This window comes from Burkholderia reimsis (assembly GCF_003294055.1).
In the GTDB taxonomy this organism is placed as follows: domain Bacteria; phylum Pseudomonadota; class Gammaproteobacteria; order Burkholderiales; family Burkholderiaceae; genus Burkholderia; species Burkholderia cepacia.
Map to the genome: position 1 here is coordinate 223,263 of NZ_QMFZ01000002.1, position 57,671 is coordinate 280,933.

Here is a 57,671-nt window from a genome sequence, read left to right on the forward strand (position 1 = left end):
AGTTTCACCTGGCCGGTCAGGAGCGGCTGGCCGAGCGTGGTGGAGAGTGTGGTCGCGAGGCCGGTCAGGCTCGGGTTCTTCGCGAGTTCGTTGACGAGCGGGCGGGCGCTCGCGAGCTGCGAGGTGGTATCCGTGACCTCCTGCGGCGACAGGAACAGCAGCCCGTTGTGCTCGAAGAACGGCCCGCCGCCGGGCTCGGCGACCTGGCCGATGCGGCCGGCGTCGGCATCCTTGCGCAGCGCTTCGGTCAGCGCATGCGCGGCGGCGTTCGCGAATTCGGGCGCCGGCGCCTCGACGACCGCGAGGATCGTGCCGTTGCGTTGCGGGAACGCCTTGTCGACGGCCTGCCCGAGGGCGGCCCATTGCGGCTCGGCATCGACGAGCTTGCTGATGTCGGTGTTGATCTTGAAATGCTGCGCGACATAGACGCCGCTGAACGCGGCGATGACGAGCGACAGGACGACGACCCAGACGGGGCGGCGCACCGACCATGCAACGAGTCGGACGATGAGAGATGTCACCATGTGGCGGTGGGGAGCGGCTGGCAAGGGCAAAGTAGCCAAGTATACCGGCGCAGCGTGGCGGCGGTCGTGACGTTGGGGGTTTCGGGGCGGGAAGGAGATTTGTTCGCGACGGCGGAATCGATACCGATGGTTCGCCGGTTTGTAAGGGGATATTTACATAATCGGTGCCGCCGTGCCTCGTCGTGCCGCCGCTCGCCTGTGACAAAGGAACCTGAAAGGTAACAGTCGGTCACGGCGGCGCACCGAGGCGTCGGGCCCGGTATACTTTGCTCCGTCGGCCGGTGCAATGAACCGGTCGTTTTTTCTCATCGAGCGATATTCGTATGAAACGTCATCTGTTTGCTTTCGTCGCGGCGGCCGCCGTGTCGGTTTCCGCTTTTGCGCAGAGCGCGCCGGTCGATATCGTCCGCAATGCGGTCGAAGGTACCGTCAACGCGATGAAGGCCGATCCGGCCGCACGCGGCGGGGACATGGCGAAGGTCTCGGCGGTCGTCGAGCAGCGCTTCCTGCCCGCGACCAACTTCGAGCGCACGACCCGCATCGCGGTCGGCGACGCGTGGAAGCAGGCCACGCCGCAACAGCAGCAGGAGCTTTACAAGCAGTTCAAGCTGCTGATGACGCGCACCTACGCCGCGTCGCTCGCGCAGCTCGGCAGCCAGGACGCGAAGTTCTCGTTCAAGGCCGGCGGCGCGTCGGGCGCCGACGCGCTCGTGCAGTCGACCGTCACGACGCCGGGCGACAGCCAGTCGGTCGGCTATCGTCTCGGCAAGGTCGGCAACGACTGGAAGATCTACGACATCGACATGTCGGGCGCGTGGCTGATCCAGGTCTACCAGGGCCAGTTCAAGAGCCAGCTCGCATCGGGCGGGATCGACGGCCTGATCGCGTATCTGCAGAAACACAATTCGCGGACGAACTGACGGCTGCTGCGCGGTTCGGAATCCGGATGCATGAAGGGCGCCCTCGGGCGCCCTTGTTTATTTACCCCGAGGCGTGGTGAGCGGTCGAACGACCGATGTGACCGCGCGTCCGGGCGTCCACGCGCAAGTCCAGGCCGCCTCCGCACACGTCGAGGTTCGCTGTGCGCGGCCTACTGATACGTCATGGTGAAGGTCAGCACGGCGTTTGCGCTGCCGGCTGTCACCTTCGCGGCCGTCTGGTAGTAGCGGGCGGTGAGCGGGATCGTGTAGGAGCCGCCGGTCGATTTGCTGTAGCTCGTCAGCGTGTACTGCGTGTTGTATTTCAGCGCGTTGCCGCTGCCGTCCTTCAGTTGCAGGCCGATACCGGTGGCCGTCGAACCGCTCGACAGCGCCAGCACGCCGTTGGTGCTGTCGAGGACGGCATTGACCGGGATGAACTGGTACTGGATCGAGTTCAGGCCTGTCGGGCAGGCGTTGACCGCCACGTTGAGCGAGACGGCCTGCTTGTTGGTCGAGCCGATGCCCGTGAATTCCGACTGCATGGGCGAGCCCATGTTGACCGTCACGTTCGGCGTGGTGCACGCCGCGACATTGACGATGGTCGAGGTCAGCGAATACGACACGTGGCTCGAAGCGGAGACCGCAAACGGGCCGTTGATGTTTGCTCCCCCCGTCGAGGGCGCTCCCTCGAACAGCACGCCGCCCGTCACCGTGCCCGCCGTGATGGCGCCGGTCTTGACCAGCGCCACCTGAACCTGGCCGCCGTTGGTGACCAAACTGTTCGTACCGTTTTGATTACAGGCCCACCCAGCCCAAGGGCTGGGTAGCGGCGGCCTCGGCGTGCCGAGATCGTCCCATGGCTGCCATCCACAACCGTTCGCATAGGAACGCACGCCGATCGCGACACCGACGCCCGGCACATTGGTATTCCAGACCGTATAGGCGACACCATTCGGCCCGGCCACCGTCATGCCGGCCTTGGTCATCGACAACGCTTCGAAGGCCATACCCGAGAATGCAGAACCCGACACGAGGCAACTATAGAAGTTGGTGGTGGCCGGGGTACTGACCCAGGTCGTCAGCACCGTACCGATCGCTGCGTCGCGCGGGATCGTCACCGAAGCCGGCATCGAGATCGTCACCGTCTGTGCCGTGCCCGTGCAACTGGCGCTCTGCGCGAACGCGGCACGCGAACCCGGACCAAGCATCAACGCTACCAGCGCGAGCAGCCAGAACACCATGCGGCCCCAGCCGCGCGCCGACTTCGCCTGCCGGCGCTTCGCGGTCGAATTTTCGTTTCGTTTCATGACCTCTCCCAGGCTCATTTCATCAGCAGCGCTCATTTCGTACATACCGCTTCCGTATCGGTCCACCGTTGCCGGCTCGTCTTGCTCGCCGGCGCAAGCGTGTAGGACAGCGAACAACCCTCGGCGGCCGTGTCGCCCCACTTCACCTTCAGCGTGCCGGTATCCGTTTTCACGCCGCGCAGCACGACGCGGCCATCCTGCGCCACGGTGCCGACGTTCTGCCCCGCCGCATCGCTCACCTCCGCGCCGAAGGGAACCGGCTCACCATCGGCCATGCGCGCGCGCATGATCACCGCGCGTCCGCCGCCCTCGGTCTCGTACTTCAGCCGCACCACCGCACCCGCGGTCGGCGCGATGTGCTGCGCGCTGGATTTCAGCTCGACGCTCATCGGCACGCCCTTCGGATCGATTTCCACCTCGTTGGTCGAGAACGGCGTCAGGGTCGACACCAGGGCATGACCGAACCGATCGATGCGCAGGCCGCTGCCGGCCGTCACGCGTGCGCCGTTTGCGTCCTTGGCCTCGACGATCGCCATCGTCTCGCCCATGGTCGGCGTAAAGGCCACGCCGCCGGCATAGGCCACCATGCCGCCCGAGATGCCGCCGCCGTACTGCGTAAAGCCGGTGCCCTTCGAAGCGTTGCCCGACAAGGTCGCATACGGCGCCATGTAGGACACGTTGCCGCCGACGTTGACGGTCGCACCGGTGCCGCTGCCGCGGGTATGACCGACGTTCACGCCATAGCTGAGCGCGTTGTCGATACCGAGCGAGCCGGTCAGCGACTGCTGGACCAGGGTTGCGCCGTGGCTGTCGTGTTGCAGGCTGGTCGACGAGTACAACGTGCGCGAGCCGAGATTCAGCGGGATCGACACGTTCAGCATGAAGCGGTTGTCCCAGCGGTTTTGCGTCGCGTCGAACTGGCGCGCGACCGACACGCCGTAGTTGATGCGCCGGAAATTGTTGCTGTAGCCGGCCTGGAACTGCGTGTCGTTGCCGCTGCGATTCCAGTAATTGACGGTCGAGCCAGACAGGTAGAACGAGCCCCAGCCTTCTGGCAGGCCCTGGTTCAGCATGACCTGGAACTGACCGCGACGCACGCCGCCGGACAGCAGGCCGTTCACGCCGCCGGTCTGCTGGCTGCGCAACTGCATGGCGTCCTGCAGGCCCAGGTAACCGCTGCTCGAATAACGATAGGCGGCCACCGCGATATTGGTATTGGTCGGACTGATCAGCTTGCTGTACGAGAGCTTCACGCTCTGGCCGTGGCGCGTGCCCGTGCCGGGCAGATCGGTGTTGGCCTGCGTGATGTCCAGCGCGAACGAGCCCAGCCCGGTGTTGAGCGCGACGCCGGCCAGGCCTGCCAGGTAGCCGGGCGCGGCCGTCATGCCGCCGTAGCCGGTGATCAGGTTGGTGAAACCGTGCTGTACGGTCGCCTGGAACAGCGCGGGCTTGCTCGACAGCAGCGGACTGCGGTACTGGCCGGCCGTCACGCTGAAACGCGTGATGCCGGGCCGCAGCGAACTGACGGCCGACGCATACGGCACCTTGAAGGTGTGGATGCTGCCGTCGGCTTCGGTCACGATCACGTCGAGGTCGCCGCCATAACCGGTCGCATAGAGATCGTCGATCTCGAACGGGCCGGTCGCGACGTTGGCGCTGTAGATGATGTTGCCGTTCTGGCGCACCTGCACCAGCGCATTGCTGTTGGCGATGCCGTGGATGGTCGGCGCATAGCCGCGTTGCGATTCCGGATACATGCGCTCGTCGCTGGCGATCCGCACGCCGCGAAAGCCCACGCTGTCGAACATCGTGCCGTCGGTGAACGCGTCGCCGATCACGAGCTGCGCCTTCAGGCGCGCAATCGAGCGCTGCAGGCTGGTCTGCACGCTCTGGTAGTGCGTGCCGCCCTGCGTGTTGTAGGTGGTGTTGCCGTTGTGGCGGAAGCGCCAGGGCCCGACGTTCAGGCCGGCGGTCAGGCCCAGGTAGGCCTGGGTCGACGAGGCGCCCTGGTTGTCGGCGCGGTAGATGTTGCCGTTGTACGACAGCAGCGCAGCCGGCACGCCCTCGTCCCAGTAGCGCGGATCCACGTAGCCGCGCGCCGCGCGGCTCAACGAGGCCTGCGGGATGCTGACGTCGAGCCGCTGCTCGCCATTGTCGAAAGTGGCGACGGCGTCCGGCACCAGCATGTCGATCGTCGCGCAGGCGTGGTTCGAGTCCGTCAACATGCGCGTCGCTTCGGGCGACAGCTTCGCGAGATCCACCCCGACCTGCTGCAGCAGCTCGCGATCGAAGCAGGGCTGGACGTTGTTTCGGCTGTCGCCCACCTGGCGCAGCGTGATCGCGGTACGACCGATCCAGTTCGTGTTGACGTACAGGTCGACGCGATACGAACCCGGCGCCGCGGCATTGCCTTTTTCGAAGCGACTGACGTCCACCCGCGTGCCGCCCGGGCGCTGCAGGAACAGGTCGTCGAACTGGACTTCCGCCACCTGTGTGGCGCTTGTGGTCTGCGCCATCGCGCCCGTCGACGCGAACACCGACAGCGCGAGCAGGAAGCACGGGCGCGGGCGCCAGCGCACGAATGGCGGCAAACTCGAAAGACGTTGGATCACGATAGGCACCCGAGCGTGAGCAAGCCTCCGCCCTGCCCGGGCGGGCATGCTTGGTCTTGCTGTGGAAAGGACGTGGCGCGCTACCCGCGCCTCGCGCAATGGAAGAGAGTCAGTCGCGCATCATCGCGACGGCGCGGCGGCGTCTGACCGCAATGGCGTCTCGCCGATGACCGAGCCGCCGTAGTCGTTCAGTGTCGTGTAACGCACGCTGGCGCCGGCCGAGCCGGGCACATCGCCTTTCAGCGGGAAGGCGCGCGTCTCGCCGGGCCCGACCATGCCGCCATCGTCGAAGATTGCGCTGCGTCCGCCCGACTGCACGCTGATCATGGTCAGCGACACATGGAACGGCGTCGGGTTGTGCGCTTCGATGGCCGGTTTGCCGTCGGCCTGTGTGAGCCGCCAGGTGAGCTGCGCCGGCGCGTCGGCCGATGAACCCGCGAGTTTTTCCGGACGATAGAACAGCTTGATGCGCGAACGGAATGCGAGCTGGATACGGTTCGTGTCCGCGTCCGCCGCGCTCGGCTTGGGCGGCACCTCGAGCACATTGAGCCAGAACACCGACTCGTGATCCTGCGGCATGGGCTCGCCGGTGTAGACGATGCGCAGCGTCTGCGATTTGGACGGATCGATCCGCGAGATCGGCGGCGTGACGGTGAAGGGCACCTTGGTCGTGGACGGCGCGCCGCGCACGTCACCTGTATCGACCCACGACTGCACGAGCGCGGGCGACTGGCCGGCGTTCGACAGCTTGAGCGTGACCTCGGATTCGCTCCCGGCATAGATTACGCGCGTGCCGCCGATCACCACCGATGCATCGGCGGGCGCTGCCAGGTAGCCGAGCCATGCGGCGCATGCGGTGGCGATCGCGCGCCGGAGTGTGTTTCGAAGCTTCATGATGGAGATCGATGCAGGTAGCGAGCACGAGGGGCGGTGCGACGTCGTGCCGCTCCACCCGATCTTGCTATGTATAACTAAGTGATTGGTTACTGATAAACGAGCGAGTACATCACGCTCGACGTCGCCGCGCCTGCCGTTGCAGCGCCGGTTGCGAAGTACTGCGCGTAGTAGTTCAGCGTGGCGGTGCCGGCCGGGCTGATGGCGACCGACTTCGAGTTCTGCGAGGCGTCAGCTGCGCCGATCCTGATAGGCGAATAGGTGCCGTCGCCGTTCAGCAGCTGGATCTCGACGTTGGTCGCGCCGCCGGTAGTCAGGATCAGGTTGCCGGTGGCGGTGTCGACCGTCGGGCCCGGTTCGAAGTAGGCGTGGACGTTGCCCGACGCCGGCGTGCAGCCCGTCAGTGCGATGTTGAAGGGCGTGCGGTTGGCATACTGGCCCGCGGCGGCCAGCGAGCTGGTCGACACCGATTGCAGCGGCACATTGAAGTTGTTCGAGTTGCTGCCGTTGCCGTTGATCGTGCAGGTTTGCGCGGTAACGCTGCCGTTGAACGTGATTATGCCGTCGTTGGCGGATGCGATTTGCGACGCAGTGGCTGCAGCCACGAACAACACGGCGGTAATGAGTTTGGTTTGCATGTTTTGGTTTCCGAAAGAATCGATCTGGATGGTGATACGACGCCGACGCGATATCCGTTGACAGCGCGACGCGACATCCAACGGCGACCCGAAAAGGCATCACACGGCCGAATATTATGTTTTCGGCTTGGTTACACTTGGACAGAACGAATCCTACTGGCGTCAACAATTCGTAAGATGAACAATTGTCACTTCGCGATGGCACCAATGAAAAATGCCGTTCAGCGTGACTGAACGGCATTCGCCCTCGGGTGCCTGGTGCGTTGCCGTGCGTCAGGTGCCGACGCCGAGCATCCGCAGGCAATCGTCGACCACCGCGTCGACGAACGCGGCGCGATCCGTTTCCGGCGCCGCGATGATGTGGTCGGTCGCGCCGTGCACGCCCGCATAGATCAGCAGCGCGGTGACCTGCGGGTGCGCGAGCCGCCACGTGCCGGCCCGTGCGCCGCCGTCGAGAATCGCGCCGAGCTGTTCGAGGATCGCGTTCTTGTCGGCATTCGCGCGATCGTGGTGATGGTGATTCGCGTAGACGATGTCGTGCGTGCGATAGGTCGCCGCGTAGGTTTCGATGTTGGTGCGGATCCACGCGCGCAGGCGCGCGAGCCAGTCGTCGGCGTCGCACGCGTCCACCGCGTGCTGCAACCGGTCGAGGAACGACGCCGTGTAGCGCTGCGCGAGCGCGGCGAGCATGTCGGATTTCGATTCGAAGTAGTGGTAGAACGTGCCCTTCGCCACCTGCGCGTGCTCGACGATCTCGCTGATGGTCGTCGCTTCCACGCCCTGCGCGAGGAACAGCGTCTCGGCCGCGGCCATCAGCTCCTCGAGGCGCACTTCCGCCGGCTTCGTGCGCGGCAGCTTCCCCGCCGGCGCGTCGTCCTTACTTGTCGTGGTTCCTGCCTTTGTCCTGTCCGTCATCGCGCGGCTCGACGCCCGTTCGTGCAAAGCCCGCAGTTTAGGCCAGCGCCCCGTTCACGGCCAACGCAATCCATTGACCGACGGTCAGTCGATATATATGATGAGAATCATTCTCATCTTCGTGCCCGTGAAGGGCCGACCGCCATGCCTCGCTACCGCCGCGCCGCACTCGTCCTGGCCGCCTGTCTCGGCACCTTTCTCGCCACGCTCGACATCAGCATCGTCAACGTCGCGTTGCCGACGCTGCAGACGGCGCTCGATACCGACATCGGCGGCCTCCAGTGGGTCGTCAACGCGTACGCGCTCGCGCTGTCGGCGTTCATGCTGTCGGCCGGCCCGCTCGGCGATCGCTACGGACACAAGCGCGTGTGGCTCGCCAGCGTGGTCCTGTTCACGGCCGGGTCGGTGGTCTGCGCATGCGCGAGCCGGCTCGAGCCGCTGCTGATCGGGCGCGCGATCCAGGGGCTCGCCGGCGCATTGCTGATACCGGGCGCGATGCCGATCCTCACGCATGCGTTTCCCGATGCGCGCGAGCGCGCCCGCGCGATCGGCGGATGGTCCGCGTTCAGCGCGCTCGCGCTGATCCTCGGGCCGCTGGTGGGGGGCCTGCTCGTCGAGCATGGCGGATGGCAGGACATCTTTCTCGTCAACGTGCCGATCGGCATCGTGACCGTGCTGCTCGGCGCGTGGGGCATTCCGGAGCGCCGGCATCCGCAGCACGCGGCGTTCGATCCGCTCGGCCAGGCGCTGAGCGTGGCCTGGCTCGGGTTGCTCACGTACGGGCTGATCGGCATCGGCGAAGCCGGCGCGTCGCACGTGAAGGTGCTCGCGCCGCTCGCGGGCGCCGCGGTGGCGTTCGTCGTGTTCGTGCGTGTCGAAACGCGCGTCGAGCGGCCGCTGCTGCCGGTCTGGCTGTTTCGCGACCGGCGGCTGGTGCGCGCCAATCTCGCGTCGTTCGTGCTCGGGTTCTCGGGGTACAGCAGCCTGTTCTTCCTGTCGCTGTTCCTGCAGCAGGCGCAGGGCCGCACGCCCGCCGCCGCCGGCTGGCAACTGATGCCGCAGTTCGTGATGACGGCGATCACGTCGATGCTGTTCGGGCGCATCGCGGCGCGCATTCCGTTGCACGCGCTGATGGTGGCCGGGTATGGCCTGGTCGGCGCGATGCTCGCGGCCATGGCGGGCTTCGGTGCGGGAACGCCGTATGTGCCGGTCGGCATCGCGCTGGCGGTGCTCGGGGTCGGCATGGGGCTCGCGGTGCCCGCGACCGGCATGACCGTGATGGAACTCGCGCCGGCCGAGCGTGCGGGCATGGCGTCGGCGACGATGAACGCGTTGCGCCAGACGGGGATGAGCATGGGCATCGCGGTGCTCGGCAGCATGATGAGCGTCGGTGCGCTGCACCGGATGACGGCCGCGATGCAAGCGGCCGGCAGCGCGCAAGCGGATACGCTGGCGCGGCAGGCGGTGATGGAGCATGTGTTTGCGGCGGGACAGCCGGCGCTGCTCGGCGCGTATCGGGATGCGATGGCGCACGGGTTTTCGATCGCGGTCCTGTGTTCCGGAATCCTCAGTGTTGGTGTTGCGGTGATGCTGATGATGCGGCGTGAAACGAAGAAGCAATCGGGGCGCGCGGCGGCGGCGTGTGTGACGTCTTCACGGCCGGAATGATGCGGCTTGCCGGCCGAGCCTTTTGCGGCAGATCGCGGCGCCGGCCTACTTTCGCCGATGCTCGACCGCGAACTTGATCAGCTCGGCCTGCCCCTCGATCTCCAGCTTGCGCTTCAGGTTGAGCCGGTGCGTCTCGACCGTGCGCACCGACAGCCCCGTCTGCTGCGCGATCTGCTTGCTCGACAGCCCTTCCGCCAGCGCGTCGAGGATGTCGCGTTCGCGCGGCGTGAGCCGGTCGAGCGGCGACGCGGTCGTGCTCGCGTGGATCATCCGCGCGGCGAGCCCTTCGCTGAAGAACGTCTGGCCCGCCAGCACCGTGCCGATCGCGCGCACGATCTCGCTCGCGGGCGAATCCTTCAGCAGGTAGCCGCTCGCGCCGGCACGCACGGCCTGCGTCACGTATTCGACGTTGTCGTGCATCGACAGCATCAGCACGCGGATGCCCGGAAAGCGTTCGTGAAACACGCCCGCGAGCGTGATGCCGTTCATTCCGTGCATGCCGATATCCATCAGCGCGAGATCGGGTTCGAGCGACGCGGCGAGCGCGAGCGCCTCGTCGGCGTTGCCGGCTTCGCCGACCACGGACAGGTCGGCCGCTTCGAGCCGCATCCGCAAGCCGTCGCGCACGAGCGGGTGATCGTCGACGAGCAGCAGTCGGGCGACGGGCCGGGTGGTGTCGGGGGCGCTCATGCGAAAGGTCTCCTGTTATGGGGGCGTCGTCACGCGTCGCTGCGCAGCGGCACGCGCGCGGCGACGATCGTGTGGCCGACCTGCGACGTGATCGTCAGGATGCCGCCGAGCGCGTCGAGGCGTTCGCGCATGTTGCGCAGGCCGATGCCGTGGCGCACGTCGGCCTGCGAGCGTTCGGCGTCGAAGCCGCAGCCGTTGTCGGCGATGGTCAGCGTGACGGATTGCGCGCCGACGTCGAGCGTGACGGCCGCGCGCGACGCCCGCGCATGATGCACGATGTTGCTCAACGCTTCCTGCGCGATCCGGAACAGCGCGGTGTTGACCGCCGCGGGCAGCGGCCGGGCGCCGCTGTGCGCGACCTGCGTGTAACCGATGTCGATGCCGCTTTCGGCGCCGAGCTCGCGTACCAGCTGCTCGAGCGCCGCCGCGAGGCCGAGATCGTCGAGCATCGCGGGGCGCAGCGCATGCGAGATGCGCCGTACTTCACGCAGCGTGTCGCCGAGCCGCACGACGCCCGATGTCAGCGCCTGCTCGGCCTCGGGCATGCGCGCGGTACCGCGTTCGAAGCGCGCGAGCGCGGATTCGAGCATCAGCTTCGCCGATACCATCATCTGGCTGATCCCGTCATGCAGCTCGCGTGACAGCCGCGCCCGCTCCTGTTCCTGCGATTCGACGACGCGCTGCGCGAGCAGCTTGAGCTTCGCGTCGGCGCTGCGCGACTCGCTGACGTTCAGCACCAGCGCGCACACGGCGATCGCGGCGGCACCCGTGAGCGCGATCGCGGTGAGCCAGCTCATCGTGCGCTCGATGTTCGCGGACGCGCGCGCGTCGATGCGCTGCAGCGCGGTGTCGACATCGTCGAGATAGATGCCGGTGCCGACCATCCAGCCCCAGCGTTCGAGCGCGATGACGTAGCCCAGCTTCGGCGCGACGCGGCCCGTCGACGGCCGCTGCCACGCGTAGCGCACGTAGCCGCCGCCGCTCGACGCCGCGCCGATCAGCTTCTGGATCGTCAGCGCGCCCTGCGGGTCGCGCATCGACCAGTAGTTGTGGCCGACCCGCTCGGGCTCGCGCGGATGCATCAGGGAATTGCCGTGCAGGTCGTACACGAAGAAGTAACCGTCCGGGCCGAAATCCATCTTCTGCAGCATCGCGAGCGCCTGCGTGCGCAGCAGCGCGTCGTCGCGCGCGTTGCGGCCGCTCGCGTCGTAGAGCGGCATGATCGCGCTCGTCGCGAGCTCGACGTAGTGCTTGAGCTCGACCTCCTTGCTCGACAGGTACGCGGCCTGGATCGTCGCGTGCTGCGTGCGCGCGAGGGACGTCGCCTGCTGGCGCACGCCGAAACCGATGCCGGCGATCGCGAGCAGGAACGGCACGATGGCCAGAAGGAAGATCTTTGCCTTGAGTCTCATGGTGGTGCGAAGCGGCCGCGCACCGCGCGGGCCGGCCGGGCGAGGCAGCCGCGCGGCGGCGTGTCGAGGCGACATTGTCGGCGATTTTGCGCGCGGGCGGCGACAGTGGCCGGCCAGCCGCCCTGCCGGCGCCCGGCGGTGGCCCGTTCAGGCCCGCCGCGCCGCGAGGCCGCCGGAGGGGGGCGCGTGCACGACGATGCGGTTGCGCCCGCCTTCCTTCGCGCGATACAGCGCGTCGTCGGCCAGCTTCAGCGCGGCCTGCATGTCGTCGTCGTGTTCCGGATAGCTCGTCGTCACGCCGATGCTCACCGTCAGGCGGCCGGTCGCCCCGGCGTCGTGCCGGATGCCGAGATCGAGGACGCCGGTGCGGATCGTCTCGGCGATCGACGCCGCGCCGTCCGTGTCGACGTCGGGCAGCACGACGACGAACTCCTCGCCGCCGTAGCGCGCCGCGTAGTCGGCCGGGCGGCGCAGGCAGCCGGCGATGCAGTGGCCGACCGCGGCGAGCGCGTCGTCGCCGGCCTGGTGCCCTTGGGTGTCGTTGTAGCGCTTGAAGTAGTCGACGTCGATGAACAGCAGCGACAGCGCGTGCTGCGAGCGTGCGGCCCGGCGCCATTCGCGTGCGAGCGTGACGTCGAGCATGCGGCGGTTGTCGAGGCCCGTGAGGCCGTCGGTGCGCGCGAGCGCCTGCAGTTCGGTTTCCGCGCGGTGGCGCTTGCGCAGCTGCACGTCGAGCAGCAGCGACAGGCCGACGAAGCCGATCGCGAGCGCGACCATCGCCGAGCCGATCGGAATCGCACGGTCGTACCACGCGGCGTAGGTATCCGCTTCCGAGCGCGCGACCATGATGATGAGCGGCAGGTGCTCGAGATGCCGGAACACGTACAGGCGGCGCACGCCGTCGATCGACGCGGTATCGGCGAAGCTGCCTTCGTTGGCGGTCATGAAGCGCCGGAACGTGCTGGCGCGGCTGATGTCACGGCCGACGATCTTCGGGTCGTACGGCTCGCGCGCGAGCATCTTGCCGTCGGTATTGATCAGCGCGATCGAGCCGCGATCGCCGAGCGACAGCCGCGAGAACAGGTTCTGGAAATATTCGAGCCGGATCGACATCACGGCGGCGCCGCCGAACGAACCGTCGGGCTTCGTGATCCGCCGGCTGAGCGCGATGCTCGGCGAGCCGCCGCGCAAGCGCGAATGATACGGGGGGCTGACGTACAGGCCGACGTCGGGATGGTCGCGGTGCACGGTGAAGTACGGCTCGTTGCCGAAGTTGGCCTTGCGCGGCACGTCGCTCTTGCCGTCGACCGCGATGTCGCCCTTCGCGTCGAGCACGTAGATGCCGCCGAGGTACTTGGCCGTCGTCGCACGGTCGAACAGCACCTGGCGGCGCAGCGGCATCGGCAACTTGACGACATCCGGGTCGTTCTCGCCTTCGACGACGGCCTGCAGCGACAGCGAATAGATCTCGATGTTGCGCTCGATGTCCCACGACGCCATCAGCGCGAGATTCTGCTGCATCGAGATCGAGCGGTCGCGCGCGTCGATGCGGCCTTCGTACAGCACGATCCCGCACAGGGACAACAGGAGCAGCGCGATCAGCAGCCCGGTATAGAAGATCAGGTGCGGCAGCAGGAGCCGGCGCAGATGTGCGGCGACACGGCTCGTCAGGCCGGATTCGCTGGGCACTGCGTAATCGGTTTCTGCCATGGTCCGTGGATCGATGGGCATTGCCGCCGGGCGGCGGGCCGATGCAATTGTTCGTATGACGTGGCGGCGGCGATCCGCCACGCGTCCATTCGACGCCTTTCTGCCGGCCGGCGAGAAAATGGATACTGATTACCGGGAATCGCGGCCAGATATACCGGTAAATCGCGCATTTACTGGTGACATCTACGCCGATTCAACGATCCGACGAATCGGGCAGTGCGAATTCAACGGAGTATAACGCGCGCGTTCGCGCGCGCGGAAAATGTTGCGGGCCGTTGATCCGGATCAAGTTTCAGTGAATTCCCGGGCTTGCGAATATCCGGCAAAGCGTTCCGGCGCAAGGCTGTACGGCATGAGCGGCGAAACCGCGGCGCGCGCGGCCGCCGATTCCATCGGGTTTACGGCAGGCGAGTGAAAAAAATGAAGGTATCGATATGCGCCGATTATTCGTTTCAACAGCCGTGCGAACGCGAAAATGAATACGGGCGGCCGTTGCGGCCGCCCGTTTCGTGAAGCCCGGCATAGGGGCTTCCGGCATACGGGCTCCCGGCACGCCGGAAACCCGCCGCACGGCCGTGCTTATCCGCCGTGCTGTTGCGCCTTGAACGCGAGCCGGAACCGGTGCAGCAGCGGTTCGGTATAACCGCTCGGCTGCGACGTGCCCTGCAGCGCGAGCGCGCACGCGGCCTTGAACGCGGTCGACTGGTCGTAGCCGGGCGCCATCGGGCGATAGTTCGGGTCGCCGGCGTTCTGCTGGTCGACGACGCGCGCCATCCGCTTGAACACGTCGAGCACGAACGCCTCGGTGATCACGCCGTGGCGCAGCCAGTTCGCGATGTGCTGGCTCGAGATGCGCAGCGTCGCGCGGTCTTCCATCAGGCCGACGTCGTGGATGTCGGGCACCTTCGAGCAGCCGACGCCCTGTTCGACCCAGCGCACGACGTAGCCGAGGATGCCCTGCGCGTTGTTCTCGACTTCGCTCAGGATCTCGGCTTCGCTCCACGCGGCGCGCTCGACGACCGGCACGGTCAGCAGCCCTTCGAGCAGCGTGTCGCGTTCGCTCGCGTACGGCGTCTTCTCGAGTTCCTGCTGGACGGCCTGCACGTCGACGAGGTGGTAGTGCAGCGCGTGCAGCGTCGCGGCGGTCGGCGACGGCACCCACGCGGTGTTCGCGCCGGCGCGCGGATGCGCGATCTTCTGCTCGAGCATCGCGTGCATCAGGTCGGGCATCGCCCACATGCCCTTGCCGATCTGCGCGCGGCCGCGCAGGCCGGCCGACAGGCCCGCGAGCACGTTGTTGCGCTCGTACGCCTGGATCCACGCCGACGATTTCATGTCGCCCTTGCGGATCATCGGGCCCGCTTCCATCGCGGTGTGCATCTCGTCGCCGGTGCGGTCGAGGAAGCCGGTGTTGATGAACGCGACGCGCGCGGCGGCGGCGGCGATACACGCGGCGAGGTTCACGCTGGTGCGGCGCTCCTCGTCCATGATGCCCATCTTCAGCGTGTTGCGCGGCAGGTTGTACAGATCCTCGATGCGCGCGAACAGCGTATCGGCGAATGCGACTTCGACCGGGCCGTGCATCTTCGGCTTCACGATGTAGATCGAGCCGGTGCGCGAGTTGCGCTTCGCCTTCAGGTCGTGCAGCGAGCACAGCACCGTGACGACGCCGTCGAGGATCCCTTCCGGAATCTCGTTGCCGTCGCGGTCGAGCACCGCGCCGTTGGTCATCAGGTGGCCGACGTTGCGCACGAACAGCAGCGAGCGGCCGTGCAGCGACAGCGTGCCGCCGTCGGGCGTCGTGTACTCGCGGTCGGCGTTCAGGCGGCGCGTGAAGGTCTTGCCGCCCTTCGCGACTTCCTCGACCAGCGTGCCCTGCATCAGGCCGAGCCAGTTGCGGTAGAGCTGGACCTTGTCGTCTGCGTCCACCGCCGCGACCGAATCCTCGCAGTCGATGATCGTGCTGACCGCGGCTTCGAGCACGATGTCCTTCACGTTCGCGAGATCGGCGCGGCCGATCGGCGTCGATGCGTCGATCTGGATCTCGAGGTGCAGGCCGTTGTGCTTCAGCAGGATCGCGGACGGCGCGTCGGCCGCGCCCTGGTAGCCGACGAACTGCGCCGGCTGCGCGAGACCGACGATCCCCTTGGCGGTTTCGACGGCAAGCTGGCCGTCCTGCACGCGGTAGCGCAGCGCGTCGCGGTGCGAGCCGCTTGCGAGCGGCGCCGCGTTGTCGAGCACGTTGCGCGCGTAGTCGATCACGCGCTGGCCGCGCGTCGGGTTGTAGGCCGTGGTGCGTTCGGCGCCGCCGTCTTCCGGCAGCGCGTCGGTGCCGTACAGCGCGTCGTACAGGCTGCCCCAGCGGGCGTTCGCGGCGTTCAACGCATAACGCGCGTTCGACAGCGGCACGACGAGCTGCGGGCCGGCCTGCGTCGCGATCTCGCTGTCGACGTTCGCGGTGGCTGCCGCGACGTTCGACGGGACCGGCACGAGGTAGCCGATTTGTTCGAGGAATGCGCGATACGCGGCGTGGTCGCGCACCGGGCCGGGGTGCGCGCGGTGCCAGGTGTCGAGTTCCTGCTGCAGGCGGTCGCGTTCCGCGAGCAGCTCGCGGTTGCGCGGCGCCAGGTCGTGCACCAGGGCCGAGAAACCGCTCCAGAACGCGGCCTTGTCGATGCCGGTGCCCGGCAACGCTTCGTTTTCAATGAACTGGCTCAGCGCTGGCGCGACTTGCAGTCCTGCTTGGTCGATCATCGTTAATCCTCCCGGGGAAAAATCGCGCGCGGCTTGGCTGGTCATACCGCGACGCTTTGTGTGCCGGCGCGGGCAATCTGCGCGTCCTGTTCGGACTTTACGCCAGACACGCCGATCGCGCCCGCGATCCGGCCACCGACCGTGACCGGCACGCCGCCTTCGAGCAATCCCGTCAGCGGCGCGCTGAGAAACGCGGTGCGGCCACCGTTGATCATATCCTCATACGCCTTCGTCTCGCGCCGGCCGAGCGCCGCCGCGCGCGCCTTGTCCTGCGCGATACAGGCGCTGGCCGGCGATGCGCCGTCCAGGCGTGCAAACGCGAGCAGGTGGCCGCCGTCGTCGACGACGGCGATCGACACGGCCCAGCCGTGGCGTTCCGCTTCCGCGCGGGCGGCGGCAAGCATGCGGTCGGCATCGGCCAGTTCGAGTTCGGGTTTCGTCTGCATGGAGATCCTCCGGAATCAGGTCAGTTGACGAGATGGTTGTCGACGAGCTCGATCCAGTGGCGCACCGGCGTGCGGCCTGCGCCGTTCAGGTGAGTCTGGCAGCCTACGTTGGCCGTGACAATCAGGTCCGGGCGTGCGGCTTCGAGCGCGTCGAGCTTGTTGTCGCGCAGCGTCATCGCGAGTTCGGGCTGCGTCAGCGAATACGTGCCGGCCGAACCGCAGCACAGATGGCCGTCGGCGACATTCGTCAGATCGAAGCCGAGCCGCGTCAGGATGTTTTCCACCGCGCCGCCGAGCCGCTGCGCGTGCTGCAGCGTGCACGGGCAATGAACCGCGATGCGGCATGGGGTCGAACCGGCCAGTGCGTCGAGCGGCTCGGCCGCGATCACTTCCGCGAGGTCGCGCGCGAGCGCGCTGACGCGCTGCGCTTTCTCCGCGTAGACGGGGTCGGAGCGCAGCAGGTCGCCGTATTCCTTCACGAACGCGCCGCAGCCGCTTGCCGTCAGCACGATCGCTTCCGCGCCCGCTTCGATCGCGGGCCACCATGCGTCGATGTTGCGGCGTGCGCGGGCGAGGCCGGCATCCTGCGCGTTCAGGTGATATTCGGTCGCGCCGCAGCAGCCGGCCTCGCGCGCCGGGCTCACGCTGATGCCGAGCCGGTCGAGCACGCGCGCGGCGGCCGCATTGGTGTTCGGCGACAGCGACGGCTGCACGCAGCCCTCGAGCATCAGCACGCGCCGCGCGTGGCGCACGGGCGGGCGCGGCGCGGCCGCGGGCACGGCGGCCGGGATCTTGTCCCGCAGCGTGCCCGGCAGCAGCGGGCGCAGCGCGCGGCCGGCCTTCAGCAACGCGGCGAACGTCGCCGGGCGCGGCACGACGTGCCGCAGCCCCGCGCGCAGCAGGCGCTCGCGCGCGGGCCGCTGCGCACGCTTTTCGGCTTCCGCGCGGCCGATGTCGAGCAGCGTGTGATAGCGCACGCCGGACGGGCAGGTCGTCTCGCAGTTGCGGCACGTCAGGCAGCGGTCGAGATGCCGCTGCGTGCGTTCGCCGCACGGTTCGCCTTCGAGCAGCTGCTTGATCAGGTAGATGCGCCCGCGCGGCCCGTCGAGCTCGTTGCCGAGCACCTGGTAGGTCGGGCAGGTCGCATTGCAGAAGCCGCAGTGCACGCACGCGCGCAGGATCGCTTCCGCTTCGTCGGCCCGGGCGAGGGCCTTGCTTGCTTCGCTGAGATTGGTTTGCATCGGCGGGTCGGGATCGGGTTCGCGTCAGAAATCGGCGTACAGGCGGCCGGGATTGAAAATCGCATGCGGGTCGAGCTGTGCCTTGAGCTGGCGGTGCACGCGCAGCAGCGCGGGCGGCAGCGGCTGGAACGGCTCGTGCGTCATGCCCGGCGTGAAGCAGGTCGCGTGCCCGCCCCATTGCGCGGCGAGCCGCTGCACGTCGGCCGGTGCGGCGTCGCTTTTCAGCCAGCGCTGTGCGCCGCCCCAGTCGGCCAGCAGCGCGCCGGGCAGGGCGTCGAGCGGTGCGGCGGCCGGCACCGACACGCGCCACAGCGGGCGCGGGTCGTCGAAGAACGGCAGCGCAAGGTCGCGCAGCCGTGCCCAGAACGCATCGTCATGGTCGTCCATGGCGTTGCCGCCGATCGTGTCGCGCGCGGCCTTCACCGAGCCCTCGCCGCCTTCGATCCGCACGCGCAGCACGCCGTCCGCGTGGCAGGCGCCCGCGAGCGGCAGCCCCGCGCGCCGCCATGCGGCGACGCGCTGCACGGCTTCGTCCACGGCGAGCGGCAACGCGAGATCGCACGTTGCACGGGGCTTCGGCAGCACCTTCAGCGACACCTCGGTCACGACGCCGAGGCAGCCGAAGCTGCCCGCGAGCAACCGCGACACGTCGTAGCCCGCGACGTTCTTCATCACCTCGCCGCCGAAGCGCAGGTGTTTCGCGTGGCCGGTGATCACGCGGCAGCCGAGCACGAAGTCGCGCACCGCACCGGCCCACGGGCGGCGCGGGCCCGACAGCGCGGCCGCGACCATGCCGCCGACCGTGGCCGCGCCGCCGAACGACGGCGGCTCGCACGGCAGCATCTGGCCGGCCGAATCGAGCATCGCCTCGAGGTCGGCGAGCGGCGTGCCCGCGCGCGCGGTGACGACGAGTTCGGTCGGGTCATAGGACACGACGCCGCGATGCGTGCGCACGTCGAGCGTGCGGCCTTCGACGGGGCGGCCGAGGAACGCCTTGGTACCGGCGCCGCGAATGTGCAGCGGCTGGCGGTCGTGGATCGCCGCGTCGACCTGGGCGACGAGTGCCGCGCTGTCGTCGATCGATTCGATTTCGCGTCGCATCAGAAACGCTCCAGTTCGGGAAACGGCAGCTTGCCGTGATGGACGTGCATCGCGCCGAATTCGGCGCAGCGGTGCAGCGTGGGGATGTTCTTGCCGGGATTAAGCAGGCCCTGCGGATCGAACGCGGCCTTCACCGCGTGGAAGAACGTGATTTCGTCGGCGTTGAACTGCACGCACATCTGGTTGATCTTCTCGCGCCCGACGCCGTGCTCGCCGGTGATGCTGCCGCCCGCCGCGACGCACAGCTCGAGGATCTTTCCACCCAGCGCTTCCGCGCGGTCGAGTTCGCCGGGGCGGTTTGCGTCGAACAGGATCAGCGGGTGCATGTTGCCGTCGCCCGCGTGGAACACGTTCGCGACCGGCAGTCCGTATTCGGCGGACAGCGCGGCAATTCCTTCGAGTACGCGCGGCAGCTCGCGGCGCGGGATCGTGCCGTCCATGCAGTAGTAGTCGGGCGACATGCGGCCGACCGCCGGGAACGCGTTCTTGCGGCCGGCCCAGAAGCGCTGGCGCTCCGCCTCGTCGCGCGCGACACGGATCTCCGAGGCGCCGGCATCGCGCAGCAGCGTGGCGACGCGTTCGGCATCTTCGTCGACGTCGGTGGGCGAGCCGTCGAGTTCGCACAGCAGGATCGCCTGCGCGTCGACCGGATAACCCGCGTGGATGAAATCCTCGGCCGCGCGGATCGCGAGGTTGTCCATCATCTCGAGGCCGCCGGGGATCACGCCCGCGCCGATGATCCGCGCGACGGCGGCACCGGCTTCGGCGACGTCGTCGAAGCTCGCCATCAGCACCTTCACGCTCGGCGGCTTCGGCAGCAGCTTCACGGTCACTTCGGTGACGATGCCGAGCATCCCTTCCGAGCCGGTGAACAATGCGAGCAGGTCGAAGCCGGGTGCGTCGAGCGCGTCGGCGCCGAGCGTGAGCGTATCGCCGTCGATCGTCAGGATCTCGACCTTCAGGATGTTGTGCACGGTGAGCCCGTATTTCAGGCAGTGCACGCCGCCCGCGTTTTCGGCGACGTTGCCGCCGATCGAGCACGCGATCTGCGACGACGGATCGGGCGCGTAGTAGAGGCCGTGCGGCGCGGCTGCCTGCGAGATCGCGAGGTTGCGCACGCCGGGCTGCACGCGCGCGACGCCGGCATCGGGGTCGATGTCGAGAATCCGGTTGAACTTCGCCATCACGAGCAGGAGGCCTTTTTCGAGCGGCATCGCGCCGCCCGACAGCCCGGTTCCCGCGCCGCGCGCAACCACCGGCACGCCGAGCGCGGCGGCGACGCGCAGCACCGCGCGCACCTGCTCGACCGTGTCGGGCAGCACGACCGCGAGCGGTACCGTGCGATAGGCGGCGAGGCCGTCGCATTCGAACGGCTTGAGCGCTTCACGCTCATGCAGCACGTCGAGGCCGGGCGCCGCCGCGTGCAGCGCGGCGACGAGTGTGTCGCGGCCGACGGTCGCCAGCGGGCCGTCGATCCGTTCGTCGTAGGTGAAACTCATCGTGTGTCTCCGTCTCCACTCTTCACCATGCGGGCGGCCGCGGGATGCGCGACGCGCCGGATGGACGGCATTCTTGGCGGCCGGCCGGTGTGTGTCCATACGTCGCGAGCGTGGTCATACCAGTTTTTCGAGGCGTGCCGTGAAGCTAGGGTGGGTCTTGACGTAAAAGCCAGTCACGACAAGGGTTTATGAGAAAATCGGCGACATCCGTCCAAAGTGGTCATACCAGTATGGAAATGCGGGATCGACAAGCGCCGGCGCGCAATGTCGCCGATGTCGTCGCCGAGCGGATCGAGCAATTGATCGTCGACGGCGTGCTGAAGGCCGGGCAGGCGTTGCCGTCCGAACGGCGGCTGACCGAGAAGCTCGGTGTGTCGCGCACGGCCGTGCGCGAAGGGATGAAGTTGCTGCGTGCGCGCGGGATCATCGAGACGACGCACGGCAAGGGTTCGTTCGTCGCGAGCCTGACCCCGCAGCGCGAAGTCTCGCCGATGATGCACCTGCTCGGCTCGCAGCCGCGCACGCTGTACGACCTGTTCGAAGTGCGCGGGATGCTCGAGACGGAGGCCGCGCGGCTGGCGGCGCTGCGCGGAACGTCTGCCGATTTCATCCTGATCAAGCGTCGTTATGACGAGATGACCGCGGCCGATGCGCAGGATCTCGACCCGGCCGCGCGCGCGAAGCTCGATCACGCGTTTCATCTCGCGATTTGCGAGGCGTCGCATAACCCGGTGCTCGTGAATACGTTGCAGTCGCTGACGGATCTGCTGCTGAGTTCGGTGTTTGCGTCGGTGAACAACCTCTATCACCGCGAGCCGTTGAAGAAGCAGATCGATCGCCAGCATGCGCGGCTCTATAACGCGGTGACCGGGCGGCTGCCCGAGCAGGCGCGCAAGGCGGCGAGCGAGCATATCCGCCAGTGCGTCGAATATCTGAGGGAGATCGAGCAGGAGGAGCAGCGGCTCGTGCGGTCGACGTTGCGGCTTGAAGGGTGGACTTGATCCCGGCGGTGCGTTGCGGCGTGTCTTGACGGGCATCACGCGCGGCGGGTCGTCTGGCAACGCGTGTCACATGGCTATGTCAGACTGTCAGCCATTCTTCGTGTGGCCTCCTGTCGTTTGCCGTGATGCGTGACGCTGTCGCGTGAGCCGTGCGTGACGGAACCACGCCGGACGAACCGGTGCGCCACGCTTCCCGAAACGGAGGACATCGCATGTCGAACCGGATCCACGATGACGGGCACGACGCCTGCCCCGCCAATGCAACGGACGAATCCGCCGATGCGCAGCGCGACGCGCTGGTCGCGTTGCTGAACGAACTGCTGGAAGCCGAGCGCGCCGGTGCTCGGGTTGCGTCGGAGACGGCGGCGGAAATCGACGATCCCGAACTTCATCGGCTCGTGGCCGGCATTCGGCAGGATGAGGCGCACGGGTGTTCGGTGCTGGTCGACGCGATTCGGTCGCTCGATGCGACGCCGACGCATGCTACCGGGGCGTTTTATGAACAGGCGATGGCGATTGACGGTCTGGGGGAGCGGCTCGCGTTTCTGAATCGGGGCCAGCGCTGGGTCGTGCGGAAGTTGCAGGCGTTGCTGCCGACGCTTGTGCAGCCGGATATGCACCATGCACTCACGCAGATGCTCGTGTCGCATGAGAAGAACATCGGATCGGTCGATGTGCAGTTGCGCATCAAGGGCAGCGAAACGGGGGCGGCGTAACGGCGGTGGCCTGAAGAAACGGTCATCGCGGATTTTCGTCGATGCTGCTTTTCGACCCGACGCGGCTCAAAAAGGCAGCCACCATGCGGTCATGCAAAGGCGGCTGCCTGTCTGCCAGACTCACCGTCGAATGATGACCCGCAAACTGGCGACTGGTTGCGAACTCGGCGTAACGAAGATTACTCGCGTCTAAAACCGAGAATCCCCCTTCCTATTGGATTTCCAGGTACCAACGGATTCGGCATCCAGGCGGTGCTGACTTCGAGTGCGTCTCCATCAAGCCTGTAGAACCGTTCCTGCTCAGTGCCATTCCAGGCTTCATTCCAGGATGCGTCAATCTTGGTGATGAACCTATCCCCGTCTATCCGATACCGACCGGTGTAGGACATCACGGTGCGGAACAGTGCCGCCAGTTTCTCATCGGTATTCCCTGGCTCCCGCGCCTTCGCGGTGACCAGTACCATCATTCGCCCATCAGGGTCGAAAATAAGGTAGCCATTGGGGTCGGCGCCCCACGGTTGAGTACGCTCCTTCGAATCCTGAAACTCAGTATCAAAAGAAACCAATCGCCAGCAACCGTGGAGCCTGGTGTCGCGCTCAGACATCTTCCCTCCTGTATTCATTCACCGGGATGTCCCTGGCTGTCGGATTCAGGGGCTATGCGCTCAGATTGACCGCCCGTTGCAGCATCGTGCGCGACAGGAGCTTATGAAACGGCATGATGACAGACAAGTAGCCTTTTCCAAGGCGATTGTTGATTTTGACCAAGGTTGAAATCGTCACTTCCGATCCCTTCAGCCCCGGTTGGATGCCAATCCAGATCCGAAAATCCAGATGCTTGTCGTTACCGCCGACGACGACTTCATCATTCGTACTCGAAATGATTGGAAAAACGTCGATTTTTCCCAGCCCGCGATCGCTGAAATCAATACTCGCCTTTAGTCCGAACGGCGCCACGATTCCGTTACGCAAGGCCATCAGGCATCGGACGGCGTGCGGCGGATCCGCGAACGCGGCGCGCGCCGCTTGTTCGGCGTCGGCGTAGGTTCGATCTGCCTGGCCGGAATACGCATCGGCGAAATCAACGCGCGCCAGCCCTGATGCACAAATTGCCGCCGCCGGCGTGGGAATCGGCAAGACCTTGTTTGTCATGATTATCCAGGCTGAAATTCACAATGTAATGGGTGCGGCAATTGTTGCGGGATAAACGCGCGCACCGACTCGACTCTGCACAACAGTGCCGTAACCGCGTGCATCCGGATCAGAACAGCTTGCCGACAAAGCCTTCCTTTTTGCGTGGCGAGTGGCGTCCTGAATATCACGGTTTAATTCGGCGGCTTTTACTTGCTTCTCAGTATTCGGTATTGTCGCCGATTCGACGAGTGCAGTCGATTGTCCGATCCTGGCCGAATGCAGGCGGCTCGTACTGCGTATCTCGCTACACCCTGGCAGCAAAAAAAAGCCCGCCGAAGCGGGCAACCTCTCGATGCAGAGGGGGAGATACGAATACGCAGGGTTGCGCGCGTTCAGCCTTTGGTCGCCCCGAACGTCAGCCCCGCCACAAAATGCTTCTGCATCGCGAAGAACATCGCGACGGACGGCAACGCCGCCAGGATCGACCCGGCCGACACGAGGTTCCACGACGTCGTCCATTGCCCCTTCAACGCGGCAACCCCTGCCGTGATCGGCGCAGCCTCATCCCCTTGCGTGAGACACAGCGCCCAGAAGTAGTCATTCCACACGAACGTAAACACAAGAATCGCCAGCGCAGCCAGCGCCGGCCGGATCAACGGCAACACGATCCGCCAGAACACCGTCCATTCCCCCGCCCCTTCGATCCGCGCCGCCTCGATCAGCTCGAACGGCAGTTGCTTGATGAAGTTGCGCAGGAACAGCGTGCAGAACCCCGTCTGGAACGCGACATGAAACAGGATCAGCGCCTCGACCGTATTGAACACGCCGAGCCTGAGCGACAAGTCCCGCACCGGAATCATCAGCACCTGCACCGGCACGAAATTACCCGCGACGAACGTGCCGAACAGCGCCGTGCTCCCGCGAAACTTGTACGTCGCAAGCGCAAAGCCCGCCATCGCCGCGAGCGCGATCGAGCCCAGCACGGACGGCACCGTGATCTGCACGCTGTTCCAGAAGTAATGCAGCATCGGCGACGTGGTCAGCGCATCGCGATAGTTCTCGATCATCGAGAAGTGCCGCGGCCAGCCCCAGTAGTGGCCTTCGACGAGTTCCTCGGTCGAGCGCACCGACGTGACGAACACGGCGATCATCGGCAGCAGCCAGATCACGAGCGCGACGGGCAGCGACAGCTTGTACAGCCGGCGCGATACCGGCTTCCATTGGGCAACGGGTGTCGGAAACATGATGAAGGCATCCCCGGAAGGTCAGGTCACTGCTCGTTGCGCAGCAGGCGGCGCAACTGGAACACGATGTAGACGAGCATGATCGCGAACAGCACGGCCGCAATCGACGCGGAATAGCCGAGCCGGTAGTACTTGATCGCCTGGTCGTACATGTAATACGCAAGCACGGTCGAGCTCTCGAACGGGCCGCCGCTCGTCATCACCGAGATCAGGTCGAAGCTGCGCAGCGCACCGATCACCGTGACGACGATCGCCATGAACGTGGGCGGCCGCAGTTGCGGCAGCACCACGTGCCACAGCAGCGCGAAGCCGCGCGCGCCTTCCATGCGTGCGGCTTCGATCTGTTCCGGATTGAGCGATGTGAGGCCGGTGAGGTACAGGATCATGCAGTACGCGGTTTGCGGCCACAGCGCGGCGAACACGACGCCGAACGTCGCGTAGCGCGCGTCGCCGAGCACCGGGATGCCGTGCCCGGCGATCAGCGCGAGCAGGCCGAACGTCGGATCGTAGAACCACGAGAAGATCAGGCCGACGACCACACCCGACAGCACGAACGGCGCGAAGAACAGCGACTTCACGAGCCGGATGCCGGCGACCGCCTGGTTCAGGTACAGCGCGAGCGCGAGGCCGAGCGGCGGCGCGAGCATGAAGAGCGCGAGCCAGATCACGTTGTTGCGCAGCGCCGTGTAGAACGTCGGCGCTTGCAGCAGCTCCGCATAGTTCGCGAGACCGACGAACGTGCGCTCGGTCATCCCGTCCCAGTTGTACAGGCTCAGCCACAGCGTCGACAGGATCGGCCAGATCACATAGACGGCAACCATCGCGCAGGCCGGCGCGAGAAACAGCCACGCAGCACGCCGTTGCCGCCGCACGGCGGGCGACGGGCGGCGCGCGGGTAGTTCAACAGCGGTAACCGCGGCGGGCGCGCGAGGGGGCGGCGGTTCCGGCGGCGCGGCGGGCGGCTCGAGGTGTCGGGACGAAATCGGACTGGACACGGCAGGGCTCCTGAACGAGCGAACGATGGGACAGCCGCAGCGGCGGAGCACCGCCGCGCGGGTCACGGCGTTACTTCTTGTAGATCCGCTTGCGGGTCTGTTCGAGCTGCGCGAGCACCGTATCGAGCTGCGCCGGATTCGCGAGGAACTGCTGCATCCCCTTCATCCCCTCGTCGGCCATTTCCTTCGTCATGTCGCGGTCGTAGAACTGCGCGACGCCGCTCTTCGTGTCGGCAAGGATCCGGAAGCCGATCCGCGAGACCGGATCGGCCGGCTCCGGCGACTTGCTGTTGGCCGACAGCGAACCGAGGCCTTCCGCGAGCTTCGCGCCCATCTCGGGTGTTTCGACGAACGCGAGGAACGTGTGCGCGTCGGCCTTGTTCTTCGCCTTCGTCGGGATATGCAGCGATTCGACCGGGCCATCCTCGGCGGTCGGCACCTTCGGGTCGATGATCGGGAAGCGGTAATAGCCCATTTCCTGCTTCACGTTCGGCGGAAAACCCGCCGCGATGAAGGTGCCCATCAGCATCATTGCGGCCTTGCCCTGGAACAGGAACGGCTGGGCGCCGTCGAGATCGTAGGACAGCGCGTTGTCGATGAAGTAGCCCGCGTCGATCAGCGACTTCCACGTCGTGTAGACCTTCTTCACGCGCGGGTCGGTGTACGGCACGTCGCCGGCCATCAGCTGCTGGTGGAACGCGTTGCCGTTCAGGCGCAGGTCGAGATAGTCGAACCAGCCGGCGAGGGTCCACGCGTCGCGGCCGCCGATCGCGACCGGCGTGATGCCGGCCGCCTTCAGCTTCTTGCATGCGTCGAGAAACTGGTCCCACGTCTTCGGCTCGTCGGCGATGCCGACCTTGCGGAACAGGTCCTTGCGGTAGAACAGCCCCCACGAGTAGTAGACGGTCGGCGCCGCGTACTGCTTGCCGTTGTACGACGATGCGTCGCGCGTCGATGCATACATCGCGCCCCAGCCGTTCTTCGTCCAGTCGCCGCTCAGGTCCTCGAACAGCCCGCGCTTCGCGTAGTACGCCATCCGCTCGCCGGCGTGCCAGTTCACGACGTCCGGCGCGACGGTCGTGAGCCAGGCGGGGAGCTGCACCTTGTACGCTTCCTCGTCGACGAAGGTCGCCTTCACGTCGATGTCGGGATGCGCCTTGTGGAACGCGTCGAGCGTCGACTGCCAGACCGCGCGCTGGCTGGCGCCCTTGAACGCGATGTTGATCGTCAGCGTGCCGGCATCGGCGGGCGCCGTCGTGCCGAGCGATGCCAGTGCGACGGCGGCGGCCGTGGCGAGCCGGGCGGCGAAGCGAAGGGGGCGATGTGTCATGCGTGTCTCCATTCCTGTGTGTCGTCTTGTGCGTGACCGGCGCATCGTGGCGCCGGTGCCGGGGTGCTACGAACGGCTTCGATACACGGCCACGTCTTGCGGCCCGACTTGCGTACTGCCGAGCACGAACGCCGACGGCGGTACCGCGTCGATTGTGTGCGGCGTGTCGCCATAGTTGAAAACGTAGGTCAGGCCGCCGCGCCGGCTCATGCGCACGCCGTCGCCGAGCGGCGTCGGCGTGAGGCCGGCTTCGGCCGCGACATCGGCGAACAGCCGGGCGGTGGTCGCGTCGTCGAACAGCGCGGCCCAGTAGTGCAGCGTGCCGTGCGACACGCAGGCCGGGTGACCGTCGGCGAAGCGCGCGCGCACGACGCTGCGCGTGTCGTCGTGCAGTTCGACGAAGTCGCGCCAGTGGCGCGCATGGCCCGCGAGCGGCGTACCGTCGCATAGCGTGCCGTCGATTCGTTCGGTCACGTTCGGCCGCAGCGATTCGACGCGCCATACGCGCACCGGCAGGATCGATGCGAGCGGGCCGGGCGGCAGCGTCGGCGGAATCTGCAGGTCGACGGTCTTCGAGCCGGTGCGCGGCCCGAGCACGGCGTGCGCGCCCGAGGCCGCGAGCCGCGCGGCGAAATCGTCCGGGACGACCGGCAGCGGCGGCACGACGACGAGCCGGTAGCCGTCGAGCGGCGCGTGCGCGGAAACGATGTCGACGTCGAGGCCGAGCGAACGCAGCGCCGAGTAGTACTCGAACGCGAAACGCGGGTAGTGGAAATCGGCGCCTTGCGGCTGCACTTCGAACAGCCACTTCGCCTCGTAGTCGAACACCAGCGCGACGGGGGCACGCACCGCGCCGTTCGCGTCGGCATCGGCGCCGGCATCGAGCACGGCGGCGATTTCCTGCGCGACGCGCTGCGCTTCGCGGCCGCCTTCGTCGAGCCGGTTGTCCGGCGTGTTCAGGCCCGCGTGCATCTGCTCCTGCGCGAACGGCGCCTGACGCCAGCGGAAGTACGACACGCAACCGGCGCCGTGCGCGAACGCCTCCCAGCTCCACAGGCGCACCATCCCCGGCAGCGGCGCGGGGTTCCACTGCGCCCAGTTCACGGGGCCCGGCTGCTGCTCCATCACCCAGAACGGCAGCGTCGACATGCCGCGATAGAGGTCGTGATTGAACGACGCGAAATCGGGATGGCCGGTGCGCAGCCAGCGCGCCTTCACGTCGGGCGCGAACCATTGCTCCTCGAGCGCGCCGAGCGGATAGCTGTCCCACGTCGCGACGTCGAGGTCGCGCGCCACTTCGTAATGGTCGAACTCGGTAAACAGCTGCATGAAGTTGTGCGCGACGGGCCGGCCCGGCGAATGCGCGCGGATCACGTCGACCTGCATCCGGTGATAGCGCACGACTTCGTCCGACGCGAAGCGCCGGTAGTCGAGGCGATGCGACGGGTGCGCTTCGGTCACGGTACCGACGGGCGCATCGACCTCGTCGAAATGGCGATACTCCATGCTCCAGAACACGGTGCCCCACGCGCGGTTCAGCGCGTCGATCGTGCCGTAGCGCGCCTTCAGCCACGCACGGAAGCGCACGAGCGCGGCCGGCGAATAACTGACGACGGTCTGGTGGCAGCCCAGCTCGTTGTCGGTCTGCCAGTAGCGCACGGCCGGGTGCCGGCCGTAGCGCTCGGCGACCGCCGTGCAGATCTGCCGCGACGCCTCGAGATAGGTCGGCGACGAGAAGTCGTAGTGGCGGCGCGAGCCGAACGCGCGCGGCCGGCCGTCGGCGCCGATCGCGAGGATGTCCGGATGGCGGTCGACCAGCCATTTCGGCGGCGTCGCGGTCGGCGTGCACATCACGATCTCGAGGCCGGCCGCGCCGAGCACGTCGACCGCCCGATCGAGCCAGCCCCAGTCGTATTCGCCGGGCGACGGCTCGATACGGCTCCACGCGAATTCGGCGATCCGCACCTGCTCGATGCCGAGCGCTTTCATCCTGCGGGCATCGTCGGCCCACATCGATTCCGGCCAGTGTTCCGGGTAGTAACAGACTCCGAGGCGCATGCCCGATCCTTATGCGTAGTGGTGAACGTGGACGTCGGCGCACGCGGGCACCGCGCGGCCGTCTTCGGTGAAGAGATGGCAGGCCGCGGCCGGCGCATGTACGTGCACGCGCTCGCCGGTATGCACCTGCGCGTCGCCGGGCACTTTCGCGATCAGCGCGTGGCCGCCGGGCTGGTCGAGGTGCACGTAGGTCTGTTCGCCGAGGCGTTCGACGAGCGCGACGTCGCGTGCGAGTGTCGTGGCGTCGTGCGCGGCGCCGAGCGTCAGGTGTTCGGGGCGAATGCCGAGCGTCACGGCGGCGCCGGCGCCGAGCGCCGAGCCGTCGCGCGGCAGCGTGAAGGTTTCGCCGGACGGCGTGAGCGTGACGGTCGTGCGACGGGCATCGCACGCCGTGACGACGGCCGGCAGGAAGTTCATCCGCGGCGAGCCGATGAAGCCCGCGACGAAGCGGCTGGCCGGGTGGTGGTAGAGGTCGAGCGGCGCGCCGACCTGCGCGATGCTGCCGTGCTGCGCGGTGTCGGCGCCGGCGTGCAGCAGCACGATCTTGTCGGCGAGCGTCATCGCTTCGGTCTGGTCGTGCGTCACGTAGACGACGCTCGCGCGTTCGAACTGCCGGTGCAGCCGCGCGATCTCGATGCGGGTCTGGCCGCGCAGCGCGGCGTCGAGATTCGACAGCGGCTCGTCGAACAGGAACACGCCGGGCTCGCGCACGATCGCGCGGCCGATCGCGACGCGCTGCCGCTGGCCGCCCGACAGCGCCTTCGGCTTGCGTTCGAGCAGCGTGTCGAGCTGCAGGATGCGCGCGGCATCGCGCACCTTCCGGTCGATCTCGGCTTTCGGCACGCGTGCGAGCTTCAGCCCGAACGCCATGTTCTCGTAGACCGTCATGTGCGGAAACAGCGCGTAGCTCTGGAACACCATCGCGACGCCGCGCTCGGCGGCCGGCACGTCGTCGACGCGGCGGCCGTCGATCGACAGCTCGCCCGCGCTCAGGTCCTCGAGCCCGGCGATCATCCGCAGCAACGTCGACTTCCCGCATCCGGACGGCCCGAGGAACACGCAGAACTCGTGCGCGCCGATCTCCAGATCGACGTCGCGAATGACCGGCGCGTGATCGCCATAGGCTTTCTGCACGCGTCGCATCGAGATGCTCGCCATTGTCTCCGCTCCATGTTTTAATGCGCCATCATCGGTGATTAAGCGCTTAATCATCGCGATCAAAAAAAGAGGCGATGCGATCGCGGCCGAGTCGCGCCCGTCGGTCGGGCGGCAGGGTGTGCGGCGATAGTGCGCCGCTTCGGTGAGCGAAGCAAATACTGGATAGACGTCTCATATAGTGAGCAATCGATGGCAACCCTGGATGAAGTGGCGCGCCGCGCCGGCGTGACGGCCGCGACCGTGTCGAACGTGCTGCGCGAGCGCGGCCGGGTGGGCGAGGCGACGCGTGCGCGGGTGCTGGAAGCCGTGGAGGCGCTCGGGTATCGGCCGCATCTCGCGGCGCGTGCGCTGGCGGAAGGGCGCGCGCCGACGGTCGCGCTGATGGTGTCGAGCATCGCGAACCCGTTCTACCCGGAGTTCGCGCTGGCGGTCGAGCGCGCGGTGCGCCGCAACGGGCAGTTCCTGATCGTCTGCAATACGAATGAAGATCCGCTGCAAGGGCGCGCGTATCTCGACCAGATTGCCGGCACGATCTCCGAAGGGATTCTCGTGACCAACGCGAACCTGCATCTGCCGGATCTGCTCGACGTGGCCGCGCGCGGTGTGCCGGTCGTGCTGTGCCTGTGGGAGCGGCCGGAGGCGCCGCCCGACGGACTGCCGTGCGTCGCGATCGATTTTCGGGAGGCGGGGCGGATCGCGACGCGGCACTTGCTCGAGCTGGGCCACGAGCGGATCGGCGTGATCGTCGGCGGGTCGGCGAGCGGCGTGCAGGCGGCGCGCTACGACGGCTTCGTCGACGTGATGCGTGAAGCCGGGCTCGATGCGTCGATCGTCGCGGCGGAACCCGATTCGATCGACGGCGGCGTGCGCGCGGCGGGGCGGCTGCTCGACGCGCATCCGCGGCTGACCGCGCTGGTCGCGACCAATGACCTGCCGGCGATCGGGGCGCTGCATGCGGCGGCCGATCGCGGCAGGCGTGTGCCGGACGATCTGTCGATCGTCGGGATCACCGACATTCACCTGGCCAGCGACACGCGCCCCACGCTGACGACCGTTGCGATCCCGACCGCCGAGGCCGCGGGGCTCGCGGTCGAATTGCTCAATGCGCTACGCGACGCGGGCGAGCGCAGCAGCGCTGCGTCGCGCGTGCGGATCGCGTCGCTGCCGAAACTGATGGTGCGCGGGACGACCGGCCGCGCGCCCGGCGGGAGCGCGACGCGGTCGATTTGATGTATCGATATGCTGAATGTCGCGACGGAGGTTGGCGCCGCGATTGGCGCGACCCGACAAGGCACGACAGGGCCGGCCCGCCCCGCGCGCGCGGGGCAGCAGGCGGCACACGCAGCGCCGGCTTCAGTCGCCTTCGACGAGCCCCATCACGATGCGCCTGGCCGATTCGAGATGCACGACCGTCATCGACCGAGCGGCACGCGCATTGCGTTCGCGGCACGCCTGCAGGATCTCCTCGTGCTCGACCTGGAACGACGGCGTATCGGCGAGCAGCGTGGCCTGCAGGCGCTCGTACCGTTCGACCTGGCTGCGCAGCTCCGCGATCGTCTTCAATTGCCGTGCGTTGCCGCAGCACGAATACAGCAACGCATGGAATTCGCGGTTCAGTTCGCCCTGCCGGCGCGGCACGGCCGTATCGCCGAGCAGGCGATGGACGAGTTCGGCACGCGCGAGCGTCTCGTCGTCGAGCCGCTTCACGCTGCGGTAGATCGCGTCGCCTTCGAGCAGCACGCGCAGGTCGTAGATTTCCTGCACGTCCGATGCGCTCAGCATGCGCACCACGGCGCCGCGATTCCTGAAGATGTCCAGCAAGCCTTCGCGCTCCAGGCGCTGGATCGCCTCGCGCATCGGAATCCGGCTGATGCCGAACCGGTCGGCGAGGTCGCGTTCGACGAGCCGCTCGCCGGCTTCCAGCTCGCCGTTGATGATCATGTCCCGCAACGAGGCGGCGACCGCGTCCGCCGTGGAATCGAGTTTGGCTTCCATGCCTGCATGTTCCGTCAGTTTGGAATAATGGTATACCAAATGGGAATCCGGTGTCAAAATGGCGATCGCAGGCGGGCTTCGTCAAACGACATCCGGCCCGGCCGAAGCAACCCACATCCATGGAGAGCGAGATGGCATCTGGCGAACACAAGTATCGCGTCGCAGTAGAGTGGACGGGCAACCGCGGCACCGGCACGTCGGGGTACCGCGAGTACGGTCGTGACCATGTGATCCGGGCTGGTTCCAAGCCGGACATCCCCGGTTCGTCGGACGCGGCGTTTCGCGGCGATGCCGCGCGCTGGAATCCGGAAGACCTGCTGCTGGCATCGGCATCGGCGTGCCACAAGCTCTGGTACCTGCATCTGTGCTCGGAAGCCGGTCTTCGCGTGCTCGCCTATGTCGACAACGCGGAGGGCACGATGCTCGACAGCGCCGATGAAGGCCGCTTCACGGAAATCGTGCTGCGCCCGCATGTGACGATCCGGGCCGGCGACGATCGCGAACGGGCCGCGCATCTGCATCACGATGCGCATGCGAAGTGCTATGTCGCGAATTCGGTCAATTTTCCGATCCGATGCGAACCGGTGATCGAGTTCGCCGCAGTTTGATACCGACGCCCGCCGGATGACTGCTTGGTGCGCGCTACACGGTGCTAGATCCGTACGCGCTGATGCTGTGCCGCTGGACGCGCGGCTTTGCCGAGCCGGTGCGGCAGCGGCCGGTACTCGGAGGTTATCTGCGGCGAGTGCTCGCGCGCCGGGCGGTCCAGCGGGCGTTGCAGACCGAAGGGCTCGCGCAGCCGTGGGTGTAGCGGAGCGCACGCTCTGGGTGAACGGGTGAATTCCGACAAATCTCAGAAGATTCTTGCACGAATAACCGCACATCCCGACGTTCAACCGTCAACCAATTTTAGTCCGCAGTTTGGTCCGGAGTACGTAGCGGGTGTGCATACGACAGACGCACGAGAATTCGATCTGATTTGCTGTATATGTGCTTTTGAACTCGACTAGAGATGTTCGAGTGCACGTCAATCAGACGTGTCTGGAATTCGATTTTTGTGGTTTCCCTTCAACACCTTGGCAATATTTGACAGTCATTCTTCGGCGTTTCAGTAAGCTCGCGGTCAATAACCAAACGAATGGGCGCAGGCCGCGCCGATAAGAATGAACAAGAATACGCATCGCCTGGTGTATTCCAGGCTTCGGGGTATGGTGGTGGCCGTTGCAGAAACGGCGACCGCCGAGGGGAACTCGGCGACGGGCGAAGCACGTGCACGGCGGCGATTGTCGACGTCTGGTACCCGCATGGTTGTGGCAGGTGTCGCAGCGCTCGGCATGCTGCCCACCCTGTCCGATGCGCAGATCGTGCCGACGCCGGGTACCAGCACACACGTGATCCAGACGCCGAACGGCTTGCCTCAAGTCAACGTGGCCGCGCCGTCGGGCGCCGGCGTCTCAGTCAACACCTACAACCAGTTCGACGTCTCGCGCGCCGGCGCGATCCTGAATAACTCGGCCACGATGGTTCAGACCCAGCAGGCGGGCTGGATCAACGGCAACCCGAATTACAGTGCAGGCCAGGCCGCACGGATCATTGTCAACCAGGTCAACAGCCCGAACCCCTCCCAAATTCGTGGCGCTTTGGAGATCGCCGGCTCCCGGGCGGAGCTCGTCCTCGCGAATCCGTCGGGCATTTATCTTGATGGCGCGTCCTTCATCAACACCAGTCGCGCAACCCTCACAACGGGCGTGCCGTACTACGGTGCCGATGGCTCGCTCGCTGGCTACAACGTCAACCGCGGACTCGTGACGGTTGCCGGCGCGGGCCTGAATGCCGCCAATATCGACCAAGTGGACCTCATCGCTCGCGCGGTGCAGGTGAACGCGGCGGTCTACGCGAAGAATCTGAATGTGATCGCCGGCGCGGCCCAGGTCAACCACGACACGCTCGCCGCAACACCGATTGCCGGCGACGGCGCGGCTCCGTCGGTGGCGATCGACGTGAGTCAATTGGGCGGTATGTATAGTGATCGGATCTTCCTCGCATCGAACGAGTTCGGTGTGGGGGTGGCCAACGCCGGGACGATTGCCGCCCAGGCCGGTGACCTGACGCTGCAGTCGAACGGCCGGCTCGTCCTGACGGGTAAGTCCACGGCGAGCGGCAACCTCGCGCTGTCGGCTGCGGGCGGCATCCAGAACAGCGGCACGACGTACGCGCAGCAATCGCTGTCGGCCAGTACAAGCGCCGATCTTACGAACACCGGGACGCTCGCGGCGCAGCAGAGCGCGACGGTGAATGCGGGCAGCGTCAATTCGACCGGCACGCTCGGCGCCGGCGTGAACAACGACGGCTCCGTTGCGCATAGCGGCGACTTGAACTTGACGGCATCGGGTCAACTGAACGCGACCGGCCAGAATGTAGCGGGCGGTAGCGTATCGCTGACGGGCGGCAGCGTGAATCTCGCCGGCAGCCAGACCGCAGCGAACGGTAATCTGTCGCTGAACGCGACGGCCGGCGACGTGAACCTGTCGAGCGCGACGACGAGCGCGCAAGGCGCCATTCAGGCGAGTGCTTCCGGTACGGTGATCAATGATCACGGCAGCCTGTCGAGCGGCGGCAGCACGACGCTGACCGGTGGTGCGCTCTCGAACCAGAGCGGCAAGGTTTCATCGCAGGGGCCGCTGTCAGTCAACGTGGCCGGCCAGATCGCCAACCAGTCCGGCGAACTGGTATCCGAAAGCACGGCGGACGTGCGCGGTGGCGCCATCGCGAACAATCAAGGCACCATCCAGAGCGCCGGGCACGCGTCAGTCGACGGGACCACGATCGACAACACGGCTGGCCGAATCACTTCGCTGAACGGTGACGGGTTGACGCTGAGCGCAACCGGTCAACTGACGAACGCGGCGGGTACGACGGCAAACGGTGCGCAAGGCGGCGTCATCGGCGGCAATGGCTACGTGTCGGTCCAGGGCGCAAACGTTGTCAACCGCGGCGCGATCACGTCCAATACAAATCTGCGTGTTGCGGGCCAGTCGGTCGACAACGGTAGTGGCACCCTGCAGGCCGCCCAGAACGTCGTGGTCGATGCCGGCGCGCACCTGGCGAACAGCGGTGGTTCGATTGTCGGCCAGACGGCGACGCTCAGCGCAACGACGCTCGACAACAGCGCCGGCACCGTGCAGGCCGATCAGGTCTCGTTGAACGCAACCGACGTCGTGAACCACGGCGGCACCATCACGCAGATCGGCGCCGGAGCAATGGCCGTCAACGTGTCGGGCACGCTCGACAATTCCAGCAGCGGCACGCTGCAGACCAACAGCACCGACCTGACGCTCGCGCCGGCTATGCTGAAGAACGACGGCGGCACCATCACGCACGCCGGCACCGGCACGCTGACGCTCGGCGGCGGTTCGGGCTCGGTGTCGAACGTAGGCGGTTCGATCGCGAGCAACGGGCGCGTCGTCGCCCAAACCGGCACGCTGAACAACACATCGGGCTCGATCAACGCGCAGAACGGACTGACGGCAACTGTCGCCGGCACGCTGAAGAATGCGAGCGGCAAGCTGTTGTCGAACACGGATCTGAGCGTCGCGAGCGGTACGCTCGCGAACGACGGCGGCCAGATCGGCGCGAGCACGAACGCGACGATCCACACCGGCTCGATGACGAACCAGGGCGGTTCGATCGTCGCGCCGAACCTGTCGGTCACCGCCGATTCGACGCTCGACAACAGCGGCGGCAAGCTCGAAGCCAATCAGCTTGCGCTGACGGCCGCCAACCTCGTGAACCACGGCGGTACGATCACGCAGTATGGATCGTCAGCGATGGGGATGAACGTCAGCGGCACGCTCGACAACTCGGCCGCCGGCGTCATCCAGACCAACAGCACGGACCTGACGCTCACGCCGGCCGAGCTGAACAACGCGGGCGGCACCATTACGCATGCCGGCACCGGCACGCTGACGATCGCGCCGGGCAATGGCGCCAGCGCGCTGAACAACGCGTCGGGCACCATCGTGACGAAGGGGCAAGCCATCGTCAACGCGGCTGCCTGGAACAACGCGAGCGGTATCCTCGCCGCGCAGCGCGGCATCAACGCCACGATTGCGGGTGACGTGAACAACGCGCAGGGCCTGCTGCGATCGGACGCGTCACTGTCGTTGAAGAACGGCGGCACTCTGTCAAACCAAGGCGGGCACATCCAGGCGGGGCAATCGGTTGCGGGCGACACCAGCACGCTCGCCATTCAATCGGCCTCGATCGACAACGCGGACGGCGCCATTGTCGACCTCGGCGCGGGCAAGATGACGGTGCAAGGCGGCAGCCAGATCGCCAACAGCCACGCCGGCGGCGTAGCGGGTATGGGCGCGATTACCGGCAACGGCGACGTGGCGGTCAGCGCAGCGTCGATCAGCAACACGCAGGGCGGTCAACTCAGCGGCGCGTCGCTGCATGTTCAAGGCAACACCTTGGACAACAGCGGCGGCACGATCGGCAATATCACGAATTCGAACGGTGACGTGGACGTCACGACCACCAGCGCGATTACCAACACGAACGGTCAGATCAGCTCGACGCACGACCTGTCGGTCACGGCGGCCACGCTGCAGGGTGGCGGCACATACAGCGCAGCGCATGATGCGAACGTGAACCTGCAGGGCGATTACACGGCGGCATCCGATACGCAGTTCAACGTCGGTCACGATCTTGCCTTCACGCTGCCCGGCACTTTCACGAACAACGCGAACCTGCAATCAGTCAACAACCTGAGCGTCAACGCGGGCAACATCGTCAACGTGGGCGCCCTGACTGCCGGCGGCTTGCTGCACACGCAATCGACAAACCTGATCAATACCGGCGCGCTCGTCGGCGCCAGCGCTTCGCTCAATGCGACGAATACGATCTCGAACCTCGGGCCGACCGCGCTGATCGGTGCATCAGACAGCAACGGCACGCTGGAGATCCTCGCGCACGACATCGAGAACCGCGACGACACGACTGCGACAGATTCGATGGCGACGACCGCTATCTTCGGCATGGGCAAGGTCGTGCTGGCAGGCGGCAAGGACGCCAGCGGCAATTACACGAACGCCGCGCTGGTCAACAACGTGTCCGCGCTGATTCAGTCCGAAGGCGACATGGAACTGCATGCGGACAAGATCACGAGCACGCGCCGCGTGATGAAGACCTCGACGAGTTCGATCGACCCATCGCTGCTCGGCCAGTTCGGTATTCCGATCAGCGGCCGTACTGGCCAGATCGGCGTGAAGGATCCGTACAGCATCGGCGGCGTCTACACCGAGCCGCCTCACGGCGGGCAGTGGAACAGCACGTATCAGTTCACGACCTACTATGCGGACAGCGCGACGGCGACGACCGTAACGGACATCAGCCCGGCTGCCCAGATCGTGTCGGGCGGCAGGATCGATGCGTCGTCGGTTGGCACCCTGCAAAACTACTGGAGCAACATCGCGGCGGTCGGCGACATCAAGATGCCAGGGAACTATGACGCCGACGGCTGGGCGGCGTCGGGCCAGAAACTGCCGGGCGTGTCGGTTTCCTACTCGGGCCAGTATCACTACAACAACTACGACAACTCGGAACACGACTGGCAATTGCCGTTCGGCAACGCACCGTTCGTGACGGGTCGCCCGGGCGGTTACACCCAGGCGGCGCCGGCGTCGATCAAGGATTACAAACTGCCGAAATACGACTCGACGTTGAGTTCGAACGGCACGATTTCGGGCACCGGTGTCAGCGTCAACAACACGGCGGGCAATGCATCCATTCCGTCGCTCGGCTTGCTGCCTGGGCAGTCGGTGCCGGGTCTTACCCCCACCAACCTGAGCGGTAACGCGAGCGGCGCGAAATCGGGTGCGTCGGCCGTGCACGGCGGTCCGTCGGCGCCGGTCGATCCGATCATCGCCAGCGCGACGGCGCTGAACGTCCTGAACAACCTCACCATTCCGCAAGGCGGCTTGTTCAAGCCGACGACAGCGCCGAATGCGAGCTACGTGATCGAAACGAACCCGGCGTTCACGAACCAGAAGAACTTCATTTCGAGCGACTACTTCTTCGGACAACTCGGCGTTGATCTCACGCATATCCCGAAGCGTCTCGGCGACGGTTTCTACGAGCAGCAGCTCGTGCGCAACGAAGTCACGGCGTTGACCGGCAAGGCCGTGCTCGGGCCGTACGCAGACCTGCAGACCATGTATCAATCGCTGATGGCGGCCGGCGCGGATCTGTCGAAGTCGCTCGATCTACCGATCGGCGCGAGCCTGTCGGCCGATCAGGTGTCGAAGCTGACCAGCAACGTGGTCATGATGGAAACACGGGTGGTCGACGGTCAGTCGGTGCTCGTGCCGGTCGTCTATCTCGCGAAGGCCAGCCAGCAGAATATCGACGGCCCGTTGATCAGTGCGACGAACATCGATTTCCGGAATGCGCAGTCGTTCACGAACAGCGGCACGATCAAGGCGGATAACACGCTGGCGATCCAGGGCAAGCAGATCGACAACGCATTCGGTGCGCTGCAAAGCGGCGGGCTGATGTCGCTGAAGACCGAGAACAACATCGACCTGACGTCGGCGAATGTGAAGGCCGGCAGTCTGCAGCTCGACGCCGGGAAGGACCTGATTCTCGATACGGCGACGAAGACGAACACACGGGTGAGCCGCGACGGCGCGACGAGCGTGGTGACCACGCTTGGGCCGACCGCGAAACTGGACGTGGCCGGCGATGCGTCGATCACGACGGGCGGCAACTTCCAGCAGAACGCGGGCAACCTGTCGGTCGGCGGCAATCTCGGCATGAATGTCGGCGGCAACTGGGATCTCGGTGCGGTGCAGACCGGCGAGCACAAGATCGTGCAGCGGGCGAACGGCGTGTCGAATACCGACATCAACAAGGTCACCGGCAGCTCGGTGACGGTCGGTGGGCAGTCGAACGTCGTCGTGGGCGGTGATCTGACGGCAAAGGGCGCACAGATCGACCTCGGCCAGGGCGGCACGCTGGCCGCCAAGGGCAACGTAACACTCGGCGCGGCGAGTGCGACGTCGACGGTGAACAGCAACAGTTCGGGTAGCGATAGCCATGGCAGCTACGCGGAGACGTTGCACACGTCCGATCAGGCGCTGACCGGGACGACGTTCAAGGGTGGCGACACGATCAATATCGTGTCGGGCAAGGATATAACGCTCTCCGGCAGCACGATCAGCCTCGACAAGGGCAACGCGAACCTGCTGGCGGCCGGCGATGTGAATGTCGGCGCGGCAACCGAGACGCACGAGCTGAATTCGCACGAAACGCACAGCCATAGCAATGTCGTCAGCGGCGTGAAGGTTGCGAGCGGGATCGACCAGACGATGACGCTCAATCGCGGCAGTCTGGTATCGGCGGACGGCGTGAACATTGTCAGCGGAAAGGACGTCAATGTTCAGGGCAGCACCATCGTCGGAACGAACGACGTGACGCTCACGGCAGCGCGTAACGTGACGGTGACGACGTCGCAGGACACCTTGGAGTCGTCGAGCTACTACAACAAGAAGGAATCCGGGCTGATGTCGGGCGGAGGACTGTCGGTGTCGGTGGGCAGCAGTTCGCTGAAGACGACCAGTCAGACGACCGAGGTGTCGAACAACGCCAGCACGGTCGGCTCGCTGAAGGGTAACCTCAGCATCACGGCTGGCAACGATCTGCACGTGACCGGCAGCGACCTGATCGCAGCGAAGAATCTCAGCGGGACAGGCGCGAACGTGACGATTGACGCGGCGCAGGACAAGAACCACCGCGGTGAAACGCAGGAAGTCTCCAAGAGCGGCCTGACGCTGGCACTGAAGGCACCGGTGATCGACGCGGTATCGAACGCTGTGGGGCAATCGCGTGCGTCCGGCAATAGCCAGGATGGTCGCGCGGCAGCGTTGCACGGGATGGCGGCGGCCAGCGCGGCGTGGGATGCGAACGTGGCCGCAGGCGATGTGGTCCGGGCGCTGGGGGCGGGCGAGACGCCTCAGTTCAAGGTCGAAGTCAGCGTCGGCAGCAGTCACAGCAAGAGCGCATTCTCCGAAGACAGCGTGACGAATCGTGGCTCCAGCGTCACTGCGGGCGGAACGGCGGCGTTTGCGGCAACGGGGAACGGGCAGCCGGGTAGCGGCAATGTGACGATCGCCGGCTCGAACGTGAACGCAAACGACGTGATCCTGGCGGCGAAGAATCAGGTCAACATCGTCAATACGACGGACACCGACTCCACGCGCAGCACGAACGAGTCTAAGAGTGCGAGCGTGGGCGTGTCGGTCGGCACGGGCGGGTTTGGTGTTTCCGCGGCGATGTCGAAGGCCAACGGCGACGGCAACAGCGATCTGGCCACGCAGAACAATAGCCATGTAAACGCAGCAAACAATGTGACGATCATCTCGGGCGGCGATACGAACATCATCGGCTCGAACGTGAAGGGCAATCAGGTGAATGCCGACGTGGGCGGGAACCTGAACATCGTCAGCGTGCAGGACACGTTGTCGAGCGCGGCGCATCAGTCGAGTTCGGGTGGCGGCTTCAGCGTCAGTCAGGGCGGCGCCAGTGCGAGCTTCAGCCAGAGCAAGGGCAACGCGTCGGGCAGCTATGCGGGTGTCAATGAACAGGCCGGGATTCAAGCAGGTGACGGCGGTTTCAATATCAACGTCACCGGTAATACCGACCTGAAGGGTGGGCTGATCGCAAGTCAAGCGGATGCGTCGAAGAATTCGCTGACGACAGGTTCGCTGTCCTTCTCCGACATCCAGAACCAGTCGCATTACGATGCGAGCTCGAGCGGCTTCAGTGCAGGTGCGACGACCGGCGACGGCGGGATGAACTACAGCACACATGGCAGCACGTCGGGCAAGAATGCGGGCGGCGCCGCGCCCATGCTTGGGCAGAACGACAGCGGCAGCGATAGCGCGACGACGAAGAGCGGCGTGAGCGCGGGGACCGTTACGATCACGGATTCGGCGAACCAGAAGCAGGATGTGGCGAGCTTGAACCGCGATACGACGAACACGAACGGTACGGTTGCCAAACTGCCCGACATGCAGAATCTGTTGAGCAATCAAGCGGACATGATGGCTGCGGCCAGCGCGGCTGGTGAAGTGGTGTCGCGCCGGATCGGAGACTTTGCTGATGAGATGAAACGGCAAGCCGAGGCTAATGGCGACCAGGCAGGTGTTGACGCGTGGAAGGAAGGTGGAGCGAACCGCGCGCTGATGCAAGGTGCCGGCGCGGCGCTGGTGACCGGAATGGCGGGCGGTAATGCAGTAGGTGGCGCAGCCGGTGCGGCAATTGCGTCGATCGCATCAGGCAAGCTGAATGAACTGAGCAGCGCGATCGCTGGCAGCGATCCGACCGGCAACGCCAATATGAATCAGGCGCTGGGCAACATCGTGGCGAACGCGCTTGCGACGGGGGCTGGGGCGGCAGTGGGCGGTGAATCGGGGGCGTTCTCGGGGTACAACGTCGATCGGTTCAACCGGCAGCTGCACGACAATGAAAAGAAAGCAATTGCCGAGAAGGCCGGGAAGGACAAGGCGGAGCAAGAGAAGCTGACGCGCGCAGCGTGCTATGCGGTGAAGTGTTGGGCAGAATACCCGGAAGGAAGCGCGGAGCGGAACAAGAACTTCGTGAGTGAAGTTGAGGTGGCTTCGCTGGGTCCGGAGCTGGATTGGGTAAATCGGCAGAAGGAAGCGGGTTTGTTCGATTACACACCGATGCAGAAGGTTGGCGATGCGTTGAAGAACGATCCGGTTGGAGTCGCGAAGGATACCGCTAAGGTCGTTGTTGGGGGTATGACGGTAAAGACGGGCGCGGGACTTTGTGCAAGCGGTCTGGGTTGTGCTCTCGGCGGTGGAGGAATGATCGTCTTTGGATTGGGTGATATGGCAGAAGGTACGGATGGTCTTTACAACCGTTACAACGGAACTAGTTCTCCTGGTGTGAATCCTGTGCGGTATGGGTTTAATGAGGCATTGCCCGCTGGTTGGGGGAATGTTGTATATGACGGGTTGAATTTGGTAGCTGCGATTGCGGCGCTGAAAGCGCCAGTCCCGCTCAAGATGGGTAATGCTGATGGGCTGAATCGTCCGGGATCCATGTTTGATGTGACCGTGCCGCGTATCAATAACAATACCTTGATTCCATTCATTAACCAAGCGGCACCATACGGCACGACGCAGGGAATTTTGCTGTTTGGTGTTGGTTCGAAGGGAGCAACGGTCATCAATGATGTTCACCGCGCAGGAGAGCAGAAATGAATTGGCGGCGACTCTATGCGACGGCTCAAATATGGCTCATGGTTTGCTTGGTTTCGATTTTTAGTACAGGATGCTATACGGTCGTTGTGATTGGTATTTGTCGGAAACTGATGGGGCTGAGTGATGGCGTCTCTGCATTTGCTATAGGTCTTCCATTCTTTATTGTTCTTCTGGTTTTACACATTCGATTCTTGCCGAAGCCGTTGCGTAAGGCCGGGATGTTGAGCGATGATCCATCGAAATTCGGCCCGTGGTTCAAGTCTGAGAGCAAAAGCTAAAACGATGGTCCCGGTATATACCGGGCTCCGTGTTTATGCAGACTTCGTGCCATCGACTGGGGTGCGGTCGATTAGTGGCTGGAATTTTTACTTCTACAATCTCACCCCTGTCGCCGGTGCCGCCGGCGCTGAAGCCGGAACGAAAGCGATAAACGATGCAAAATCTCGGATTGGGAAGTGAAGAAATGTTTAGATTGATTATCTTGTATTTTGCCACTTTCTTGTTGTCATTTCTGTGTTTTGCCTTGATAAAATTATTTGCAATGGCTTTTGTTGCTCATTTTTATGGTGGCGGTTTCTTATGGGATAGTAGCGACGCGAGATTCGTTTTGGTGAACGGCGCCCTATTGGGGTTCGTGTTTTGTGTTTTTGCGACGGTGGTTTTTGTGCGAAAAAAATGATTGTCGTTGCCATCGTAAAATCTGCTTCAACCGGAAGCCGTATCCGGATGAAAAGATTGCCAGGATCGTGGGGAAGACAAACAGCCCTGCTTCAGTTGGCTGGGGCTTCTCCGTTGATCAAGGGAAAACTGGGATTAGGTGGCAGCCATGGGGCCGTCAATTACATCTGTTCCGAAAACGCGGATACAGAAAATTATCTGGTGGTACTTTTTCACTGCGATTATGGGCTTCATCGTTTGCGTGATATTGAAGAATATCTTCCTTAGCTAAGACATTTCTTGGAAAACAGGACGGTTGGGTGGCGATAGTCGGCGGTGATGAAAATCCAGAGCAGCGGGCCAAGATGACGCACAAGCATAACTGTGCTGCTTGGGTCAGTATGGGTGTCATCCATGCATTTTTTTGCCGGACTTTTTTAAATGATCAGTATGCTGGCCGCGTTAATAAATCGTCGCATCCTCGACGAATACGCGTGATCCGGTTGTAGTCCACGACCCCATATCTAGAAGAACATGAAAGTTATTCGCCGAGTGAATTCTGCCGCCGCAGCACTGCTGTTTATCGCGACGAGCGTGTCGGCGCAGGAAGCTCCGCGCCTGACCGTTCCGGGCAACTACCAGCAATCCCGACAGCAAGAAGAGGCGCGTGAACGCGAGCGAACCGTCACCGCGCCCGGGGTGCGATCGGACGTGACGGCCAGCGCTGGGTATCCCGCGCTACCGTCGGAAACGCCCTGCTTTCGGATCGAGCGTTTCGGCCTCGACGTACCCGATGCGCTGCCTGCTTCCGTGAAATCGCAAGGCGCGTCGGCGTTGCCGATGGACCGCTTCGCCTTCGCTCGCGAATGGCTCGAGCACTACGCCGGACAGTGCGTCGGCAAACAAGGGCTCGACCTGCTCGTCAAAGGCCTGTCGCAAGCGATCCTGGCGCGCGGGTACGTCACGACGCGTGTGCTGTTGCCCGAGCAGGATCTGTCGACCGGCACCCTCAAGTTTTCGCTGATCCCTGGCGTGATCCGTCACGTGCGCTTCGCTGACGACAAGCTCCGCGGCACCTGGAAAACCGCTTTCCCAACGCGTGACGGCGAGCTGCTGAACCTGCGCGATCTCGAACAGGGCCTCGAACAGATGAAGCGCGTGTCGAGCCAGGACGTGTCGATGCAGATCGTCCCGGCCGACGTGCCCGGCGAAAGCGACGTCGTGCTCGACGTGAAGCGCGCCAAGCCGTGGACCGTCGTCGCGTCGATCGACAACTCGGGCACGCGGGCGACCGGCCGCCTGCAGGGCAACCTGTCGCTCGGCATCGACAACCCGCTCGGCCTGAACGACATCTTCAACGTCGGCGTGAGCCAGGATCTCGAGTTCGGCGACAAGCGGCTCGGCTCGCACGGCTGGAACGGCTTCTACTCGATCCCGTGGGGCTACTGGACCGCAACGCTCTCCGCATATACGAGCACGTACTACCAGCAGATCGCCGGCGTGAACCAGACGTTCATCGCAAGCGGCAATTCGAAGACGGTCGACCTCAAGCTGAACCGCGTGCTGTCGCGCAGCCAGAACGACGTGTTCGGTGCGCAGTTCCGGCTGTCGCGCCGCTTCGGCCAGAGCTTCATCGAGGACACCGAGATCCCGCAGCAGCGCCGCAACAATACGTTCGTCGAGTTCGGCCTGACCGATCGGCACTACTTCGGCAACGCGCAATTCGACGGCACGCTCGCGTACCGGCAGGGCATCGGAGCATTCGGCGCGCAGGAGGACATGCTTGCGGCCGACGGCGGCCCGACCTACCGCTACAGGATGGCCGTGCTCGACGCGAACCTGTCGGTACCGTTCGCGCTCGCGCAGCAACCGTTTCGCTACGTGACGACGTTCCACGGCCAGTACACGGGCAACACGCTCTACTACATCGACGACCTGACGATCGGTAGCCGCTATACGGTGCGCGGCTTTGACGGGGAGACGATGCTGGCGGCTTCGCGCGGTTTCTACTGGCGTAACGAGCTTCAGGCGCCGATTGGGCAGACGGGTATGGCGGTCTACGCGGGCCTCGACTACGGTCGAGTGTGGGGCCCGCAGCCGGTCGCGCTGGTCGGCACGCAACTGGCAGGCGCCGTGATCGGCATAAAGGGCAGCGTCGCGACTCGATTGGGCGCCTACGGTTACGACCTGTTTGCCGGCACGCCGATCTACAAGCCATCCGGATTCCCAACGGCACGCGTAACGGTGGGTTTTCAGGTCACGGCACAGTTCTGATGAAGCGAGCGCAATACGGCACCCGGCCCGCCGTCGTTGAAGAGGGCGGCGGCGAAGCGCGAGAGCTGACGACTTCGATCGCATAGAACGGGTACTGTCGTCGGAGAGCCCCGAACGACGACCTTGCTCTCCACGTCCGGCGGCGGAACCCTACCCTACCGCCGCTACCTCACGGCACGACCCCATAAACCTCCCGCGCCGCCCCGCGAATCGCATCCGCCATCACCGCGACGGCCGGCGAATGCAGCCGGTCGGTGCGCGTGATGATCCCGAAATCGTCCATCCGGCAATCCATCTCCAGCGGCAGCATCGTGACGATCCCGTGCCGCGCGTAGTAGCGCGCGACGTCCTCGGCCAGCACCGCGATCATGTCGCTCTGTTCGAGCAGCTGCGTGATGAACAGCAGCGCGGACGTCTCGACGAGGTTCGCCGGCGGCGCGAGGCTCGCGCGCTGGAACACGAGCTCGAAGCGATGGCGCAGCACGCTGCCGGCCGGCGGCACGACCCACGCGGCGCGCTGCACGTCCGCGAGCGCCAGCGGCGCCTGCGCGAGCAGCGGATGGCCGGTCCGCACGACGGCCGCCACCGACTCGCCGGTCAGCGGCTCGTAGCGCAGCCGCAGCTTGTCGTGTTCGGCGGAAAGCCGGCCGACCACGATGTCGATCTTGTCCTGCGCGAGATGCTCGAGCAGCACGTTGCTGGTGTCGATCTCGACCGATACGTGCAGGCCCGCATGCGTGCCCTTCACCGCGGCCACCGCCGGCGGCACGAGCCGCAAGCCCGGCGACGTGATCGCCCCCACCGCCACGTGGCCGAGATGGCCGGCCTTCAGCGCGGCCAGTTCCTCGTGCGCCTGGTCGAGGCTGCCGAGCGCCGCGCGCGCGTGACGGATCAGCGCGTCGCCGTACAGCGTCGGCCGCATCCCGCGCGGCAGGCGTTCGAACAGCACCGCGCCGATCGATTCCTCGAGTTCGCGCAGCAGCTTCGACGCGGCCGGCTGCGTCATGTTCAGCGCGGCCGCCGCGCGGTGGATGCTGCCTTCGTCGGCAAGCGCGACGACCAGCAAAAGCTGGCGCGTCTTCAGGCGGCCACGGTTTCCCCACGGGCTGGCTTCGGGCATCGTACGGGTTTATATCGATATCGGAATCGATATCGTAATCGCCAAAAACGTCATTAGCCAGTTATCAAAATTCTGCCTAGACTGCGCCGGTATCCCGTCACCACAGGACTGACGATGTCGGCAACAAAACCCAGGCTGCGCTCCGCCCAATGGTTCGGCACGAACGACAAGAACGGCTTCATGTACCGGAGCTGGATGAAGAATCAGGGCATCCCCGATCACGAGTTCGATGGCCGTCCGATCATCGGCATCTGCAACACGTGGTCCGAACTGACGCCGTGCAACGCGCACTTCCGCAAGCTCGCCGAGCACGTGAAGCGCGGGATCTTCGAAGCGGGCGGTTTCCCGGTCGAGTTCCCGGTGTTCTCGAACGGCGAATCGAACCTGCGCCCGTCGGCGATGCTCACGCGCAACCTCGCGTCGATGGACGTCGAGGAAGCGATCCGCGGCAATCCGATCGACGCGGTCGTGCTGCTCGCCGGCTGCGACAAGACGACGCCCGCGCTGCTGATGGGCGCGGCGAGCTGCGACGTGCCGGCGATCGTCGTGTCGGGCGGCCCGATGCTGAACGGCAAGCTCGAAGGCAGGAACATCGGCTCCGGCACGGCCGTGTGGCAGCTGCATGAATCCCTGAAGGCCGGCGAGATCGACCTGCATCACTTCCTGTCGGCCGAAGCCGGCATGTCGCGCTCGGCCGGCACCTGCAACACGATGGGCACCGCGTCGACGATGGCGTGCATGGCCGAGGCGCTCGGCGTCGCGCTGCCGCACAACGCGGCGATCCCGGCCGTCGATTCGCGCCGCTACGTGCTCGCGCACATGTCCGGCATCCGCATCGTCGAGATGGCGCTCGAAGGGCTCGTGCTGTCGAAGGTCCTCACGCGCGCGGCGTTCGAGAACGCGATCCGCGCGAATGCGGCGATCGGCGGCTCGACGAACGCGGTGATCCACCTGAAGGCGATCGCGGGCCGCATCGGCGTGCCGCTCGAACTGGAGGACTGGATGCGCATCGGCCGCGACACGCCGACGATCGTCGACCTGATGCCGTCGGGGCGCTTCCTGATGGAAGAGTTCTATTACGCGGGCGGGCTGCCGGCCGTGCTGCGCCGGCTCGGCGAAGGCGGGCTGCTGCCGCACCCGGACGCGCTGACGGTGAACGGCAAGTCGCTGTGGGACAACGTGCGCGAAGCGCCGAACTACGACGACGAAGTGATTCGCCCGCTCGACCGGCCGCTGATCGCGGACGGCGGCATCTGCATCCTGCGCGGCAACCTCGCGCCGCGCGGCGCGGTGCTGAAGCCGTCGGCGGCGAGCCCCGAATTGCTGAAGCATCGCGGCCGCGCGGTGGTGTTCGAGAACCTCGACCACTACAAGGCGACGATCAACGACGAGGCGCTCGACGTCGACGCCAGCTCGGTGCTCGTGCTGAAGAACTGCGGGCCGCGCGGTTATCCGGGGATGGCCGAGGTCGGCAACATGGGGCTGCCGCCGAAGCTGCTGCGCCAGGGCGTGAAGGACATGGTGCGGATTTCCGACGCGCGGATGAGCGGCACCGCGTACGGCACGGTCGTGCTGCATGTGGCGCCGGAGGCCGCCGCCGGCGGGCCGCTCGCGGCCGTGCGCAACGGCGACTGGATCGAGCTCGACTGCGAGGCCGGCACGCTGCATCTCGACATTCCGGATGACGAACTGCAGCGCCGCCTGTCGGACGTCGATCCGACCGCGGCGCCGGGCGTGGCCGGGCAGCTCGGCAAGGGCGGCTACGCACGGCTGTACATCGATCACGTGCTGCAGGCCGACGAGGGGTGCGATCTCGACTTCCTGGTCGGCACGCGCGGCGCGGACGTGCCGAGCCATTCGCATTGAGCGGCAGGCGGCGCGAGAGGTGCCACACACGCGCGCCGCAGCCGGTTGCGGGCCCGCCCGGGCCCGCTTCGTGAAACCGTGAACGCATGACGGCGGTCGCCACCGACGCCGAAGCAGGACGCGAACCATGACATCGAGCAGCACGCCGCGCTATCGCGGCATCTTCCCCGTCGTCCCGACGACCTTCACCGACACCGGCGAGCTCGACCTCGCGAGCCAGAAACGCGCGGTCGATTTCATGATCGACGCGGGTTCCGACGGGCTGTGCATCCTCGCGAATTTCTCCGAGCAGTTCGCGATCACCGACGACGAACGCGACGTGCTCACGCGCACGATCCTCGAACACGTCGCGGGCCGCGTGCCGGTGATCGTCACGACGTCGCACTACGGCACGCAGGTGTGCGCGGCGCGCAGCCTGCGCGCGCAGCAGCTCGGCGCGGCGATGGTGATGGCGATGCCGCCCTATCACGGCGCGACGTTCCGCGTGCCGGAAGCGCAGGTCTTCGACTTCTTTGCGCGCGTTTCGGACGCGATCGACGTCCCGATCATGATCCAGGATGCGCCCGCGAGCGGCACGGTGCTGTCGGCCCCGTTCCTCGCACGGATGGCGCGCGAGATCGAGCAGGTCGCGTACTTCAAGATCGAGACACCCGGGGCGGCGAACAAGCTGCGCGAACTGATCCGGCTCGGCGGCGACGCGATCGAGGGGCCATGGGACGGCGAGGAGGCGATCACGCTGCTCGCCGACCTCCATGCCGGCGCGACCGGCGCGATGACGGGCGGCGGGTTTCCGGACGGTATCCGGCCGATTCTCGAAGCCTGGCGCGAAGGGCGCCGCGACGACGCTTTCGAGCGCTATCAGGCGTGGCTGCCGCTGATCAATCACGAGAACCGCCAGTCCGGGATCCTCACCGCGAAGGCGCTGATGCGCGAAGGCGGCGTGATCGCGTGCGAGCGGCCGCGGCATCCGATGCCGGAACTGCATCCGGACACGCGCGCGGAACTGCTCGCGATCGCGCGCCGGCTCGATCCGCTCGTGCTGCGCTGGGCGCACTGAACGACCACCGAACGATTCGCGAAGGAGGCATGCACGATGAGTGATCAGGTTTCGCTGGGTATCGTCGGCGTCGGCAAGATCGCGCGCGACCAGCATCTGCCGGCGATCGACGCCGAACCGGGCTTCAAGCTGACCGCGTGCGCGAGCCGCCATGCGGAAGTCGCCGGCGTGCGCAACTATCGCGACCTGCGCGCGCTGCTGGCCACCGAGCGCGAGCTCGACGCCGTGTCGCTGTGCGCGCCGCCGCAGGTGCGCTACGCGCAGGCGCGCGCCGCGCTCGAAGCCGGCAAGCACGTGATGCTCGAGAAGCCGCCGGGCGCGACGCTCGGCGAAGTGGCCGTGCTGGAGGCGCTCGCGCGCGAGCGCGGGCTCACGTTGTTCGCCACGTGGCATTCGCGCTGCGCGAGCGCGGTGGAGCCCGCGCGCGCGTGGCTCGCGACCCGCACGATCCGCGCGGTGCAGGTGCGCTGGAAGGAGGACGTGCGGCGCTGGCACCCGGGGCAGCAATGGATCTGGGAACCCGGCGGCCTCGGCGTGTTCGATCCGGGCATCAACGCGCTGTCGATCGTCACGCGGATCCTGCCGCGCGAGCTCGTGCTGCGCGAGGCAACGCTGATCGTGCCGAGCGACGTGCAGACGCCGATCGCCGCCGAGCTCGATTGCACGGATACCGACGGCGTGCCCGTGCGCGCGGAATTCGACTGGCGGCACGGCCCGGTCGAGCAATGGGAAATCGCGGTCGACACGGCCGACGGCGTGCTCGCGATCAGCCGCGGCGGCGCGCAACTGTCGATCGCGGGCGAGCCGGTCGAGATCGGGCCCGAACGCGAGTATCCGGCGCTGTATGCGCACTTCCATGCGCTGATCGCGCGGGGTGAAAGCGACGTCGACGTGCGGCCGTTGCGGCTCGTCGCCGATGCGTTCCTGTTCGGCCGGCGCGTGCAGGCCGACGCGTTCGGACGCTGACTGCGCTGACTATGCTGACTATGCGGGCGCGCTGCGGCGCGATCGCGCACGACGAATCATTACGGCACAAGCCGACATCAAGGAGACACCGCATGAACCGCACGACCCACACGATTCGCCGACACACCCTGCGCGCGCTGCTCGCCGCGCTGTGCATCGCGCCGCTCGGCATGCAGGGCGCCGCGCGCGCCGACGCGCCGCTGAAGATCGGCTTCCTGGTGAAGATGCCCGAGCAGGCATGGTTCATCAACGAGCAGAACGCGGCGTCCGCGCTCGGCCAGAAGGAGAATTTCTCGGTCGTGAAGATCGGCACGCCCGACGGCGAGAAGGTGCTGGCCGCGATCGACAACCTCGGTTCGCAAGGCGCGCAGGGTTTCGTGATCTGCGCGCCCGACGTGCGCCTCGGGCCGGCGATCGCCGCGCGTGCGAAGCGCTACAACATGAAGTTCGTGACCGTCGACGACCAGCTCGTCGATTCGACCGGCAAGCCGCTGTCGAACGTGCCGCACCTCGGGATGTCGGCGACCAAGATCGGCAACCAGGTCGGCCAGGCGATTTCCGACGAGATGAAGCGACGCGGCTGGAAGCCCGAGGAAGTCGGTGCGCTGCGGATCACGAACTACGAGCTGCCGACCGCGAAGCTGCGCACCGACGGCGCGACGCAGGCGCTGCTCGCGAACGGCTTCCGCCAGGAGAACATCTTCGATGCGCCGCAGAAGACGACCGACGACGAAGGCGGCTTCAGCGCGGCCGCGCCCGTGCTCGCGCGGCATCCGAACATCAAGAAGTGGGTGGTCTACGCGCTGAACGAGGAAACCGTGCTCGGCGCGGTGCGCGCGACCGAACAGCTGCATATTCCGGCCGCCGACGTGATCGGCGTCGGCATCAACGGTGCCGGCGAGGCGTTTGCCGAATTCCAGAAGAAGGAGCCGACCGGCTTCTACGGGACGATCGCCGTCAGCTCGACGAACCACGGCAAGGACAGCACGCAGAACCTCGTCGACTGGATTCGCAACGGCAAGACGCCGCCGGCCGACACGCAGACGAGCGGCAAGCTGATGACGCGCGCGAACTGGCAGGCCGTGCGCGCCGAACTCGGCATCTGAGCGTGCGGGGCGAGCAAGCGATGACGACGCAGACGATGACGACCGTATCCGCCGGCAGCACGGACGCCGGCATGGCCGCCGCAGCCGCCGCAGCCGGCACGTCGCGGCCGGACGCGGCGCTGCTCGCGCTCGACGGCATCACGGTGACGTTCCCGGGCGTGCGCGCGCTCGACGCCGTGTCGCTGTCGGTGCGCGCGGGCGAAGTGCACGGGCTGATGGGCGAGAACGGCGCGGGGAAGTCGACGCTGCTGAAGGTGCTGTCCGGCGTGAACCAGCCGCAGGCCGGCACGCTGACGCTGAACGGCGCGGTGCAGCACTTCGCGTCGACACGCGCGGCGCTGGAGGCCGGCATCGCGATCATCTACCAGGAACTGCATCTCGTGCCCGAGCTGACGGTCGCGGAAAACCTGATGCTCGGGCAGCTGCCGAGCCGGCTCGGCGTGGTCGACGAACGCGCGCTTGCCGTGCGTGCGCTCGATGCGCTGGAGCGGCTCGGCGAGCACATCGATCCGGGCATTCCGGTGAAGTATCTGTCGATCGGCCAGCGCCAGATGATCGAGATCGGCAAGGCGCTGATGCGCGACGCGCGCGTGATCGCGTTCGACGAACCGACGAGCTCGCTGTCCGCGCGCGAGACCGCGCAACTGTTCCGGATCATCCGTGCACTGCGCGCGGAAGGCCGCGCGATCATCTACGTCACGCACCGGATGGAAGAAGTGTATGAACTGTGCGATCGCGTGACCGTGTTCCGCGACGGCCGTCGCATCGAGACGTTCGAGTCCGTGACCGATCTCGATCGCGACCGGCTGATCGGCTGCATGGTCGGCCGCTCGATCGAGGACGTGTACGGCTACCGGCCGCGCACACCCGGCGACGTGCTGATCGAGGCGAAGGGGCTGGCGGGGCCCGGGCTCGCCGAGCCCGTGTCGTTCACCGCGCGGCGCGGCGAGATCGTCGGCTTCTTCGGGCTGGTCGGCGCGGGCCGCTCGGAGCTGATGAAGCTGCTGTACGGCGCCGCGCGCCCGAGCGCGGGGCACGTCGAGCTGAACGGGCGGCGGGTCGCGTTCGGGAGCCCGCGCGACGCGGTGCGCGCCGGCCTCGCGCTGTGCCCGGAAGACCGCAAGCAGGAAGGCATCGTGGCGATCGCGTCGGTGGCCGACAACCTGAACATCAGCGCGCGCCGGCATTTCAGCCCGGCGCGCATGCTGCTCGACGGGCGGCGCGAGCGTGAACTCGCGCAGCGCTATATCGAGCGGCTCGCGATCAAGACCCGCGACGGCGACACGCCGATCGGCGCGCTGTCGGGCGGCAACCAGCAGAAGGTCGTGCTCGCGCGCTGGCTGGCCGAGCGCATCGACGTGTTCCTGATGGACGAGCCGACGCGCGGCATCGACGTCGGCGCGCGCGCGGAAATCTACAACCTGTTCTACGAACTCGCGGAAGCGGGCCGCACGGTGATCCTCGTGTCGAGCGACCTCGCCGAGGTGATCGGCGTGTCGGACCGGATCATCGTGATGAAGGAAGGACGGATCGCGGGCGAGGTCGCGAAGGCGCAGGCGACGCCCGACGCGCTGATCAAGCTCGCGCTGCCGCGTTAGCGGCCTGCAGTCAACCGGAAAGCAACTGATATGAGCCAGGCAATGCAACCCCAACGCACTTCCCCGTCCCCCGATGCCGCGGCCACGGCCGCGCCCGCGCGAGCGCGCGGCGGCGTGTGGCAACTGATCAACCGCTCCGGCATCGTGATGGTGTTCCTCGTGCTGTTCGCGACGCTGTCGCTGACCGTGCCGGACTTCCTCACGCCGCGCAATATCCAGGGCCTGCTGCTGTCGGTCACGCTGATCGGCTCGATCGCGGTGACGATGATGTTCGTGCTCGCGCTCGGCGAGGTCGACCTGTCGGTCGCGTCGATCGTCGCGTTCTCGGGCGTCGTCGCGTCGACGCTGATCACGGCGACGCACAGCGTCGTGCTCGGCATCGCCGGCGGCGTGCTCGCGGGCGGCGCGGTCGGGCTCGTCAACGGCGTGCTGATCGCGCGCTGGCGGATCAACTCGCTGATCGTCACGCTCGCGATGATGGAAGTCGTGCGCGGGCTCGCGTTCATCACGTCGAACGGCGACGCGGTGATGATCTCCGAGGAGCGCTTCTTCGATCTCGGCGGCGGGTCGTTCCTCGGCATCTCGTATCCGATCTGGAGCAACATCGTCGGCTTCGTCGTGTTCGGCTTCCTGCTGCGCAAGACGGTGTTCGGCAAGAACGTGCTGGCCGTCGGCGGCAACGGCGAGGCGGCGCTGCTCGCGGGGCTGCCGGTGATGCGCATCAAGATCACCGTGTTCGTGCTGCAGGGGCTCGTGACCGGCTTCGCCGGCGTGATGCTCGCATCGCGGATGAGCCTCGGCGATCCGAAGACCTCGGTCGGCCTCGAGCTCGGCGTGATCTCCGCGTGCGTGCTCGGCGGCGTGTCGCTGACGGGCGGCGTCGCGACGATCTCCGGCGTGCTCGTCGGCGTGCTGATCATGGGCTCCGTGCAGGACGCGATGAGCCTCTTGAACGTGCCGACGTTTTACCAATATCTGATACGCGGCGGAATTCTGTTGCTCGCGGTGCTGTTCGACCAGTATCGTCGCAACCAGCGGCGCGCGATGAAGATCTGACCCTGACGAACGCGCGGCCGCCTGCGAAGGCGACAGACATCGGGAGACGGCATGCAACAGATTCATCCGGGCGCGGCGGCGCTGCTCGTGGACAGCCGCAACACGCTCGGCGAAGGCGCGACGTGGTGCGACGCGACGCACGCGCTGTACTGGACGGACATCGAAGGGGCGCGGCTGTGGCGCTGCCGCGCGGACGGCTCGGGCCTCGCGCAGTGGCCGATGCCGGAACGGCTCGCATGCTTCGCGCTGACGCATGATCCGGACGTGCTGCTCGTCGGGCTCGCGACGCATCTCGCGTTCTTCGACGTGCGCAGCGGTGCGTTCACGCGGATCGTCGACGTCGAACCCGATCTGCCGACGCGGCTGAACGACGGGCGCTGCGATGGGGCCGGCGCATTCGTGTTCGGGATGAAGGACGAAGGCAGCGAGCCGCCGCAAGCGGTCGGCGGGTTCTATCGGCTCAATCCGGATCTCACGCTGCAGCGGCTCGCGCTGCCGCCGGCCGCGATCGCGAACAGCATCGCGTTCTCGCCGGATGGGTCGAAGATGTATTTCTGCGATTCGATGGTGCGCGAGATTCTCGTGTGCGATTACCGCGCGGGCGGCGATGTCGCGAACGTGCGACCGTTCGCGCGGCTGACCGATACGGACGGCGACCCGGACGGCTCGACGATGGATCGCGACGGCGGGTTGTGGAACGCGCAGTGGGGCGGCCGGCGGGTGGTGCGCTACGGGCCGGACGGCGTTGAAACGGAACGCGTCGAAGTGCCGACCGCGCAGCCGAGCTGTGTCGCAATCGACGGCGAAGGCCGGCTGTACGTGACGAGCGCGCGCGTCGGGCTGAGCGACGACGCGCTGGCGAGCGATGCCGGCGCCGGCGGCGTGTTCGTCGCCCGCACGCGCTACGCGGGGCTGCCGACCGCGCGGTTCGCGGGCAAGCCCGCGAACTGAGTACGGCCGGCGCCGTCACGGCCGGACGGGTCACGACTGCTGCGCGGCCTGCAGCCCCAGCAACGCGACCGCGTTGTCTTTCAGGATCAGCGAATGCACGTCGGGCCGGAACCCGGCGCCCTGAAAATCCTCGAGCCAGCGGTCCGGCCGGATCAGCGGAAAATCGGACGCGAACAGCACCTTGTGCCTGAGCAGCGTGTTCGCGTATTTCACCAGCTCGGGCGAGAAGTACTTCGGCGACCATCCCGACAGGTCGATGTAGACGTTCGGCTTGTGCAGCGCGATCGACAGCGCCTGCTCCTGCCACGGCCATGAAGGGTGCGCGATCACGATCTTCATGTCCGGGAAGTCGGCTGCGACGTCGTCGAGGTGAATCGGTTCGGAATACTTCAGACGCAGCCCGCCGCCGCCGCGCATCCCCGATCCCATCCCCGAATGCCCGCTGTGGAAGACGGCCGGCAACCCGTATTCCGCGATCACCTCGTAGATCGGATAGGCGAGCCTGTCGTTCGGGAAGCATCCCTGCATCGTCGGATGGAACTTGAAGCCCTTCACGCCGTGCTCGTCGATCAGGCGGCGCGCCTCGCGCGCGCCGAAGCGGCCCTTGTGCGGGTCGATGCTCGCGAACGCGATCATCACGTCGGCGTTGTCCTGCGCGAATTGCGCGATTTCCTCGTTCGGAATGCGCCGCCGGCCGATGTTCGTCTCGCAGTCGACGGTGAACATCACGAAGCCGATCCGGCGCTCGCGGTAATGCGCGATCGTCTCCGGAATGGTCGGCCGCCGGCCCTGCTTCAGCACGGTGCCGAAGTACTTGTCGGCCGCGTCGTCGAATGCCTTCGCGAACAGGTCCGGCGGCTGGCAGCACGACACTTCCGCGTGCACGTGCGTGTCGATGGCGATCAGGTTGTCGATGTCCAAGCGTGTCTCCTCATGTCGTGATGCGTCGGCCGGCACGGCGCGAAATCGGCTGTCCGGGCCCGTTTAGGGGTTTGTCCGGAGCCGCTTCCATTCTACTTTACATATCAGGTTACCTGATAGTAAATTGGTCGCGAGTCGCACAGGGCGGCATCGAAATTGGAGAACGAAAATGGGTTACGAAGGGCGCTGGAAAACGGTGAAGGTCGAGGTCGAGGGCGGGATCGCATGGGTGACGCTGAACCGTCCGGACAAGCGCAACGCGATGAGCCCGACGCTGAACGCGGAGATGATCGACGTGCTGGAGGCGATCGAACTCGATGCCGAGGCGCAGGTGCTCGTGCTGACCGGCGAGGGCGACGCCTGGACGGCCGGGATGGACCTGAAGGAATATTTCCGCGAAGTCGACGCGGGCCCGGAAATCCTGCAGGAAAAGATTCGCCGCGACGCGAGCCGCTGGCAGTGGCAATTGCTGCGCATGTATGCGAAGCCGACGATCGCGATGGTCAACGGCTGGTGCTTCGGCGGCGGCTTCTCGCCGCTCGTCGCGTGCGACCTCGCGATCGCGGCCGACGAAGCGGTGTTCGGCCTGTCGGAAATCAACTGGGGCATCCCGCCGGGCAACCTCGTCAGCAAGGCGATGGCCGACACCGTGGGCCATCGCCAGGCGCTTTACTACATCATGACCGGCGACACCTTCACCGGCCCGCAGGCCGCGCAGATGGGGCTCGTCAACAAGAGCGTGCCGCGCGCGCAGCTGCGCGACGAGGTGCGTGCGCTGGCCGCGAAGCTGCTCGACAAGAACCCGGTCGTGATCCGTAACGCGAAGCACGGCTTCAAGCGTTGCCGCGAGCTGACCTGGGAGCAGAACGAGGACTACCTGTACGCGAAGCTCGACCAGGCGAACTACCGCGATCCGGAAGGCGGGCGCGAGCAGGGCCTCAAGCAGTTCCTCGACGACAAGAGCATCAAGCCGGGCCTGCAGGCGTACAAGCGCTGACGCGCGCCGCCGCACGCAACCGGATCCGAGTGGAGACACGGAAATGCACGAAGTGAGTTTGTTGATCGACGGCGTGTCGCGCGGCGCGTCGGACGGCGGGACCTTCGACCGGATCGATCCGGCGACGGGACGGGTGGCGTCGCGCGCCGCCGCGGCGACGCTTGCCGACGCGGACGCCGCGGTCGCGGCAGCGGCGCGCGCATTCCCCGCGTGGGCCGTGCTCGCGCCGACCGAGCGCCGTCGGCGGCTGCTCGCGGCGGCCGACCGGATGGACGCACGGGCGGGCGAATTCATCGAAACCGGCCGCGCGGAAACCGGTGCGATGGCGAACTGGTACGGCTTCAACGTGATGCTCGCGGCGAACATGCTGCGCGAGGCGGCCGCGATGACCACGCAGATCGACGGCGCGGTGATCCCGTCGGACGTGCCCGGCAGCCTCGCGATGGCCGTGCGCCAGCCGTGCGGTGTCGTGCTCGGGATCGCGCCGTGGAATGCGCCGGTGATTCTCGCGACCCGTGCGCTCGCGATGCCGCTCGCATGCGGCAACACGGTGGTGCTGAAGGCGTCCGAGGGTTGTCCGGGCGTGCACCGGCTGATCGGCAGCGTGCTGCACGACGCAGGGCTCGGCGACGGCGTGGTCAACGTGATCACGCATGCGCCGCAGGACGCGCCGGCGATCGTCGAGCGGCTGATCGCGAACCCGGCGGTGCGCCGCGTGAACTTCACCGGTTCGACACGCGTCGGCCGCATCGTCGCGACGCTCGCCGCGCAGCACCTGAAGCCGGCGCTGCTTGAACTCGGCGGCAAGGCGCCGGTGCTCGTGCTCGACGACGCCGATCTCGACGCGGCGG

General features: G+C 66.2%; 41 protein-coding genes and 2 pseudogenes (2 of these 43 cut by a window edge). 19 read left to right on the top strand and 24 right to left on the bottom strand.

Annotated elements, in window-relative coordinates; genetic code table 11:
* On the bottom strand, positions 1–524 hold the start of the coding sequence (gene hpnN, locus DPV79_RS03950; protein WP_048023923.1) for a hopanoid transporter HpnN. The gene continues 2,110 nt to the left of window position 1, outside the view; only the first 524 of its 2,634 coding nucleotides appear in the window; its start codon is at positions 522–524; its stop codon lies beyond the left edge, outside the window.
* Between the two features lie 323 nt (positions 525–847).
* Between hpnN and DPV79_RS03955 the strand changes: the two genes are divergently transcribed.
* Positions 848–1,444 carry an MlaC/ttg2D family ABC transporter substrate-binding protein gene (locus DPV79_RS03955; protein ID WP_027790211.1) on the top strand — a complete coding sequence of 199 codons (597 nt, stop codon included), beginning with the start codon at positions 848–850 and terminating at the stop codon, positions 1,442–1,444.
* A gap of 170 nt (positions 1,445–1,614) precedes the next feature.
* Here DPV79_RS03955 and DPV79_RS03960 read toward each other — a convergent pair whose 3' ends face one another.
* The 5 genes from DPV79_RS03960 to DPV79_RS03980 all read right to left on the bottom strand — a co-directional run bounded on the left by DPV79_RS03960 (position 1,615) and on the right by DPV79_RS03980 (position 7,810).
* A complete protein-coding gene (locus tag DPV79_RS03960; protein ID WP_244321709.1) occupies positions 1,615–2,796 on the bottom strand; it encodes a fimbrial protein in 1,182 nt (393 codons plus the stop codon).
* Positions 2,784–5,363, bottom strand: coding sequence for a fimbria/pilus outer membrane usher protein (locus DPV79_RS03965; protein ID WP_482764113.1), 2,580 nt, complete (start codon positions 5,361–5,363; stop codon positions 2,784–2,786). Before DPV79_RS03965 ends, DPV79_RS03960 begins: the two co-directional genes overlap by 13 nt.
* Positions 5,364–5,483: 120 nt before the next feature.
* Positions 5,484–6,257, bottom strand: coding sequence for a fimbria/pilus periplasmic chaperone (locus DPV79_RS03970; protein ID WP_113044834.1), 774 nt, complete (start codon positions 6,255–6,257; stop codon positions 5,484–5,486).
* 89 nt (positions 6,258–6,346) lie between these two features.
* On the bottom strand, positions 6,347–6,895 hold the full coding sequence (locus tag DPV79_RS03975) for a fimbrial protein (RefSeq protein ID WP_113044835.1): 549 nt from the start codon (positions 6,893–6,895) through the stop codon (positions 6,347–6,349).
* Between the two features lie 273 nt (positions 6,896–7,168).
* Positions 7,169–7,810 carry a TetR/AcrR family transcriptional regulator gene (locus tag DPV79_RS03980; RefSeq protein ID WP_060058053.1) on the bottom strand — a complete coding sequence of 214 codons (642 nt, stop codon included), beginning with the start codon at positions 7,808–7,810 and terminating at the stop codon, positions 7,169–7,171.
* 144 nt (positions 7,811–7,954) lie between these two features.
* On the opposite strand from DPV79_RS03980, the gene DPV79_RS03985 reads away from it, so the two are divergent.
* Positions 7,955–9,478 (top strand): MFS transporter, encoded by a 1,524-nt coding sequence (locus DPV79_RS03985; RefSeq protein WP_059622188.1) that lies wholly within the window; start codon positions 7,955–7,957, stop codon positions 9,476–9,478.
* Between the two features lie 45 nt (positions 9,479–9,523).
* Here the strand turns inward: DPV79_RS03985 and DPV79_RS03990 are convergent, their stop codons facing one another.
* From DPV79_RS03990 to glcD, 8 genes are all read right to left on the bottom strand, one after another.
* Positions 9,524–10,168, bottom strand: a complete 645-nt coding sequence (locus DPV79_RS03990; protein WP_059688128.1) for a response regulator — start codon at positions 10,166–10,168, stop codon at positions 9,524–9,526.
* A gap of 29 nt (positions 10,169–10,197) precedes the next feature.
* Positions 10,198–11,580, bottom strand: coding sequence for a cache domain-containing protein (locus tag DPV79_RS03995; RefSeq protein ID WP_059495265.1), 1,383 nt, complete (start codon positions 11,578–11,580; stop codon positions 10,198–10,200).
* Positions 11,581–11,727: 147 nt separating this feature from the next.
* Positions 11,728–13,290, bottom strand: a complete 1,563-nt coding sequence (locus DPV79_RS04000; RefSeq protein WP_113044836.1) for a sensor domain-containing diguanylate cyclase — start codon at positions 13,288–13,290, stop codon at positions 11,728–11,730.
* Between the two features lie 579 nt (positions 13,291–13,869).
* Positions 13,870–16,044, bottom strand: a complete 2,175-nt coding sequence (locus DPV79_RS04005; protein ID WP_059676685.1) for a malate synthase G — start codon at positions 16,042–16,044, stop codon at positions 13,870–13,872.
* Between the two features lie 41 nt (positions 16,045–16,085).
* Entirely contained in the window at positions 16,086–16,490 is a 405-nt protein-coding gene (locus DPV79_RS04010) for a GlcG/HbpS family heme-binding protein (RefSeq protein WP_027790222.1), read from the bottom strand.
* Positions 16,491–16,510: 20 nt separating this feature from the next.
* Positions 16,511–17,731 (bottom strand): glycolate oxidase subunit GlcF, encoded by a 1,221-nt coding sequence (gene glcF / locus DPV79_RS04015; protein WP_113044837.1) that lies wholly within the window; start codon positions 17,729–17,731, stop codon positions 16,511–16,513.
* A 24-nt stretch (positions 17,732–17,755) separates the two neighbouring features.
* A complete protein-coding gene (gene glcE, locus DPV79_RS04020; protein ID WP_113044838.1) occupies positions 17,756–18,832 on the bottom strand; it encodes a glycolate oxidase subunit GlcE in 1,077 nt (358 codons plus the stop codon).
* On the bottom strand, positions 18,832–20,331 hold the full coding sequence (glcD, locus tag DPV79_RS04025; protein ID WP_060228918.1) for a glycolate oxidase subunit GlcD: 1,500 nt from the start codon (positions 20,329–20,331) through the stop codon (positions 18,832–18,834). The genes glcE and glcD overlap by 1 nt, the downstream gene beginning before the upstream one ends.
* A gap of 230 nt (positions 20,332–20,561) precedes the next feature.
* Between glcD and glcC the strand changes: the two genes are divergently transcribed.
* Positions 20,562–21,332 carry a transcriptional regulator GlcC gene (gene glcC / locus DPV79_RS04030; RefSeq protein WP_113044839.1) on the top strand — a complete coding sequence of 257 codons (771 nt, stop codon included), beginning with the start codon at positions 20,562–20,564 and terminating at the stop codon, positions 21,330–21,332.
* Between the two features lie 272 nt (positions 21,333–21,604).
* A pseudogene (locus DPV79_RS04035) lies at positions 21,605–22,048 on the top strand (DUF6306 domain-containing protein); the annotation flags it as partial.
* Positions 22,049–22,227: 179 nt separating this feature from the next.
* Here DPV79_RS04035 and DPV79_RS04040 read toward each other — a convergent pair.
* From DPV79_RS04040 to DPV79_RS04070, 7 genes are all read right to left on the bottom strand, one after another.
* Complete coding sequence (locus tag DPV79_RS04040) at positions 22,228–22,653, bottom strand: lipocalin-like domain-containing protein (protein ID WP_048023950.1); 426 nt, start codon at positions 22,651–22,653, stop codon at positions 22,228–22,230.
* Between the two features lie 52 nt (positions 22,654–22,705).
* Positions 22,706–23,200: a DUF2867 domain-containing protein gene (locus DPV79_RS04045; RefSeq protein WP_113044841.1), complete on the bottom strand. Its 495-nt coding sequence runs from the start codon at positions 23,198–23,200 to the stop codon at positions 22,706–22,708.
* 374 nt (positions 23,201–23,574) lie between these two features.
* Complete coding sequence (locus tag DPV79_RS04050; protein WP_027790229.1) at positions 23,575–24,426, bottom strand: carbohydrate ABC transporter permease; 852 nt, start codon at positions 24,424–24,426, stop codon at positions 23,575–23,577.
* A gap of 26 nt (positions 24,427–24,452) precedes the next feature.
* Positions 24,453–25,421: a carbohydrate ABC transporter permease gene (locus DPV79_RS04055; protein ID WP_113044842.1), complete on the bottom strand. Its 969-nt coding sequence runs from the start codon at positions 25,419–25,421 to the stop codon at positions 24,453–24,455.
* 70 nt (positions 25,422–25,491) lie between these two features.
* A complete protein-coding gene (locus DPV79_RS04060; protein ID WP_113044843.1) occupies positions 25,492–26,751 on the bottom strand; it encodes an ABC transporter substrate-binding protein in 1,260 nt (419 codons plus the stop codon).
* Positions 26,752–26,817: 66 nt separating this feature from the next.
* Positions 26,818–28,809: a beta-galactosidase gene (locus tag DPV79_RS04065; RefSeq protein WP_113044844.1), complete on the bottom strand. Its 1,992-nt coding sequence runs from the start codon at positions 28,807–28,809 to the stop codon at positions 26,818–26,820.
* Between the two features lie 9 nt (positions 28,810–28,818).
* Positions 28,819–29,967 (bottom strand): ABC transporter ATP-binding protein, encoded by a 1,149-nt coding sequence (locus DPV79_RS04070; protein WP_113044845.1) that lies wholly within the window; start codon positions 29,965–29,967, stop codon positions 28,819–28,821.
* A 189-nt stretch (positions 29,968–30,156) separates the two neighbouring features.
* On the opposite strand from DPV79_RS04070, the gene DPV79_RS04075 reads away from it, so the two are divergent.
* The gene (locus DPV79_RS04075) at positions 30,157–31,197 is read left to right on the top strand and encodes a LacI family DNA-binding transcriptional regulator (protein ID WP_113044846.1); all 1,041 of its coding nucleotides are present in this window, start codon (positions 30,157–30,159) and stop codon (positions 31,195–31,197) included.
* A 123-nt stretch (positions 31,198–31,320) separates the two neighbouring features.
* On the opposite strand, the gene DPV79_RS04080 is transcribed toward DPV79_RS04075, so the two are convergent.
* Positions 31,321–31,962: a GntR family transcriptional regulator gene (locus DPV79_RS04080; RefSeq protein ID WP_113044847.1), complete on the bottom strand. Its 642-nt coding sequence runs from the start codon at positions 31,960–31,962 to the stop codon at positions 31,321–31,323.
* 131 nt (positions 31,963–32,093) lie between these two features.
* On the opposite strand from DPV79_RS04080, the gene DPV79_RS04085 reads away from it, so the two are divergent.
* The 5 genes and pseudogenes from DPV79_RS04085 (at position 32,094) to DPV79_RS04100 (ending at position 45,182) form a co-directional block, all read left to right on the top strand.
* Positions 32,094–32,570 carry an OsmC family protein gene (locus DPV79_RS04085; RefSeq protein ID WP_113044848.1) on the top strand — a complete coding sequence of 159 codons (477 nt, stop codon included), beginning with the start codon at positions 32,094–32,096 and terminating at the stop codon, positions 32,568–32,570.
* Between the two features lie 20 nt (positions 32,571–32,590).
* Positions 32,591–32,773 (top strand): annotated as a pseudogene (locus tag DPV79_RS04090) (glutathione S-transferase family protein); the annotation flags it as partial.
* A 352-nt stretch (positions 32,774–33,125) separates the two neighbouring features.
* Positions 33,126–42,251 (top strand): hemagglutinin repeat-containing protein, encoded by a 9,126-nt coding sequence (locus DPV79_RS04095; RefSeq protein ID WP_113044849.1) that lies wholly within the window; start codon positions 33,126–33,128, stop codon positions 42,249–42,251.
* 675 nt (positions 42,252–42,926) lie between these two features.
* Entirely contained in the window at positions 42,927–43,196 is a 270-nt protein-coding gene (locus tag DPV79_RS41960) for a hypothetical protein (RefSeq protein ID WP_124922981.1), read from the top strand.
* Positions 43,197–43,442: 246 nt separating this feature from the next.
* Positions 43,443–45,182, top strand: a complete 1,740-nt coding sequence (locus tag DPV79_RS04100; RefSeq protein ID WP_113044850.1) for a ShlB/FhaC/HecB family hemolysin secretion/activation protein — start codon at positions 43,443–43,445, stop codon at positions 45,180–45,182.
* A gap of 169 nt (positions 45,183–45,351) precedes the next feature.
* On the opposite strand, the gene DPV79_RS04105 is transcribed toward DPV79_RS04100, so the two are convergent.
* The gene (locus DPV79_RS04105) at positions 45,352–46,302 is read right to left on the bottom strand and encodes a LysR substrate-binding domain-containing protein (RefSeq protein WP_113044851.1); all 951 of its coding nucleotides are present in this window, start codon (positions 46,300–46,302) and stop codon (positions 45,352–45,354) included.
* Between the two features lie 114 nt (positions 46,303–46,416).
* Between DPV79_RS04105 and DPV79_RS04110 the strand changes: the two genes are divergently transcribed.
* The 7 genes from DPV79_RS04110 (at position 46,417) to DPV79_RS04140 (ending at position 54,902) form a co-directional block, all read left to right on the top strand.
* Positions 46,417–48,168 (top strand): IlvD/Edd family dehydratase, encoded by a 1,752-nt coding sequence (locus tag DPV79_RS04110; protein ID WP_027790240.1) that lies wholly within the window; start codon positions 46,417–46,419, stop codon positions 48,166–48,168.
* 127 nt (positions 48,169–48,295) lie between these two features.
* The gene (locus DPV79_RS04115; RefSeq protein ID WP_113044852.1) at positions 48,296–49,225 is read left to right on the top strand and encodes a dihydrodipicolinate synthase family protein; all 930 of its coding nucleotides are present in this window, start codon (positions 48,296–48,298) and stop codon (positions 49,223–49,225) included.
* 36 nt (positions 49,226–49,261) lie between these two features.
* The gene (locus DPV79_RS04120) at positions 49,262–50,191 is read left to right on the top strand and encodes a Gfo/Idh/MocA family protein (protein WP_113044853.1); all 930 of its coding nucleotides are present in this window, start codon (positions 49,262–49,264) and stop codon (positions 50,189–50,191) included.
* Between the two features lie 92 nt (positions 50,192–50,283).
* On the top strand, positions 50,284–51,297 hold the full coding sequence (locus DPV79_RS04125; protein ID WP_059688111.1) for an arabinose ABC transporter substrate-binding protein: 1,014 nt from the start codon (positions 50,284–50,286) through the stop codon (positions 51,295–51,297).
* Positions 51,298–51,317: 20 nt separating this feature from the next.
* A complete protein-coding gene (araG, locus tag DPV79_RS04130) occupies positions 51,318–52,895 on the top strand; it encodes an L-arabinose ABC transporter ATP-binding protein AraG (protein WP_060067996.1) in 1,578 nt (525 codons plus the stop codon).
* A gap of 30 nt (positions 52,896–52,925) precedes the next feature.
* Entirely contained in the window at positions 52,926–53,951 is a 1,026-nt protein-coding gene (gene araH / locus DPV79_RS04135; RefSeq protein WP_059688109.1) for an L-arabinose ABC transporter permease AraH, read from the top strand.
* A 51-nt stretch (positions 53,952–54,002) separates the two neighbouring features.
* The gene (locus DPV79_RS04140) at positions 54,003–54,902 is read left to right on the top strand and encodes an SMP-30/gluconolactonase/LRE family protein (protein WP_113044854.1); all 900 of its coding nucleotides are present in this window, start codon (positions 54,003–54,005) and stop codon (positions 54,900–54,902) included.
* A gap of 30 nt (positions 54,903–54,932) precedes the next feature.
* Here DPV79_RS04140 and DPV79_RS04145 read toward each other — a convergent pair whose 3' ends face one another.
* Positions 54,933–55,823 (bottom strand): amidohydrolase family protein, encoded by an 891-nt coding sequence (locus DPV79_RS04145; protein WP_059676673.1) that lies wholly within the window; start codon positions 55,821–55,823, stop codon positions 54,933–54,935.
* Between the two features lie 169 nt (positions 55,824–55,992).
* Here DPV79_RS04145 and DPV79_RS04150 point away from each other — a divergent pair, with 169 nt between their 5' ends.
* Together DPV79_RS04150 and DPV79_RS04155 are read left to right on the top strand one after the other, a co-directional pair.
* Positions 55,993–56,820 (top strand): p-hydroxycinnamoyl CoA hydratase/lyase, encoded by an 828-nt coding sequence (locus tag DPV79_RS04150; RefSeq protein ID WP_021163522.1) that lies wholly within the window; start codon positions 55,993–55,995, stop codon positions 56,818–56,820.
* A gap of 43 nt (positions 56,821–56,863) precedes the next feature.
* Positions 56,864–57,671, top strand: partial view of an aldehyde dehydrogenase gene (locus tag DPV79_RS04155; RefSeq protein ID WP_113044855.1) — the 5' portion only. The gene runs 644 nt beyond the window's last position; only the first 808 of its 1,452 coding nucleotides appear in the window; the start codon lies at positions 56,864–56,866; the stop codon falls past the right edge of the window.

Excerpts from the sequence above, each read along its gene's own strand:
- DPV79_RS03955 (WP_027790211.1), top strand. The coding sequence starts at position 848 with ATGAAACGTCATCTGTTTGCTTTCGTCGCGGCGGCCGCCGTGTCGGTT.
- DPV79_RS03960 (WP_244321709.1), bottom strand. The coding sequence starts at position 2,796 with ATGTACGAAATGAGCGCTGCTGATGAAATGAGCCTGGGAGAGGTCATG.
- DPV79_RS03970 (WP_113044834.1), bottom strand. The coding sequence starts at position 6,257 with ATGAAGCTTCGAAACACACTCCGGCGCGCGATCGCCACCGCATGCGCC.
- DPV79_RS03975 (WP_113044835.1), bottom strand. The coding sequence starts at position 6,895 with ATGCAAACCAAACTCATTACCGCCGTGTTGTTCGTGGCTGCAGCCACT.
- DPV79_RS03980 (WP_060058053.1), bottom strand. The coding sequence starts at position 7,810 with ATGACGGACAGGACAAAGGCAGGAACCACGACAAGTAAGGACGACGCG.
- DPV79_RS03985 (WP_059622188.1), top strand. The coding sequence starts at position 7,955 with ATGCCTCGCTACCGCCGCGCCGCACTCGTCCTGGCCGCCTGTCTCGGC.
- DPV79_RS03990 (WP_059688128.1), bottom strand. The coding sequence starts at position 10,168 with ATGAGCGCCCCCGACACCACCCGGCCCGTCGCCCGACTGCTGCTCGTC.
- DPV79_RS03995 (WP_059495265.1), bottom strand. The coding sequence starts at position 11,580 with ATGAGACTCAAGGCAAAGATCTTCCTTCTGGCCATCGTGCCGTTCCTG.
- DPV79_RS04000 (WP_113044836.1), bottom strand. The coding sequence starts at position 13,290 with ATGGCAGAAACCGATTACGCAGTGCCCAGCGAATCCGGCCTGACGAGC.
- DPV79_RS04005 (WP_059676685.1), bottom strand. The coding sequence starts at position 16,044 with ATGATCGACCAAGCAGGACTGCAAGTCGCGCCAGCGCTGAGCCAGTTC.
- DPV79_RS04010 (WP_027790222.1), bottom strand. The coding sequence starts at position 16,490 with ATGCAGACGAAACCCGAACTCGAACTGGCCGATGCCGACCGCATGCTT.
- glcF (WP_113044837.1), bottom strand. The coding sequence starts at position 17,731 with ATGCAAACCAATCTCAGCGAAGCAAGCAAGGCCCTCGCCCGGGCCGAC.
- glcE (WP_113044838.1), bottom strand. The coding sequence starts at position 18,832 with ATGCGACGCGAAATCGAATCGATCGACGACAGCGCGGCACTCGTCGCC.
- glcD (WP_060228918.1), bottom strand. The coding sequence starts at position 20,331 with ATGAGTTTCACCTACGACGAACGGATCGACGGCCCGCTGGCGACCGTC.
- glcC (WP_113044839.1), top strand. The coding sequence starts at position 20,562 with ATGGAAATGCGGGATCGACAAGCGCCGGCGCGCAATGTCGCCGATGTC.
- DPV79_RS04040 (WP_048023950.1), bottom strand. The coding sequence starts at position 22,653 with ATGTCTGAGCGCGACACCAGGCTCCACGGTTGCTGGCGATTGGTTTCT.
- DPV79_RS04045 (WP_113044841.1), bottom strand. The coding sequence starts at position 23,200 with ATGACAAACAAGGTCTTGCCGATTCCCACGCCGGCGGCGGCAATTTGT.
- DPV79_RS04050 (WP_027790229.1), bottom strand. The coding sequence starts at position 24,426 with ATGTTTCCGACACCCGTTGCCCAATGGAAGCCGGTATCGCGCCGGCTG.
- DPV79_RS04060 (WP_113044843.1), bottom strand. The coding sequence starts at position 26,751 with ATGACACATCGCCCCCTTCGCTTCGCCGCCCGGCTCGCCACGGCCGCC.
- DPV79_RS04065 (WP_113044844.1), bottom strand. The coding sequence starts at position 28,809 with ATGCGCCTCGGAGTCTGTTACTACCCGGAACACTGGCCGGAATCGATG.
- DPV79_RS04070 (WP_113044845.1), bottom strand. The coding sequence starts at position 29,967 with ATGGCGAGCATCTCGATGCGACGCGTGCAGAAAGCCTATGGCGATCAC.
- DPV79_RS04075 (WP_113044846.1), top strand. The coding sequence starts at position 30,157 with ATGGCAACCCTGGATGAAGTGGCGCGCCGCGCCGGCGTGACGGCCGCG.
- DPV79_RS04080 (WP_113044847.1), bottom strand. The coding sequence starts at position 31,962 with ATGGAAGCCAAACTCGATTCCACGGCGGACGCGGTCGCCGCCTCGTTG.
- DPV79_RS04085 (WP_113044848.1), top strand. The coding sequence starts at position 32,094 with ATGGCATCTGGCGAACACAAGTATCGCGTCGCAGTAGAGTGGACGGGC.
- DPV79_RS04095 (WP_113044849.1), top strand. The coding sequence starts at position 33,126 with ATGAACAAGAATACGCATCGCCTGGTGTATTCCAGGCTTCGGGGTATG.
- DPV79_RS41960 (WP_124922981.1), top strand. The coding sequence starts at position 42,927 with ATGATTGTCGTTGCCATCGTAAAATCTGCTTCAACCGGAAGCCGTATC.
- DPV79_RS04100 (WP_113044850.1), top strand. The coding sequence starts at position 43,443 with ATGAAAGTTATTCGCCGAGTGAATTCTGCCGCCGCAGCACTGCTGTTT.
- DPV79_RS04105 (WP_113044851.1), bottom strand. The coding sequence starts at position 46,302 with ATGCCCGAAGCCAGCCCGTGGGGAAACCGTGGCCGCCTGAAGACGCGC.
- DPV79_RS04110 (WP_027790240.1), top strand. The coding sequence starts at position 46,417 with ATGTCGGCAACAAAACCCAGGCTGCGCTCCGCCCAATGGTTCGGCACG.
- DPV79_RS04115 (WP_113044852.1), top strand. The coding sequence starts at position 48,296 with ATGACATCGAGCAGCACGCCGCGCTATCGCGGCATCTTCCCCGTCGTC.
- DPV79_RS04120 (WP_113044853.1), top strand. The coding sequence starts at position 49,262 with ATGAGTGATCAGGTTTCGCTGGGTATCGTCGGCGTCGGCAAGATCGCG.
- DPV79_RS04125 (WP_059688111.1), top strand. The coding sequence starts at position 50,284 with ATGAACCGCACGACCCACACGATTCGCCGACACACCCTGCGCGCGCTG.
- araG (WP_060067996.1), top strand. The coding sequence starts at position 51,318 with ATGACGACGCAGACGATGACGACCGTATCCGCCGGCAGCACGGACGCC.
- araH (WP_059688109.1), top strand. The coding sequence starts at position 52,926 with ATGAGCCAGGCAATGCAACCCCAACGCACTTCCCCGTCCCCCGATGCC.
- DPV79_RS04140 (WP_113044854.1), top strand. The coding sequence starts at position 54,003 with ATGCAACAGATTCATCCGGGCGCGGCGGCGCTGCTCGTGGACAGCCGC.
- DPV79_RS04150 (WP_021163522.1), top strand. The coding sequence starts at position 55,993 with ATGGGTTACGAAGGGCGCTGGAAAACGGTGAAGGTCGAGGTCGAGGGC.